This window comes from Pedobacter borealis DSM 19626 (assembly GCF_000708285.2).
GTDB classification, from domain to species: Bacteria; Bacteroidota; Bacteroidia; order Sphingobacteriales; family Sphingobacteriaceae; genus Pedobacter; species Pedobacter borealis.
On record NZ_JAUG01000002.1, the window covers coordinates 57,672 to 115,342 of the forward strand.

The window sequence follows — 57,671 nt, forward strand, 5'->3', positions numbered from 1 at the left end:
GCCTTGTACTGTTGGTCTGTACCATTGGTTATCGATCGGTACAATTGGATTGTAATGATTCTCGAAACCGTTAAAGCGGTTCTGGAAATAGTGGCGCCGTCTACCAATAAAAATCCTGAATATTAAACCAATCAGCATGATGGCCAATATAAATTTGAACACGAACGGTATGAAGAAAGCGACTGCACCAAGTACAATCCCGAATCCTATGGTTTTTAATATTTTTTTCATCTTCTATATTTTTTTCGGTAACCAATTCATCCTAAACAAATTGACTAACACATCTTTGTTTTTGTTATTTATATAGGAAGACGAAACAACTTTATTTTTACTTTAAATTATTTTGATTTTTTTATTCGTTAAGGAATTTTGTCATCCTGAATGCAATGAAGGATCTTTTTAAGTGATTAATCATCCTTTCTTTATGTCATCCTGATACGATAGCTATCGGATAGATTCGAAGGATTAATAATGAGTTTGTTAACATCAACCGAATGGAAATCAGTAGAAAGGTCGTCATTTCGACTGAAGTGCAACGGAATGGAGAAATCTTTTAATACAGTTTGAAGATCTCTCCTCCAAAGGAGTTCCTTTGGAACACTACGGTCGAGATGACGATACCTCTCAGAATGATGGCATAGTAAACAAAAAGCCCCGAATTTAATCGAGGCTTCTAAATTATTCCTTATTGCGATGGTGGCCCCATCCGCCACATCTCCGTTTGTATTCTTCTTTGAATTTTGCTCTTTCCTCATCGTTCATCGTCTCCCATTTGGCACGCATGCTCCTTGCCCGCTCGCGGAAGCCATTATGTCCTCCATGGCCACCTTTATTAAAGTTCCCAAAAAGCAACCTGCACAGCACAAGTAAACCGAGGGCTTGCCAATAATTAAGTTTGCCTGCATGTGCCACCTCAGGTAAAATCCAATTCCATAAAAACATAACCACATAACCCAATACCGCTGCAATAAGCACCGCTACGGGTAAAAAGAAAATAAATTTCTTGCGCCGATTAAAATTTCTATTCATCATGTCTCTGCAAATTTAATAGTTAATAAATTCCTGATATAAATTTTGTAAACGGTTACGCAGGTGTTTTACAGCATAACCCTTTCTTGATATTAATGTTTTGATATTCTCTCCGCTTTCATCCGCCAGTTCCTGAAAAGTACGTTCTTCCAATTCGTTCTGAACAAACACGTAACGCTGATTCTCCGGCAGTTCTTCCAGTGCCAAAAACAATTGATCCCAGAATAGTTTTTTTAAACTTTCTTCTTCTGGAGAGTAAGCTTCGGCAAGTAAAATTTCTTTAAAATTGATTTCGCCATCTTCACCTTCGAAAGCGAAATCTTCTAACGATTCTTCTTTTTGTTTACGGTATTTATCGGTGATCTTATTTCTTGCCACCCGATATAGCCATCCACTAATCTGCTCGATGGCGCCAGCCTCGGGTTGATTGCTGAGCTGAAACCAAACATCCTGTAAAATATCTTCCGCATCCTCATCCGTATTCACCCTTCCACGGATGAAACTGAATAAGCGCTTACCATAATTGGCAACCGTTGAAATGATATTTTGAGGTTCGTTTGTTGGCACTAAATTTTGCTTAATAACCCAGTAAACGGATGAAACTCAATATTACTTTAAATTTTCTTTATTTTTTTTTAGGAAATTGGCATTCTCGACCAAAAACAACTGATTTTTAGCGATTTACTACATTCTTCTTTTGAGCAGCCCTTCGTACAGCTTATGATAAGTTGGTGTTGGAATGCCAAGTTTTTCGGCTTCCCGTACAATGTAGCCTGTTAACGACTCAACTTCTGTTTGTGGTTTTTGATTGAGATAATCGCGGTGCATGGACGAGGTAACCTCGTAGGGCATCGATTTCATCGTATTTAATGTTTTGCCCGAAATGTCATCACTAATGGTTACGCCTTTAGTCAGGGCAAGGTTTTTCACTTCTTCAATTAACTTCAGAACAGTTTCAAGATTTTCTTCCAATACCTTTCCAATAGAGCTATCGAAATAAGATGTAGCGGTAGCCGTAGGAGAAATAAATATAAATTTTTCCCAGATGGCGGTAGAGATTTTATCAGAAACCATTACATCGATTCCCGCATCAAGCATTAAATCTTTCAGACGTAAAACCGCTTCGCCTATTAGTCCATCCATACCAAAAGATAGCTTTTGAATATTACCGGAATTTTCGATTATACCCGGCGATTTAATTTTGGAAACGATAAATGCACAGCCTTTTAAAACATTTGCATGAGGTAGGATTTCTAAAATTTCATCACTTGCGCTAACGCCATTTAAAAGTGGCAACAATATCGTACTATGGCTGATTAAGGGTTTTAACTTTTTGATGGTTTGTTTTAAATCGTAGCTTTTCGTGCAGATTATAATAAAATCGGCCACGCCAACTTTACTATAATCATCGGTAGCCAGATATGGCTTAGTTACAAAATTTTCGTTCCCTTTTATTACAGTTAAACCCTTATTTTGGATCTCATTTAAATGTTCGCCACGGGCAACAAAAATAACTTCTACATCATTTCCGTTGCTATATTTCTTAGACAGTAAGCCTCCGAAATATCCACCCACCCCACCAATTCCTACAATAACGATTCTTGTTTTATTTGGCATAATAAACAGATTATTTCAATGCACCCGTTGGGTTATTTCCTTTATCCACTACCGTTTTAATATTCCCCTCTAAATCAGAAACATATATTTTGCTTTGTGTAAAGGGTTTTTCAGCTCCGCTATAAAAAATCCGATCATCGGCCGTAAGAAAAACATAAGGAATGTTTATACCTTTTGGCGAAATCCGTTGTACTTTTTTACTGGCCAGATCTAAAACATAAACTGCTTCACTCGGCCCCGTTAATCCGTCTAAACTATCGGCATTTCCTGCATTAAAAATCAGTTTTTTCCCGTCTTTTGCATAAAAGAAACGGTTGCTACTCGCAATGGAAAATTCTTTCCCAATCAAATCGGCTATCAATTTAGTATCGATTAACTTTCCGGTAATATCAAAGGTGTAAAGCTTGGTAAGATCCTGTCCGATGATTTCCTTTTCATTTTTCCAGGTTGGCGCATAAACATTTATTTTAGATGCACTATCAAGCATCACATATCCAGAGTTATCGGTTTTAATTACACCTATCTTCCATAAGTTTTTGCTCTTAAAAATATTGAAAGCGATCGCAGTTCCATCAGGCGACCACATGGCCTGATAATAATTATTGCTATTTACCTGCAATTTCCCCTGGCTTTTGTTTTCCATGTCGGCAACCCAAATGGATCTGTTCCCGACCGAATCGCTCAGGGTGTAGGCCAGTTTATTTCCATCAGGAGAAATAGCCGGATCGGTAGCACCACCAAACGAAATCTGTTTCATGGTATCGATACTCGTGGCTACAATTTTATCTCCGTCCTGATAGGCTAACGCGAAATTTTTACTACTTAAAGAAACAGTATCTAAAACGGCTTTCGCATTTTCTGCCTCGGATTTATTGCTTTTGCAGGAAGTAATTAATGCAACGCAGGGAATTAAAATAGAAACTAATGTGGTGCTGATTTTCGTCATGTACAATTTTACAAATAGTTTTTGTGTCTGCGGTTTTTGAAGGGAAGCAGAAGCTATATTTTACTTAATACAAACTTTGTGTTGATCGATTTTATCCTTCGCTCTGGTTCGCTTCCTCACAAACCCATAAATCAATGCCCTGTACTTAAATCTAATTTCGGTCTGTGAGGACACAGACCGAGGAAACTCGTATGCTATATTTTACTGCCGCAGTCCGTGTCCTCACGAACCACAATTAAACAGATTAAATCTTTTTCTTGTCAGCGTAACCAAATACTTTTTGCAACAAGGTTGTGCTGCGTGAGCTTAAGTTGCCCCTGATTTTGAGTTCTTCCTTCGCAACTTCAACAAATAAACCATCTATCGCTTTTTGTGTAACGTATTCGGTTAAATTCGTATTTACAGGCTTAACCAAAGGCAGGCGATTGTATTGTGTAGTTAAGTCGCTATAATATTTGGTGGCATTTACCTTATTTAAACTTGTAGTTACAATTGGACTAAATTTTTGCATCAGCTGGGAAGTAGTTACCCTTTTAAAGTATTCGGTAGCTGCGTCTTTGTTACCCAACAGGATATTAGTCGCATCGGTTAATGTCATCTGTTTAATGGCTGAGATAAAAATAGGCTTTGCTTCGGTAGCCGCATCTTCTGCGGCACGGTTTAGGCTTACAATCACATTATCGCAAAGTTTGTTCAAGCCTATGCCGCGTAATGTTCTTTCAACTTTTTGTGCTTCAGGAGGCATCAAAATTTTAACAGCCAGATTGCCTAAAAAACCATCTTTAAGCGAAAGCCTCTCGGCACCTGCAGAAACACCAATTTGTAGCGCTTCCTTAATCCCCTGTCCTATTTCAAAAGTAGACGGCGTTCCGGTAGCAGCTGTGGTAGTGCCCTGTTTTTCGGTTACTTTTTTAAATATATCGCTCAGTTTAATCTGTGCGCTAACATTTAGGCTTGCAAATACCAGCATGGCCAGTGATGCCGATAAAATATTGATCTTTTTCATTTTGTGTGTTTAATCATGTTTAGCAAAACAACTGCCATAATTCTTATTTACCCTCAAAGATAAACCTTTGCACATGGCAACAATGTTAAACCGCTTAAAAAGATAAGGAACAACGTAAATATTTAGGCCCTTCTCTTCCTAAAAAATTAGTTTATGTACCATCACTCAGAAATATTTTTTATACTTGAAAGATAATTCGAAATAGCTACCATTTTTTTGAGGTTTATAAAAAACACAGCTGGGAACGCCCAGCAAGACGACGCTAAACTGATTGCCCAGTATAAAAATACAGGCGATTTAGACGCGTTGGGCACGCTTTACAATAAATACATGCATTTGGTGTTCGGGGTTTGCTTAAACTACTTCAAAGATGAAGAGCAAAGTAAGGATGCGGTAATGCAAATTTTTGAAGAACTGGTAACGAAGCTGAAAATACATGAGGTACAGAACTTTAAAAGCTGGCTTCATGTTTTAACGCGGAACCATTGTCTAATGGCACTACGTAAATCGGCGAAGCAAAATAATGTCTCATTAGACGATACTTTTGTGGAAAATAGCGAGTTTGTGCATCTGGATATAGACAACACAAAAGAAACGCAGCTTACCATTATGGAAAAGTGTATGGAAACTTTGCCCGAAGAACAGCGAAAAAGCGTAGATTTATTTTATTTACAAGAAAAATGCTATAAAGAAGTAGCCAATATTACGGGCTACGACATGCTTAAAGTTAAGAGTTACATCCAAAATGGTAAGCGGAATTTGAAGATTTGTATAGAGAAAAACAGTAGTGAATAACGATTGGTTAGATATTGATGTTCTGGAAGATTACCTGGATGGTAAGCTTGATGCTAAGGCTATGCACTTTGTAGAAAGACAGGCTTTGGAAGACCCTTTTGTTGCCGAAGCATTAGAGGGGCTGAAACAATCGCCCAAACGCAAGCAAACACTTTCTATTTTACAAAAACAACTGTACGACCGTGTTTCTGAAAAACCTATAAAACGCAAGCTTTGGGGCATTACTACCCAAAGGTTAAGTATTGCAGCAACCGCAACAGTAGCTTTTATTGCAGTAAGCATTTTATTCTTTATGCGCGAAACCAACCGCAGGAATGCAGAACTTGCTGCACATAAACAGGGCGGTGTGATGGTTCAGTTAGATAGTACAACGAATATTGCTTCAGTTCAACCCAAACCTAAAGAAGATACGGTTACGCAAAACTCTACAAAGGCAGCTTTGATAGATAAAGCAATTACAGCCGCAAAAACAGGGGATTTAGCGAAAAACACTAAAGCAAAACGGGCATTAGAACGGGCAGAGCAACAAATGGCCGAGGTAAAAGCGGCGAAAATTGCAACCGAGAGCAATCGCGCTAAAGCGAAGAGCGCGGTAGGCTTTGGCAATTACAGACCAAGCCCAGTTACGATAAGTGAGACTGTAGTGGCAGCAGCGCCAGCATTTGGCTCAAGTAAAATTGCGTTTAGCGGCAACGTTGTAGACCAAAGCAATGGCCAACCTGTTCCAGGTGCTGTGGTAAAGTTAGCGGGTTCTAAAAATGTAACCGCAACAGATGCTAAAGGTTATTTCTATTTACCTGCCGATAGCAATGCAAAAGATAAGGACTTATTGATTAATGCTATTGGTTTTAAAGAATTGCCTGTAGCTGGCCTGCAAGATCCTAATGCAATTAAAAGTGCTTTAAGTGGGAATAAATCGCTAAACGAAGTTGCATTGATAGTAGGATATAGTCGGGGTAAGAAAGAAAATATTGCTGCACCAAAAATTACATTGCGTGCAGAACAAAACCTGGATGGAAAATCAGCTGATAGCATTACGAAACCTGTTCCCGTGTCTACCATCAACTATAACCAATACTTAGAGAACAACAACAAACTTTATAACCCTAAAGGTCCGGAGCAATTTGTGATTTTAAGTTTCAAAGTTAAAAGTAACGGGCGGCCAACCAATATCAGCGTTATAAAATCACTGAACAAAAAAGCCGATGCGGAGGCGAAAAGACTTATTCAAGACGGTCCGGATTGGGTATTGCCAAAAAACGGAGTTGACTCAGTTGAAATAAGCGTTAAGTTTTAATTTTTCTTATTTATATTTAACTACCAAACGCACCACAAGAACACTTGGAATATCACATCAGCTTGGTATTCCTCCCGAAACCTACTTTTGTCGGGCAGTAAAAAAGCACAAATCATGTACAGAACCTCATACTCTACAGCAGGCAATCAAGATGAGATTCTTGAGTTTATGCAACAAAATAATTTTATCACATTAATCGGCTTTGATGGCGAATATCCGGTTGTTACACAGGTACCGATTCAAACCGTAATCCATAACGATTCGATAAAACTTATCGGCCACATCATGACCAAAACCGATCATTATATGGCATTTGAGCAAAATCCGAGCGTGATGGCTGTTTTTACCGGTGCGCATGCTTATATCAGCGCATCAGTTTACGAAAAACCGGCCTCAGTTTCTACCTGGAATTATAAAACGGTTCAGGCTAAAGGCTCTATCAGACTCATGGATTCTGAAGAAACTTATCATGTCGTAAAAGAACTAACAAATCAGTATGAAAATCCTGAAACAAGTCCTGCTGCCTTTAATAAAATGGATGAAGCATATATTCAGAAGCATTTAAAGGCAATTACAGGATTCGAAGTTTTGGTGAAACACATCGACCATGTTTTTAAAATGAGCCAAAATCACTCAACAAAAAATCAGGAAAGTATTATAGCAAATCTGGAGAAAAGTGAAGATCTGGTTGCAAAAGAAGTAGCGAAGGAAATGAAGAAGAATGTTTAAGTAGGCTTTTAACAATAATTTTGTGCAGAAAATGTGCATAGCGCAAAGAAAAAATGGTTAAATCCTGGTTAGGCTGAGCGTAGTTTAGGACAACCACAGACAAGGGTAGAATTAGAATTTAATTTAGGTATACGGTGTTTTTAGTGCATCCTATGGCTTTATTAACTGCGAAGCGCGTAACTCTACTGTCATTCTGAACGCAGTGAAGAATCTTTTAATGAATAGCAAAGTACAGTTAAAGATCCTTCGTTGCACTCAGGATGACATCCACAAAGTAAAGCCGTCATTTCGACCGCCGTGGAGAAATCTTTTAGATTTGATTTCAATAACTTAGTACAAAAATCTCTCTACTTCGCGTTGCTCCGGTCGAGATGATAGAGTATTTTTACTTATAGCTATCGGATCGAGACACCTTTCTCTGTTTACTCTGTGCAAACTCAATGCCCTCTGTGGTAAAACAAAACATCGCTTTGCGAAAACTTAACGTTCTTTGCGGTTAAAAACAAAAAAGACCAAGGCAATTAGCTTTGGTCTCTTAAGAATATATTAAAGATTTTGTTTTTACTTTAAGTAATAGATCACGGCATAAATAATGGCCGCTAATGTAGCCGAAACCGGAATGGTTAAAATCCAGGCCCAGATTAAGTTGATGGTTACACCCCAACGTACTGCAGAAACGCTTTTTACCACACCTACCCCTACAATCGAACCTGTAATGGTATGTGTTGTAGAAACCGGGATACCGAAGTGCTCTGTAATACCTAGAGTTACTGCTCCAGCGCCTTCGGCAGCAACACCTTCCAGTGCGGTTACTTTAGTGATTTTGGAACCCATTGTTTTAACAATTTTCCAGCCACCACTCATGGTACCTAATGATATTGCCGAATAACAGGCAATTGGCACCCATGCAGGCATGGCTTCGAAATTAGGAATTACTTTTGAGGCGATTAAAGCTGTTGCAATGATCCCCATTACCTTTTGGGCATCGTTACCTCCGTGGAAGAAACTTAATGCAGCAGAAGAAAGCAATTGTAGGCGTTTAAACCATTTCTCAGCAGTTGCTGGCTTAGCATAACGACAGATATTGATAATGATCAGTGTTAATACAACTGATATAACCATACCGATTATCGGTGCCAGTACAATGAAAGAAACAATTTTTATTACATAACCCGTGTTTACAGCATCAAGCGGACTAGCGCCTATAAGTAAAGCATGTGTCATACCTGCACCAGCAAAACCGCCAATTAAGGTATGTGATGAACTTGAAGGGATACCATACCACCAGGTTAAAAGGTTCCAGATAATTGCAGCAACCAAACCTGCAAGGATAACTTCTAAAGTGATATAATTTTCGATTACCGTTTTAGCAACTGTATTGGCTACTTTGTGGTCAGTAAAATAAAAGTAGGCAGCGAAATTGAACAACGCAGCCCACAAAACCGCCTGAAAAGGCGTAAGAACTTTTGTAGAAACAACTGTTGCAATCGAGTTAGCGGCATCGTGAAAGCCGTTAATGTAATCGAAAGCAATAGCCAGAATTACAACAACAACCAATAAGGTAGTTACCATGTTTGTTTTTTATTAAGCGTTTTTAACCAAGATAGTTTCAAGCACATTCGCCACATCCTCACACTTATCTGTCGCTTTTTCTATCGTTTGTAAAACCTCTTTTTGTTTAATTAATTCAATCGCATTGGTTTCGTATTCGAATAAACGGGCTACCGCTAATGTAAATACATAATCAGCCTGGTTTTCGCCACTGTTAATACGGATACAAGCATCGGCAATTACACGGATGTTTTTGAAACTGCGTAATTCTTTAATTGCTTTATCAATATCAGTACACATTTCTACCAAAAGCTCGGCAATTTTAACAATCGGCTCGTTAATGGTATTCATGTTATACATCTGCATACGGTTTGCAGTACCATAAATATAATCGGCAACATCATCAACGGCAGTAGCCAATGCATGAATGTCTTCTCTATCAAATGGCGTAATAAAGTTCCTGCTCAGTTCAAGAAAAATTGAATGGGTAATATCATCACCTACATGCTCCAAGCGCTCAATTTCTTTAAAAATTGTTTTTCTGCTTTCAGCATCACCTGTGCTAACCATTTCTAAAAGGGTTTCTGCAATTTTTAATGCATTGCTACCTGCCTGCTCGAAAAGCGGATGAAACTTTTTGTCTTGAGGTGTAAAGAACTTAAAAATATTGTTCATGTTAATTTTTAATATGTTGCAAAGCTACAAGCCCAATGTTAAGTTAATGTTAATTTCTTAATTATATTAACTAAATATTATCTTATTTAATCAAGCTTGGCTTATTCCTATCGTTTTAGGTAGCTGATACTGAAATAAATAGTTTTTTTGGCAAACGGCGTGGACAAGTTCTTCGGTTACGATAGCGCCGCTAAACGCTTTATCCCGATGAAACTTACGCCGAAATAGCATGCACTATAAAATAGTTAAGACAACTGCTTAAATCGGGATGTTCGCTAATATCGGATCTATCAACAGTTGTAAATTGCTTTCGGAACGAAATCAGATGTCATATTTACCGTGCGTTCCGTGTTTCCGTGGCAAAAATGGAAGAATGATTATCAAGCCACTAAGGCTAGCCTCCTTTTTGTAGTGTAAAAGCAAAGGTTGTGCCTATGCCCGGTGTACTTCTTACCGAAATGGTTTGTTGGTGTGCCTCTAAAATGTGTTTTACAATGGCTAAACCTAAACCTGTGCCTCCAACTTCTCTCGCCCGGTGGGTATCAATGCGATAAAAACGTTCAAACAAGCGCAACAAATGTTTTTCCTCTATGCCGATGCCATTATCGGTAACTTCGATCAAAACCTGATCGTGCAGTTCAAAAATTTTAATGGCTGTTTCGCCACCATCAATGCCATACTTAATACTGTTTACCAGCAAGTTAATTAATACCTGCCTAATCTTTTCGCGATCGGCCGAAACCAATGTAATGGCAGTATATTTATCTTTAAAAAAGAGTTTAATGTTTTTTGCTTCAGCGCGGTCTTCGAGGTTTTCCATTACCTCTTTCGCCAATTGTACAAAATCGAATTTTTGGTAGTTAATTGGCGATTCGCCTGTTTCTAATTTTGAAATAACGTCTAAATCATTAATTAAATAACTCAGTCGCTCTACATTATTTTCAGCTTTTTTTAGAAACAATACAGCCTGATCCGGATCATCTACCAAACAGTCCTGTAGCGTTTCAATATATCCTTGAATGGCAAAAAGCGGGGTTTTAAACTCGTGCGAAACATTTGAAAGGAATTCTCTTCTAAACTGTTCCTGTTTTTTTAATAAATCTATTTCTTTTTTCTTTGCACCTGCCCACTCCTTTACTTCTTGCTCTACATCATTAATCGGATCAGAACTCACGTACTCGCCGAGCGCATCTTTTAAATCTTTACCTAATTTAAGGTTATGGATGAGTTTGTAAATGAGTTTAATTTTGGTGTAAATATATTTCTCCAGCAAATAATAAAAAACCAAAAAACTGCACAGAAACGATACGCCAAAAGAAATAGCCATGTAATACAGGCTATGCTGAAAATAAAAATTAACCATCCCGATGGAAAGACCAACGGCGAGAGCAGTAAATAGAACCAGCACACTTAATTTCATGCTGCAATTTAAAGCTTTTTATGTTAAATGTGTGTTAAGAGACAAAGGGTTGATTCATTTTTTACGGAATGTTAAAAACAAAAGAGGTTGTACCATAAGTTGTGATTCCATTCGGACTTTGTCACCTTGAGCTTGTCGAAACGCTTTGTGAAGCTTCTAAACAGGTCCTTCGACAGGCTACCATTGACGTTATTTTGTAATCATCTAAATATGAGCCATTTATTCCGATTTTGTATTTCCGCCCAACTAGGCCGTAGCACCGTATCCCCGTTCTAATAAATACGGCCTAACAAATTTTTCGGGCCGCAATGCTCAAGCCAACCCACTAGCTTCAAAAGAAAACGGCGAAGCCCTCATGAATGCAGCTGAAAACTATAATACAAATGAATAAATTTTCAGCCAGTGTTTTTTGTTTTTTCATGGGCCTTTATGTTTTCAACGGCATTCAAGCTAGCTGTGCTGGTCTTTTTGACACCAAAAAGAAAGAAGCCTGTCCGGCTAGGACAAATAGAACACCCCGTCCTGCGGACACCCCTCTAAAAGAGGGGAATTATATACCACCTGAAATTTAAACGTCATTTATATTGATTTTTATGCCATAAATTAACCTCTCAGGATGGCAATTCTATATTTATGATACAGCATCGTTAAAAAACCAAAAAAGCTTTCCCTTTTGAGGAAAGCTTTATAAAATAAGGGTAAGTATTACTTATTTCTTTGTCGAGTCTGTTTTAGCTGGAGCCGAAGCAGCAGGTTTAGTGCTGTTTAAATTTCCACCAAGTGGAGATGGTGATGGCGTTTTATCTAAACGCTCTTGAATAGCTGAGTTTCCAACCGCTGCAGTACCACCGCTAGTTTTAGCAATTGTAGTAACAGCAAGGGTTAACACTACGATCAGAGTTAACAATACCCACGATCCTTTTTCTAAAACATCGCCGGTACGTTGTACACCAAACATGTTACTGGTGCCACCGCCTGTAGCTAAACCTCCGCCTTTAGGGTTTTGTACCAAAACAAATAAGCCTAAGGCCACACACGCAATAATTAATAAAATGATTAAAAAGGTTACCATGGTAATATTATATTTTAAAATTTCTTTTCTATAGATTGGATAAGGTCGGCAAAGTAACGGCTTTTTTCCGGATATTTCAAACTTAATTTTTTATAAGTATCTATGGCTTTGTGATAAAGCATTTGCTCGATATAAATTTTAGCTAAAGTCTCCGAAACAAGGTCGTAATTGTCTTCTGCACTTTTCTTTGCCTTATTTTCATTGTCTATCTGTTCTGGCTTCGGAGGCTTGATTGTTGGATCTTCTTTTAAGAATCGCTCGATAATTTCAGCGCCCTTTGCATCTTTAATTTCGGCAGAAGGATATTCTGCTAAATGATCGGCTACCTCGAAAGGCGTTTGAATGTGAAAGATGTGCTCTACATATTGCTGTTGAAACTCAGCTCTTTCTTGCTGTTGGTTGTTTTGCGGCTGTGGTTTTACTTTACCAGCGTTAGGGCGGGCATAAGGCTGAAAAATCTGCTCGTGCTCTTTACGGGTTTTAGCCAACCACCATAAAAACGTGTACGGAAGCTTATCGTCGTTATATTGCGAAACAAAATTCCTTTCGGGCTCATCAGGAACAACCGTTTCAATTTCTGGTGCGATCGTAACCACATCGGTACTTAATTTCTGTTCAAAGGCAAAGAAATCGGTAGCAGCTACACTTTCAATAAAAGAATCATCATCTGCAGGCAGGTCCATTAAATGACTATCAATACCCGGCAGGTGATTTGGCGTTTCTATAGGAATTACTGGGTTTTCTGAGTGAAGATCTGGAGCTAATTCTCCCATTTCTTCAAAAACTACCTGCTCATCCTGTGTATTTTCAGCAACTACCTCGTTAATTTCTTCTTCTTCTGTTATTTCGCGGACTGAAACCATATTTAATATATGGAACAGTACATGCCCCTGGCTATAAAGTGCTGCTTTTGGTACTGCTGATGCGTTAGCCTTGGCTAACAGTAAATGAATGGGCTGGGCATATGGAAATTGCGCCACCATTTCCTGCAACATGGATACATGCTCTGGTCCAACCTTTCCAGGTTGCGCAAGTAAATCTGCCAGTAGCTTTTTGTTATCCATTATCGAGGTTTGCCGCTAAGTTAAAAAAATGTAGACGGGTTTTGAAAATTTTGTCTTTTAGAATCCTGCTTTATTTACCACTGTGCAAATGCACGGTTAAAAATATCTTCCGATAATTGTTTGTTGATATTTTCGATAGCTCCGGGCAATAAGGTTTGAATTGGTGCCCCATTGATCGGAAAATCGAAATATCTGGTAAAGCTTTCTTCAAAACTTTCTTTTTCGTGTTCTTTTATATTGTTCTTATACTTTACCGAAACGGTTATGGTTAATCTGTTTGCACCCGAAGTAGGTGTAGCACTATTTTGAAGCGCAACTGGCTTAATATCATAGCCCGTTATCCTGCCTTCAAACGATGCATCGCCTTCACCGGTAGGAGAAATAATCAACTTGGTCTGATTACGGATCCGGGTTTTTAACGATTCGGTAATCTGGTTACTTAGTGTTGGTACCACTAATGGTGCATTATTTTCAAATACCCGAACAACCACCGTTTTTAATCCTGTTGTTGATGCTCCACTGAATTTATAAGAGCAGGCGCTCAGTATTGAAGCAACAAGGATTAAAGCAAATATTTTTATTTTCATCAGTATATAAATATATAATTTGTTTTTAAAGGCGATGAAGCTATAAATTTAATTCTTTAATTTTTCTGTATAGGGTACGCTCTGAAATGCCCAGTTCTTGTGCAGCAAACTTACGTTTACCCTTGTGTTTTTTTAATGCTTTTTTAATCAGATCTGATTCTTTATCCACTAATGATAAAGATTCTTCTACCTCTTCGGCCTCGTGTGCAAAATAATCAGTATTGTTATTATTATTGCTTGGTGTAGGTTGCTGAATGGTAAAGGCATGCTCTTGCCCTGCCGGCAGTTCTACATCGCGGTATAGCTGATTGATATACTGAGGATTATCTGCCAAAACGGTAGCGGTATTTCCGCCGTGCTGAATAATTTCGGCAACAAGTTTTTTAAGCTCAACCATATCCTTTTTCATATCGAAAAGCACCTTGTACAAAATATCTCTTTCTGTAAAATCTTCTTTCGACTGCGCATTAATCGTCATTGGCAGGTTACTTCCGGCCTCGTTCGGGATATAGTTTAAAATGGCTTGTCCGGTTACATTTCGGTCTTTTTCCAATACACAGATCTGCTCAGCAATATTTTTTAACTGACGAACATTACCCGGCCAGCTATAATTGGTTAAGATCTGAATCGCATCTGGTTCCAAATGTAATGCAGGGCTACGGTATTTATCGCTAAAATCGGCAGAGAATTTTCTGAATAATAAATAAATATCTTCTTTACGCTCTTGCAAAGCCGGTATGCGCAATGGAACCGTATTTAACCTGTAATATAAATCTTCGCGGAATTTTCCGTTTTTAACGCGGTTATATACATCAACATTGGTTGCGGCAATAATGCGAACGTCTGTTTTCTGAACTTTAGATGAGCCTACGCGCAAGTATTCGCCGCTTTCTAAAATACGCAGCAAACGTGCCTGTGTACCCAAAGGCAGCTCAGCAACCTCGTCTAAAAAAATGGTTCCGCCGTTTGCTACTTCAAAGTAACCTTTACGTGCCTCATGTGCACCTGTAAAAGATCCTTTCTCGTGACCAAACAATTCAGAATCAATGGTTCCTTCGGGAATGGCACCACAGTTTACGGCAATAAAAGCACCGTGTTTACGGGCACTCATTTGATGGATAATCTGCGAGAACACCTCTTTACCACTACCACTTTCGCCTGTTATTAACACCGACATATCAGTTGGTGCTACCTGGCTTGCAATATCGATAGCACGGTTAAGCAATGGCGAATTGCCAATAATACCGAACCGTTGTTTAATATTTTGTGTATCCATTTATTCTTTCTAAAGTTACGTCACTCTGAACTTGTTTCAGAGTCTTTCAATTTAAGATGCTGAAACAAGTTCAGCATGACGGGATTTTATGATACTATTTTACCAATTAACGTAGCTGATGTACATTTTTCGATAAATACATTTGCATACTGGCCTGGTTTAACGCCTTCAATGGCAGGGAAAATGGCCATTGCTCCGCTATCTCCTCTTCCGCAATAATCCAGATCAGATTTTTTAGAAGTGCCTTCAATCAAAACACGAACGGTTTTACCCACCCACTCTTGTAAGCGCATTAACGAATGTGCTTGTTGCTTAGCTAAAATCTCAGCTAAACGGCGTTTTTTTACTTCCTCAGGAATATCATCTTCCAATTTGCGGGCAGCTAAAGTTCCTGGTCTTTCAGAATAAGTGAAGTTATATGCAAAATCATATTCAACGTAATCCATCATGCTCAGGGTTTCTTGATGCTCTTCTTCTGTTTCAGTACAGAAACCAGCAATAATATCAGTAGAAATTGCACAACCCGGGATAATGTTACGGATGGCATCAATACGATTAATATACCATTCGCGGGTATAAGTCCTGTTCATTAACTCCAATATGCGGGTATTACCTGATTGAACTGGCAAGTGGATATAATTACAGATGTTATCGTATTTAGCAATGGTGTGTAAAACCTCGTCGGTAATATCTTTTGGATGCGAAGTAGAAAAACGTACCCTTAAATCAGGATTAACCAAAGCTGTTTGCGCTAAAAGTTGCGCAAAGTTTACGGTTTCAGTTCCATCTTCCGATGTCCAGGTATATGAATCTACGTTTTGGCCTAAAAGCGTAACCTCACGGTAACCAGCTTCAAATAAGCCTTTTGCTTCTTGTATAATGGAATGGGCATCGCGGCTCCGTTCGCGGCCACGGGTAAAAGGAACCACGCAGAAAGAACACATATTATTGCAGCCGCGTGTAATAGAAATAAAAGCAGTTATTCCGTTGCTGTTTAAACGAACCGGACTAATATCTGCATAAGTTTCTTCACGGGATAAAAGTACGTTAACCGCTTTATGTCCACTTTCTACCTGTTCAATTAAGTTAGGCAGATCGCGGTAAGCATCAGGGCCAACTACTACATCAACCAACCGCTCTTCTTCTAAAAATTTAGATTTTAAACGCTCTGCCATGCAACCCAAAACCCCAACAATTAACTTCGGGTTACGGCGTTTTTCGACACCAAACTGCGACAAGCGGTTCCTAACCCTGGTTTCAGCGTTTTCGCGGATAGAACAGGTATTGATGAAGATTACATCAGCCTGGTGATAATCCCCTGTGGTTTCAAATCCAGTTTCGGATAAAATAGAGGCAACAATTTCGCTATCAGCAAAATTCATTGCACAACCATAACTTTCGATGTATAATTTACGGGCATCGGCTTTAATTGGTGTATCTAAAATTAAAGCTTCACCTTGCCTGGCTTCATCGTGCGTCTTATCCTGTACTTGTAAATCAATCATTATTTAAAAACATTTTGGGGATTGCAAAAATACATAAATAAAATTAAAAGTGACAAATTGACATATTTTGTTTAAATGTTTACAGTACGATTATGATCTTCACGTCATTGCGAGAAGGAACGACGAAGCAATCTTACTATTATGGGAATATCGCAACGGCATTAACATTGGCCCCAAATGACTTCATGCTTGTTAAAAAAGATTTTTTTGAAAATGTAGGCTTCGGTGCCAATGGTGGGCTGCAGTCCCGCCCCCGCTTCTGCCCCAATTGAAAAAATTGTGGCATCCCGCTAAGGTCGGGTTTAGATTACAGCTGTTCTTGCTACTATGAGGGGATTTCCCTGCCACCGTCCTAACCCACCCAGCCCTTGGCGGAGCGGTACCCTGCAGGCAGGAGGTATCCCGATTTTTCGGGAAAGCGTACAAGCGCAGCAAAGGAACAAACGATGTTTCTTATACTGCCCTTGCGCTCCAAAAAATTAATAACTCCTTTTTATAAAATAAGTCAGGATGTTTTTGAAAATGTAGGCTTCGGTGCCTATGGAGGGCTGTAGTCCCGCCCCCGCTTCTGCCCCAATTGAAAAAATTGTGGCATCCCGCTAAGGTCGGGTTTAGATTACAGCTGTTCTTGCTACTATGAGGGGTTTCCCCTGCCACCGTCCTAACCCATCTAGCCCTTGGCGAAGCGGTACCCTGCAGGCAGGAGGAACGACGGCCGAAGCGTACAAGCGAAGCAAAGGAACAAACAATGTTGCTTGCAGGACTCTTGCGCTCCAAAAATCTTTCTATTTAATAAACTCAAAACACAACCACCACCTTATGCAACGAGAAGTTAACTTGCGTTACCCAGAATCCCGTGCATTAAGATTGCTTCGTCGTTCCTCCTCGCAATGACGATAAGCGGAGAAAACCTTTCGCTCTTCTATCTGTTACCTATCGATAAACCATAATAAATGACAGCTCAGCATAGAAATAAAGTTTGGATCTGGATAGGAAGCATATTCGGTATATTGATTTTAATTGTAGCATTTGGCGCCATGTTTTTAAGTGCCCGATGGAAACCCATATTGACCGAAAAAATTAAGGCCGGAGTTTATAACGGCTCCCATCACCTCTACAGGATAGATTTTAAAAGCATTAACTTAAATGTAATTACAGGTAGCCTGGCGCTGCGCGATGTTACACTAATACCCGATACAGCCGTTTTCGATAGCTTAAGGAAAATACAATTGGCGCCTGCACATACTTTCGAGCTTAAACTGAAGAAACTACAGATCAGCCGTGTTGGAATATTAACGGCTTACTTTAAAAAACGGATAGCTGTAAATGAAATCCTTTTACAAAAGCCATCTATCAATATGATTTTTAACAAAGTAACCAAGAAACCCGATAGCATAAAAGATGAAAAACCGCTTTACGAACAGATTTCGAAAACTTTTAAATCGATACATGTTAAAAGCATTAAAATTATAGATGCAGATTTCGATTATATCAACAAAACTGCAGCAAAAAAAACCAAAAACTCGATCAAACACCTCGATATTAACATTAACAATTTTTTATTGGATTCACTTTCGGGAAATGATACAACAAGGTTTTACTATACAAAAGATGCATCCTTTCAGATTGCGGGTTATAAATCGATAACGAAAGATAAAATGTACTCAATGAAAGTTGACACCATTAAAGGCTCTACTGCATCAAAAAAAATAACGGTTAAAGGGTTTAAACTTACCCCATTGTACGATGAGCTTACTTTTGCAAGAAAATACAAGATCCAGAAAGACCGGTATAACTTCAATTTTGATAAAATAGAATTTAACGGGGTTGATTTTATCGGTTTAAACACCGACCAGAAACTGCATGCAAAATCGTTGAGGATTGGCCCGGCAAATGTAGCAATTTTTATGAGCCGCGAATCGCCGCCCCCTCCAGGCTTTGATAAAGGCCAAAACTACCCGCATATGGCCCTAAAAAGATTAAACATACCTACCCTGATTGATACGGTAAAGCTGAGAAACATTAATGTTAAATATGCTGAATTTAACCCGGCGAGTAAAAAAATTGGGTCGGTTGACTTTAAAGCGGTAACAGGAAACATTTTAAACGTAACCAACGATAGTTTACAATTGCGCAAAAAGAACCATGCTCTGGCAGATTTAAACGCACTTTTAATGGGTACCGGAAAGCTGAATGTAAAAATCGATTTCAACCTTACCGATAATAATGGTGCATTTACCTACAGCGCGAATCTGGGTAAATTTGATCTGAAAAATTTAAACCCACTATCGAAAGCCCTGGGTTTAATAGAGATAGAAAGCGGCGATGTGCAACATATCGATTTCAGCGCAAACGGAAATTTGAGATCAGCATCGGGCAAGATGAACATGCTGTACACAAACCTGAAAATAAAGCTCTTATCAGACAATATTGATGGCGAGGGAACCAAGGAAAAAGGTTTTTTGTCTTTTTTGGCCAATGTCATTTTAGTTAAAAATGAAAATCCGCAAAAAGGCGAAGCGCCAAGAACAGCAAGCATGACCAACACCAGGATTAATTCGGCCTCCTTTTTTAACCTGATGTGGAAAACTGTTTTTGTGGGTATAAAGGATATTGTAGGCGTTGGTGTGGTCCCTGAAAAGAATCCGGTAAAACAGCAAAAAGTAATTGCAAAAAAAATAAGGGAACAAAAACGGGCAGACAGAAAAGCAGCACGGAAAGCCCGGAGAGAAAAAAACTGATCTTACATTTTTCAAATATATGTTTATAACCGTATATTGCTAATAAAACCACAGCCGCTCATTTTTTAATGCCTGATACCAGAAGATACCGTTATAGAGTTTTTAAATGGATTGCGTGTACATTACTCAGTGTTTTTATTGTACTCGCGGGTATAGCCTGGTTGTTAAATGTTAAGTCGCGCCCTATTTTAACCGATAGGATCAAAACACTCCTCTATAAATCAACCGATAGTTTATATACCATTAGTTTTACCAAAGTTTCTACCAATGTTTTTACAGGCAATGCTACCTTACAGAACGTAAAAATAATACCTGATACCAATCGGTTTAAGCAACTCATAGCCTTAAAAAGAGCGCCAAATAATTTATATACGGTTTCTTTAAAAAAACTGGTGGTGAAGCACTTCCACCCATTAACCTTGTACCGCGAAAAAAAACTTCAGCTGGAAGAAATCATATTTGATAAACCTGAGGTAACAATGGTTAACCAGCAATTTGCTTTTAACGAGGGGCGTGCACCCAGGCCCATTAAATCGCCTTATGCTATCATCTCTAAAAACCTGAAAGAGTTTAGCATTAAAAGCATCAGGTTTAAGGATGTAAGTTTTAAATACATCAATAAAAATGTACCCAATTCAGTACCTTTCTCTATTGATGACCTCAATATTACCTTAACCGACCTGCTGGTAGATTCTACCTCTGCCGAAGATCCTACAAGATTTTATCTGATTAAAGATATTGTGATTAATCTGAATAACTATGTATACCGCACGCCAGACAAGATGTACGATATCCAATTAGATAAACTGGATTTTAGGGCAACAACGGGTAAGTTAAGGATTAACAGTTTTGCTTTGGTACCACTGCACGATGAGATGAACTTTGGCAAAGTTGCAGGGTTTGCGAAGGAACGTTTCAACATCAAGATGAGCGACATTATGCTTAATGGGATTGATTTGCCTTTATACATTAGCAAACAAGAACTTTGGGCAAAGGAAATGGCCATTACCAACGGTTTCGTTTCAGTATTTAACCATAATGGCCTCCCAAAAAAACACCAGGAAAGCAAAGTCGGAAAGTTTCCCCATCAGCTTTTGCAGCTTCTTGATGCACCTATTCTGGTCCAGAAAATCCAGCTGAAGGATATAAATGTGAATTACGCTGTTTACAACAATGAGAGTAACCAAAAGGGGCAGATTAGTTTCGAGCATACCTCGGGCATTATAAAAAACGCCACCAACCTTGAGAAAATTAAAGCCATAAACCCCATTATGGAGGTTAACCTAAACACTTACCTCTTTGGGCAGGGAAAGCTTGATGTAAATTTTATATTTGATCTTACCGCTAAAGATGGTGCCTTTTCTTACAATGGGGTTTTACACAATTTTAATGCTCGGGTTTTAAATCAGATTACCAAACCATTAGGCTTGGTTCGCATTAACCGCGGGAGTGTAGATAAATTGAAGTTCAATTTTAAAGCGAACGATTTAGGCACAAAAGGAACGGTAGCGTTCTCCTACTACGACCTTTCTGTAGCGCTGATGAAAAACGACCCAGAAAAAGATCACCTGGTTACCCGTGGTTTTCTTTCTTTCTTAGCAAATGCTTTAATCATCAAATCAGAAAACCCCGGTGCAGACGGAAAGCTGGTACCCGTAACCGTTAATTACAGCAGGCCGGCAAATACATCTTTCTTCAACATGATCTGGAAGAGCCTTTTTACGGGCATAAAATATAGCATCGGTATTACGGAAGAAAAGCAGAATGAAGTACGTGAGCACATTGCAAAGTTTAAAGCCATGCGGGCCAATCATATGCAAAGGAAACAGAAGCGCTTAGAGCGGCGGATAAGACGTGAACGGGAACAAAATGAAAAGCGATAACATTTTGTAACCTTTTCTTATCTTTATTCTCTAAACCTTAAACTAAAATTATGATTATTGCCCTCGTTATTATCGGATTTATATTCCTTATCGGGATTTTCTTTTACAACTCGCTTATCGGGAAGAAAAACCAGGTAGCCAATGCCTTCTCGGCCATTGATGTAATGCTTAAAAAACGGTTCGACCTTATTCCAAATCTTGTTGAAGTGGTAAAACAGTACACCACTTACGAGCAGGGGACTTTGACCAAAATAGTTGAACTGAGAGCTAAAGCAGGCTCACCAAACATCAGCAATGCAGAAAAAGCAGATTTAGACGCCCAGTTGAGCAGCAGTGTGAAAGGTTTAATGGTTAACATCGAAAATTATCCTGATTTAAAAGCCAATACCAATTTTATTAACCTGCAAACCACCTGGACCGAAAGCGAGGAGCAGATTGCCGCTGCCAGAAGAACCTATAATGCTTCGGTAACCGATTACAATAATGCGATTATGATGTTTCCAGGCAGTTTATTTGCTGGAATGTTAAATTTTCAGCCCATTGCTGTTTTAGAAACCGCAGCTGAAGAGCGCAAAAATATTAGTGCAAAAGAGCTTTTCAATAATTAATGTCGTTCGATATTGCAAGTAATGTAGCCTTACAGCAAGTTTTGGCTACAATGGAGGTAGAACGCAAAAGAATTGCCGCTACCCAAACCAAAGGCTATATTTCTATTGTCGCGGGTATTCTGCTCTGTATTTTAGGCTTCATCCTAGGTTTTCCTATTCCTGCTGTAATTAGCGGCTTAATACCTCTTATTTACGGTAGTGTTTTGTTATTTAAGATCAACGATTCTTTAACGGCTTACCAAAATGCCTACAAAACCAATGTAATTGGTGCTGCCCTTAAATTTTTAGATGAAAGCTTATCGATTAACCCCTACCAGGGAATTGAATCATCGGAGTTTATGTACACACAGTTGTTTAGCAATGAGCCTGATCGTTATAAAACAGAGGATCTGGTAACTGGATGTGCTGATAAAACCCGGTTTTACTTTGCTGAGGTACATGCCGAATATAAAACAGTAACCCAAACAAAAGACGGAACCCAAACAGAGTGGCACAACATTTTTAGAGGAATTATCTTTGCTGCCGATTTTAACAAGAAATTTAACGGGGTAACCATTGTCAGGCCAAAAAATTTCGGAACAGCTTTTGGTGCATGGTTTTCAAAGAACCTGTTTTCTTTTGGTAGTAAAGATGTTATTCAACTGGAGAATGTAGACTTTGATAAGACTTTTGTGACTTATGGCTCAGATCAGGTCGAATCCAGATACATCCTTACACCTGCTATGATGGAGCGGATACTAAACCTCAACCATCAAACAAAGTATAACATCAGTTTATCCTTTATCGAATCGAGGATGTATATCGCTTTTCCTCTGAACCGAAACTATTTCGAAGCACCTGTTTTTAAATCGTTGTTAAGTCCGGAAACGGTAAATGAAGATATCTCGACTATAAAGTTTATGTATGATATTGTTAAGGAACTGGATCTGAATACAAGGATTTGGGGTAAGGAATAAATCCGAAGTTTGGCAAGTCCCTTTTTAGACTCACGAAGTTTTTCCTGCGCACCAGCCATTTGAAACTTCGTGAGTAAGTCCGCTAGCTCAAGTGTTTTTTCACAATTTCTTCGAGTGCAGCAATATCAAATGGTTTCGATAGGTAACTATCAGCGCCGGCTTCATCGGCTAATGAAGATATATCATTATTGGCCGAAAAATAAATTACCGGAATATGTTTTAAATCAGGATGGTTTTTTAATGCCTTAGTAGCCTGTATCCCTCCCAGATCGGGCAACCAATTATCCATAAATATTAAATCAGGCATATATGCTGCAACCTGTTCTTCTATGTTATTGGCATTTTCAGATGTTTTTATCTCATACCCGGCATCTTCCAAAATAAATGTACAGAGATCAAGGATATCCCTATTATCATCAAAAACAAATATTTTTTTTGTAACTATCATATTAACCTCCGAAAAGCAATTAACCATTTAACTTATTTATATAATCAGCCATATCGTGGCTATCCAATATCACATGCGGCTCAACATTCAGCACTGCCTGTTGCGGCATATACGGCATTCTGGCCGTATTTGGATTCTGTATAACCACCCTACCTCCAAAATTGTTTACACTTTTTAAGCCCTCTACTCCATCTGCATTAGACCCTGAAAGTAGAATACAGACTAGTTTTTCTCTAAAAACCTCGGCTGCTGATTGAAAGGTAACATCAATTGATGGTCGGGAATAATTTACTTTTTCCGAATAATCTAAAGATATACTTTGGTCTTCCTCTATAAGCATATGGTAATCTGCAGGCGCAATAAAAACTTTGCCGGGGCTTAGAAACTCTTTTTCTTCTGCTTCGCCAACCGCCAGTATCGTGCGCGATTTTAACAAATCGGTTAAAAGAGATTCGTTGCTTGCCTTACGGTGAACCACTAATACAATAGGAAAACCAATATCTTTCCTTAGGGCTGGAAAAATTTCGAGCAACACATCTAAGCTACCGGCAGAGCCGCCAATAATTAATGCTCCACAAGGCGTAGAATCTACAGTTTCCGCCATATTTTTTCCATTTTAACCCTTTTGTATTCTTTGGCTTTTGGCCAAAACTCCAAACTTTCTTTACTTCCTAAAGCAAGGTATCCTAATTTCTCGATGCTACCATCAAAAAGGTTAAATACTTTATGCTGCAAGTCTTTATCAAAATAAATTAATACGTTTCTACATAAAATTAGCTGAAACTCATTAAAAGAATGATCGGAAACCAAATTATGCGTAGAAAAGATCATCTTACTATTTAAGCTTTCATCAAATTTTGCCAAAGAGTAGTTCGCCGTGTAATAAGCAGAAAAATCTTTTAAGCCACCCGATTGCAGGTAATTTTCTGAATACTGCTTTAAATAATTTAAGGGAAACATCCCTTTTTTTGCTTTATCTAAAACCGATGGATTAATATCAGTAGCATAAATAAGCGATTTATTAAGCAGATTAAGTTCTTTTAAAACAATGGCAAGCGAATAAGCCTCTTCTCCGGTAGAACAACCTGCCACCCAAATGCGGATAAACGGATAGGTACCCAGCACGGGAAGGACATCGTTCCGCAAAGATTTATAAAAAGAAGGATCGCGGAACATTTCGGTAACATTAACCGTAATTTCCTCTAAAAAACGCTTAAAATATTGCTTATCTGTTTTAACCGTGTAACGAAATTCGGCGAAGCTCACAAAATTATCCAGTCCGTAAAGACGTATAATTCTCCTTTTTATTGATGCATGAGAATATTCCAGAAAATCATACCCATGGCTTTCCAGAACATCATTCAACAGGATTTCTACCTGTTCATTATCTATCGCATCACTGATCACCTGTTATTTTGTAAAATTTTCGATTTGCATTAATAACTCGTCAACATTTATCGGTTTTGAAACATAACCCGATGCACCTGCGCTTAAGCAACGTTCCTTGTCGCCAACCATGGCCTGGGCAGTTACCGCTAACACAGGGATATTCTGCATTTTAGCTGATTTTTTCATCGCCGCAATAGCTTGATAGCCGTCCATATCCGGCATCATCATATCCATTAAAACGATGGCAACATTGTCGTGCTTTTCTAGAATAGAAAAACCTTCCCGGGCACTTATAGCAGATAAACAATCGAAACCTTTGGCCTTTAAAACAGCTTTTAAAGCAAAAATGTTTCGGTTATCATCATCAATTATGAGAATTAATTTTTGAGGCATAAAAATAAAAAATGGTTTATGATTTATGATGATTTTCGTATAACCAAACCCTTAATAACGATATCAGCTGATCCATATCTACCGGTTTGCTGATATAATCGGATGCACCTGCGGCAATGCACTTTTCGCGATCGCCCATCATGGCTTTTGCCGTAACGGCCAAAATAGGCAGGTTCCGGTATTTGATATCCTGCCTGATGGCTGTTGTAGTTTCGTAACCATCTAATTCTGGCATCATCATATCCATTAAAACAACGTCAATTTCAGGGTTTTCATTTAATAGCTTGAGGGCTTCCTTACCATCGGTAGCTGCTACCACTTTCATCTGGTGCTGCTCTAACATTTTTGTTAAGGAGAAGATATTACGCACATCATCATCTGCCACCAGAACCGTTTTACCTACCAATACATCCTGTAACTCGGAAAACTTTTTAGGTGTTTTGCTTTTCTCCTTGCTTTTTTCTTCTACCAGATGAAGGAACAAACCTGCTTCATCCAAAATACGTTGATAAGAATGTGCCGTTTTTACAACGATAGAATCAGCATATTGTTTGATGCGGTTTTCTTCGCCCTTTGAAAGGTTTTTACCTGTGAAAATGATGATCGGTAAATTCTCTAAACCAGGTGTTTTCTTTACCACTTCAAGGGTTTCGTAAGCGTGTTTATCAGGAATACCCATATCCAGAATCACGCAGTTAACCTCCGGCTTATGCAGGGCAGAAACACCTTCGTTTACCTGGTTAACAATTTCTGTCTGGATATTAAAATTGCTTAAAAAATAACTTAATGCCTTGGCATGCTGTTCATTTTCTTCTACAATAAGTACCTTTTTAGGGTGACGGCTTAAGGCATGCTCTAGTTTTGAAAATATCTCTTGCATGTGCTCAAAAGCAAAAGGTTTATTTATAAAATCTACCGCACCTTTTAACAAACTTTCTTTCTTAACCTGTAAAGAAGACATGGTGTGCACTGGGATTGGACGTGTTGAAGGATCCGATTTCAGCTCTTCCATTACCTGCCAGCCATCTTTAACAGGCAATTGGATATCGAGCAAAATGGCAAGTGGTTTAAAGGTTTTCGCCATTTCAATACCAGCATCGCCACGAACGGCAACCAAACCTTTATAATTTCTTTTTCGGGTAAAATCTAAAAGTGTTTTCGCAAAAGGAGTATCGTCTTCAACAATTAAAATCACCTTATCATCAGGCTGAATATTATCTCGGTCATCTTCAATCTCTTGCGGAATATTTTCGACCGTTAAGTGGCTCACTTTTTTTACCGGAGCCTCTAAAGCCACTACAGGTTTCTCTACATGAGGTACAGCGCCATCAAAACCTTTATTTCTATCAATGGGCAAGGTAAGTGTAAAAATACTTCCTTCGCCCTCCGTGCTTTTTAAATCTATATATCCGCCCAATAGTTTTGCCAGCTCTCTACTAATTGAGAGCCCAAGGCCTGTGCCACCAAATTTGCGACGTGTTGAGCCGTCGGCCTGTTGAAAGGCTTCGAATACCATGCCTTGCTTTTCGGGTGCAATACCTACGCCTGTATCGGTAACTTTGAATACCAGCGCGCCTAAATTTTCATTTTTAGCAATATTTAGGGTTACCGCACCTAAGGCAGTAAATTTAATAGCATTTGATAGCAGGTTTTTAATAATCTGCTCTAAGCGCATTTTATCGGTATGAAAAAACTCAGGAACTTCTGCCGATTTTTCGATAACAAAGTTTAAGTTTTTATCTTTAGCCAAAGGATTAAACAGCGAACGCATGTTAAGGATAATCTCATCAACCTTAATATTTGCCCGATCGAGTTCCATTTTGCCCGCTTCAATTTTAGAAAGATCTAAAATTTCGTCGATTAAACTTAAAAGACCCTGACCTGAACTTTGGATAACTTCTGCATATTCCTGATGCTCGCGATCCATAGCCTCATTTTCAGCCATTAATCTCGATAATAACAATATCGAATTAAGTGGTGTTCTTAACTCGTGCGACATATTGGCCAAAAACTCTGATTTGTACCTCGTACTCAGTTCTAAAGCTTCTGCTTTTTGCTGAATTTCTATATTACGTTCTTCAATCAGTTCATTTTTTTCTTCCAATAGGCTGCTTCTTTCTTCCAGCTCCTGGTTGCTTTGCAACAATTCTTCTTGCTGTACACGTAATTCTTCTTCGCTGGCCTGAAGTTTTTGTGCCTGTGCTTCTAGCTCTGCATTTAAGCCTTCTAACTCATTGTGCTGAACCTGCAATTCTTCTGATTGCGCCTGCGTTTCTTCTAATAACTGCTGAAGCTTTTGTCTGTTCTGTGCGCCCAACAGTGCGGTACCTACATCAGATAAAACCAAGTTTAAAAAGTGTAACTGCAGGTCGCTGTATTTACCGATAGTGCCTAATTCTAAACCGCCTATTGAAATTTCATTTCTAACAATTGGAAGTACAATTAACTGTGCTGGTTTAATATTCCCGGTAGCATGTGTAATGGTTAATTCGCTCTGTGGAACATCATCCAATAATATTGGCTTACCTGTTTTAACCGCCTGGCCAATTAAGCCCTGGCCAAGTTCTAAGGTTTGGGTTAGATTTTGTCCCTGCAAGGCATATTGCCCTTTTAAATGCAGATATCCATCATCTTTAAATAAATAAAGGGCACCAATCTGGCTTTTGGTATAATTGGCCAAAAACTCAATAATATCTTCTGCTAAATGGAAAACATCTTTTTCGCCAACCATTTTTACGTTTAAGTTAGCTACACCAGTTTGCAACCATTCGTTCTCTTCTAAAGTATCGAAAGATTTTTTCAATGATGATGACATTGCATTTAGCGATTCAGAAAGCTCGCCAATTTCATCCTGGGTTTGGCTATCGAGTTTTATGCCATAATTACCATTAGAAATTTGATAGGCAATTTCTTTAATGGCAACAATACGTTTTTCCATCTCGTATTTTTTATCTTCAATTTCCTGTTGAAGTTTAACACGTTCATCAAAATCGATTGATACTCTCCGGTAAAAAAACAACGTAATCAGAATGGCAAGGAGCGCTGCAATTAAAATCAGTATCGGGGTATAAGCTGTAAGTTTATTTAATTCATTGGTTCTTTCTTCAAGCAGTCTTTTCTCTTCGGTTATAATTTTGCTTACAATAGACCTGGCCTCATCCATATAAACCTTACCTTGAAACAAAACCGTAGGATCAATAACACCGCCTAAAGTTTTAATCTCTATGGTCGATTTAATGATATCCATTCTTTTAAAAAGAATTTTTTTAAGCGCTGCTATATTTTTTTGCTGAACGCTATTATGCCTGGTATCGAGTTCAACTTTTTTTAGTATCGAAGCGGCCGAATCGCTGGCACCATAATAAGGTGTTAAAAACACCTTGTTTCCAGTTAATAAAAAGCCCCGCTGACCAGTTTCGGCATCTTTTAAATAGGATATTATGTTCTCCGTATTTAAAATCACTTCATCACTGTGTTTAACAAGTTCCGTACTTTTAATAAGGTTGCCAATACTTACATAAGAAGCCAGCGAACTGATAAATAGAATAATTAGCGATAAGCCAAGGCCTAAACGTAAATTATTTTTAAGAGTTGTTTTCATTATATGGATTAAGGATAATTAGATTTGATTTTTAAGGATTTCCTCTTCTGTGGTGGGAATGATAAAATAAAACTCAGAACCTTCATCCGGCACACTTTTCACCCCAATTGTGCCTCCGTGGCGGTTAATAATTTCCGAACAGATATACAAACCTATTCCCAGACCATTAAACCGGTTGCTGTTATCTTCTACCCGATAAAATTTATCGAAAATCTTATCTTGCTGCTCTTTTGAAATACCAATACCAAAATCTTTTACAGCCAGATAAAGTTTTTCGTCTTTAATATTCGTGGTTACATTAATCTGATTGGTACCTGGAGCATATTTAATGGCATTCGTAATAAAATTGATGACCACTTGTTCCAAGCGCATTTCATCACCAAATATCATTTCGTCTGTTTTACCCAGTTTGCTGATTTTAAAATCGGGATTAGATTGCTGCAACATCTCGATGGCATTGTTTACCATGTTATCAGCATAAAAACTTTTCATGTTAAACTTCATCTTTCCACTTTCAATTTTTGAGATATCAAGCAGATCGACAATTAATTCGTTTAGTTTTTCGAGCTGGGTACTTGCTTTTTCGAGATGGTTCTGGGCCATGGTTTTATCATCTCTGTTAAGGCTGCGCTGCAGCAACTGAATATACCCTTTTACACTGGTTAAAGGTGTTTTTAGCTCATGACTGGCAATGCTGATAAATTCGTCCTTTTTATGTTCGGCCTGTTTTCGGAATTCGATTTCTTCAAGCAATTTTTCCTGCACCTCGTTAAGTTTTCTATTCTGCTCGTAAATGCGATAAAACGTTTTTATTTTAAGGAGCAGCACATTAATATCAACGGGCTTGGTAATGTAATCCAGTCCACCGCTCAGGTATCCTTTGGTAATAAATTTTAACTCTGTATTTACAGCCGAAAGAAATATAATGGCGGTATCTTTTGCCTTACTAAAACCAGAAATGGTTTCGGCTACCTCGAAGCCATCCATATCTGGCATTTGTACATCGAGAATAATCAGGACGTAGTTGTTTTTTAAAACTTTTTTCAGCGCCTCTTCGCCAGACGATGCGGCATCAACCTCAAAATTGTGTGCCTGTAGTACTTTCTGTAACGAGATCAGGTTTTCGGGCCTGTCATCAACTATAAGGATCATCTTTTATTAAAACAAATAAGAAGCCGGGATAATTATGTTTGATTTTGAGATAAAACCTCATTAACTGTAAACAAACAATGCGCTGTAAAAAAAGTTTTTATTTTTTATAAATTATTTGAATTAAAAGTATCGCCCTGTCTAATATCTCCTGTTTCGAAGCCTTTTTTAAACCAATACATCCGTTGTGCAGAGGTACCATGGGTAAAAGAATCTGGCTGAACATCACCAGTGGCCTGTTTCTGCAATTTATCATCGCCTATGGCATTGGCAGCAGTTAATGCTTCTTCTATATCTCCTTCATCCAATTTAAAATCTTTAAGATTTTGAGCATTATGTGCCCAAAGTCCAGCAAAAAAATCGGCTTGTAACTCTAATTTCACCGATAAACGGTTATATTCTTTTTCGCTCACCTGGCCACGTGCCTGATCTAGTTTTTCCGAAATTCCCAATAAATTTTGAACATGATGGCCTACCTCATGTGCAATTACGTAAGCCTGTGCAAAATCTCCGGCAGCACCGAAACGGTTTTTTAAATCATCATAAAATGATAGATCGATATAAACTTTATGGTCGCCAGGGCAATAAAATGGCCCTACGTTAGCCCCTGCATTGCCACAGGCGGTTTGCACTGCTTCTCTAAATAGTCTGAGTTTAGGATACTCATACTGCTTGCCCATCGCCTGAAATTCTTTATCCCATACTTGCTCGGTTGATTCCAATACACCCGCTACAAACTGTGCCTGTGGATCATTAGCCGGCACGCCCTGCTTAACTTCTTCTGTTCCTGCAGTAGCCGGGAGTTGACTAACCAAGCCAGTTAAATCTTTGCCAAAAATTAGGCCGAGCACCACGATTATTATACCTACACCGCCACCGAGGATGGTTTTCCCACCGCCGCCGCTTCTTCCGTCTTCTACATTATTACTGCCTTTACCAAACCATTGCATAATTTACTTTTTTAGTTTAATGTATAACCTTAATTCCGGGACAATTGTTATACTAAAGTATAAATTATTTTTATTGATTTGTCCATTCACATTTTTGACAAAAAAAAGCCAAGTTTAAAACCTGGCTTCTGATATTATCGTCTTTTATTCCCTGAAGAATATACTAGCTATTAAAAACAGCGATTGCCTTTGCAATCCTTGCTTTAATTTCTGCTATACCCAATAGTACAGCAATATCAAAAACACCAGGCCCAAATTTACCGCCCACCAGCATAATGCGGAAAGGCAACATCAATTCGCCTGGTTTAAAGCCTTTTTCTTCGGCCAAGGCTTTAAAAGCCGCTTCGGCAGATCCCGCATCAGTTAATGTTAAACGATCAGCAAAAGCATTAAAAAAATCAGCTTTTTCGGCTGTCCATTTTGGTTTTACCGAGTTTACATCATATTCTGCCGGCGAAGTAAAAAAGTAACTGCTCTGTGCCACAAAATCAGGCAATAAGGTACAGCGACCTTTAATTAAATCAATAATGGTATTTAAATAAGCATCATCGTTTATTTCAATGTCAACTTTTTGCAACTCCGCTTTAACGCTTGCCGCCAAGCGCGCTGCGCCCTGCGATTTAATCCACTCATGGTTATACCATTTGGCTTTTTCAAAATCGAATTTAGCCCCTGCCTTACTTATTCTTTCTATCGAGAATTTTTCTTCCAGCTCTTTTAACGAGAATAACTCCTGGTCGGTACCATCATTCCAGCCTAAAAGTGCCAGCATATTGATAAAAGCTTCGGGCATAAAACCCATTTCTTTAAATCCTTTGGTTACATCGCCAGTTTTAGGATCGGTCCAGTTCATGGCGTAAACCGGGAAACCTAATCGATCGCCATCGCGTTTACTTAATTTTCCATGTCCATCTGGCTTTAAGATTAAAGGTAGATGGGCCCATGCAGGCATCTCCGCTTCCCATCCTAAATACTTCCAAAGTAAAATATGAACCGGTGCAGAAGGCAACCATTCTTCTCCCCTAAAGGCATGAGTAATTTCCATCGCCTTATCATCAACCACAACGGCTAAATGGTAGGTTGGCATTCCATCAGCTTTTAATAATACTTTATCATCAACCAACGAGGTTTCGAAGCTTACATCTCCACGGATTAAATCGTTAAAATGTACAATTTCGTCGCTTGGTACTTTAATACGGATAACATGCGGTGTTTTGGCCGCCAATAAATCTTCAACCTCGCTAATGGTAAGGGTTAAAGAATTGCGCATCTGCATACGTGTGGCCTGTCCGTATTGGAAATTTGGAATTTCTTTACGTTTGGCATCTAAATCTTCCGGGGTATCGAAGGCGTAATAGGCATAACCATCGCTAATTAACTGTTCGGCAAATTTACGGTAGCTGGGTTTGCGCTCGCTTTGGCGGTACGGGCCATAAGCTCCGGGATTACTCGGACTTTCATCTGGTGTAATGCCGCACCAGTTTAAACAGTTAACGATATATTCTTCAGCGCCTTCTACAAAGCGGTTTTGATCGGTATCTTCTACACGAAGTACAAAAGTTCCATTATTTTTTTTGGCAAATAAATAATTGAACAAGGCAGTGCGCACACCACCTAAATGCAAACCTCCGGTGGGGCTTGGGGCAAATCTTACTCTAACTTTCTTATCCATGATTAAGCAAAGAGCAGGGAGTTATCGGCTTAGAGCCATGGTGCAATCCATGCTCAATGCGCCATGCACTATGCTCGGCACAAAGATATGTTTTTCATCCATTTTATAGTGTTTCATCTGTGATGAAGCTATTATGCAATCGAAATGATTGCTTTAAGGTTTTTGAAAAAGCATAATGGTTTTATGTTTTTTCCGTTTTGTTATTGTAATTTGGCTAGCTAAAGCATGAATCCTTATCAAAAGAAACGCCGCTGGAAGTTTTTCCTTCTCATTTTTGCCATCTTAATTGGCATTGCATCCGTATTTTACACCGATTCTTTTGTAAAAAAAATGGAACGCGAAGAGGCCGACCAGTTTCATCTATGGGTGAAAATTCAGGAACGGGCCATGTTTCTTTACGATAATGACGATTATCGTGTAATTGTAGAAACGGTACGTGCAAATACCAAAACTCCTGTAATCTTGATCGACTCTGCAGCAACGATTACTTCTTTTTTTGGTTTAGACAGCACTAAAACCAATTACCCCGTTGCAGATCCTAAACTCACTTACGATAGTTTATATTTTGTACGGCAGTTAAGACAGATGAAAGCGCAGCATCCACCTGATGAAATGAATTTTTTGGGAAAAAAATTTAAGGCCTACTATCGCGATTCATTCATTTTAACACAGTTGAGGTATTTCCCATACATCCAAATGGGCGTTATCTTCCTTTTCCTTTTAACAGCTTATGCAGCATTCAGTTCGGCCCGGAAAGATGAACAAGACCATGTTTGGGTAGGTTTGGCTAAAGAAACCGCTCACCAGCTGGGTACGCCAATATCATCACTCATGGCCTGGACGGAACTCATGAAATCGAAATTTGATGCAGAAGATGATCCGTTGATTGCCGAAATGGAAAACGATATTAAGCGTCTGGAAATTATTACCGACCGTTTCTCGAAAATCGGTTCTAAACCTATACTCGAAGATCATACGGTTTACATTGTAATCAGCGATTTTATACGCTATTTTAAAGTACGCACCTCAGATAAGGTTAAATTTAGCATTACCGGCGATGAGCAGGTAAGGGCCATGTTAAACGTTCCATTATTTGATTGGGTAATTGAAAACCTTTTAAAAAACGCAGCAAACGCAATCGAAAACGAAGGGTCGATCTCAATCAACATTATAGAAAATTTAGCCAAAGAACAGGTGTTTATTGATGTGAGCGATACCGGGAAGGGTATTCCGAGATCTAAGTTCGATACGGTTTTTCAACCAGGCTATACTACACGCAAACGCGGTTGGGGTTTAGGTTTATCGCTTACCAAACGTATTGTAGAAAATTACCACAGTGGAGAAATTTTTGTAAAAGACTCTGAACTGGGTAAAGGCACAACTTTTAGAATAATATTAAAAAGCAGTTTAAGATATGAACCGACCACAGCCTAACGAATATCCAACTTGGGGCGAAACCTATATCAGTAAAGTAGATCGAGATATTTTCGAAATTTTAAACGATCAGATGCTAAGTCTGCCGGCCTTGTTTAGAGCAAACGCCGATAAAGCTGATTATGCCTATGCTGAAGGTAAATGGACACTAAAAGAAATGTTAGGCCATATTATTGATGCCGAACGTGTTTTTGCCTTTCGTATTACCTGTTTTGCCCGCAAGGAACAACAGCCTTTACCAGGTTTCGAGGAAGATGACTATGTAACCAATGCCCGCTTTGCCGAGCGAGATCTGGAAGATCTGATTGAAGAATTTATTGCACTTCGTAAAGCCAATTTATACCTTTTTAAATCTTTAAACGAAGAGGAACTGAACAGAAAAGGAATTGCTTCGGGCAGGGAAATTAATGTAAAATCTATTTTATTTATTGTGGGTGGCCATATTATCCATCATGTTTACATTTTAAAAGAACGTTACCATGTGGTTTAAAAACTTTAGGGTTGACGAGCTGAACGACCGCCCTAAAAATCATTTAGGTGCGCTGCTCGATATCCGCTTTACTGAAATTGGTGAAGATTTTATTATCGGAACCATGCCTGTTGATGAACGTACACATCAACCTGCAGGGATTTTGCACGGCGGCGCCTCGGTGGTTTTGGCAGAAACCTTGGGCAGTATTGCTTCTTATATGTGTATAGATCCTGGGAAGTATGTTGCTGTTGGTTTAGAAGTAAACGCCAACCATTTAAGGCCGGTAAAAAGTGGTTTGGTAAAAGGCATTTGCAAACCTTTACATATTGGGGCCAAAACCCAGGTTTGGGAAATCAAAATTTATGATGAACGTGGAAAGATGAACTGCATTAGCCGTTTAACCGTAGCGATTATTAATAAGCCGCAGTAGATGTGGTGTCAGATGTTACCATCTGACAGTTACTCAAATCTAAAAGCATGAAACTCCAAGGATGGAATTAAGTTTTTGTGTCAGATGGTAACATCTGACACCACAAGAATCAAGAGAAGTCAAGTTTTTATAGCGATGTGGCCATTAAACTTGACTTCTCTGATATTAAAGCATTTTATTGCTATCCAGCCATTTCTTCTCTACAAGGTAAGAAACAATTAAGCCCAATCCGCCGAAAATCCCGATGCAACCAAAGTAAATGGCTACCGATTGTCCTTGCTCACTACGCGTCATGTCGCTGCCGAACACTCCTCTAACTGTAAATAGTGCTACCAGCAGGCCGATTCCTAAACCAACCAAAAGCAAACCGAACTTTAAACTTAAAAACGGTTTTGGTGTAGCCTTATGCACACCCGGATCGATTCCCCTTTCGATCATTGCCATTTTCTCTTTGTTTGATAGGTAGCGGATTCCGAATACCATTGCGAATGCACCTAAAAAAAGTGAGATTGGGACTAATATACCTTCCATGATTATAATTTTTTAATTTGTAAATATTCTATTGTTTAAATTGAACCGTGTTCTGTGTATTATGACTACATACTTTTTAATCAGGTTACACCCTTGCTGAAAAAAAATCGATAGCTTTATCAAACATTAAAAATTCCCTTGTACAGTCAGTTAAAAAATATAGAAATCTTTAAGCCGCTCAGCAATGAAGCTTTAGAAAAGTTAGCTGCTGTTTCTAAGCGGGTAGAACATCAGAAAGGAACGATTTTAATCTATGCAGATAAAACAGAGCCTTTTTTCTATATCCTCGAAAGTGGCATTGCCAGAGCCTATTCTGACGGAAAAAACCAACAGATAACCTTTTGGTTCGGACAAAGTGGTGCCGTTCTTTTTTCTTTTAACAGCTATATTAATAATAGCCCTGGTTACGAAAATATTGAGCTATTGGAAAACTGCAGTTTAATTCAAATCAGGCTAACCGATCTTTTTTTGCTTTACGATCAACATTTAGAAATTGCCAATTGGGGCAGAAAAATTGCAGAACAGGAGTTAATTGCTACTGAAAGAAGATTAATAGACCGGGCTTTTAAAGGGGCTGCAGAACGTTATCAGGATTTTGTAAATCAATCTCCCGAACTGATTAAAAGAGTAGCCTTAAAACACATTGCCTCATACCTGGGTGTAACACAGGTTACCCTGAGCAGAATAAGAGCAGCTCATAAATAAATTCATTTTTTAACATTTATAAAATGTTGCCTGATAAATGCACCTTAAATTTGCAGAAACACATTTATCATGAACTGGATTACCTTAATTATTGCTGGCCTTTTCGAAGTTGGCTTTACCACCTGCCTTAAATTATCGAACAATTTTTCGAATATAAAATGGAGTACGGCTTTTTTTGTCTGTATTATTTTGAGTTTCTTATTGCTAAATAAAGCAACCCAAACTTTACCCATGGGAACTGCCTATGCTGTTTGGACGGGTATCGGTGCCGTAGGAACAGTAATTATCGGAATTTTTTATTTCAATGAACCAGCAACCTTCTGGCGGATATTTTTTATTTGTACGCTTATAGGATCAATTGCAGGATTAAAGTTTTTCGCTTCACATTAGCGAGCGCTTGCGAAGTTTACCAAGCCTAAAGCGTAGGCCAAACTTCGAAAGTTTAGCCAGGGCATAAAATTCTTTCGGAGCGCAAAGCCTGCATAAGAAACCAGCCTGGTTCCTGGGTACCGCTTCACCCGGGGCTAAATGGCTAAAACAGCATTTCATTTTTAGGGTTTTCAAGGCGCCAAAACTTTGTGCGTAAACCTGATGGCAGCGGCAGCCCCGAAGTATGAGGGCTACAGCGAACAGCAGGACTGCAATCTCCAATGAAAAACTGCCCTTTCATTTCCAAAAAACCCAGAAAAAATAAATTACCCCATCGCCAGCAGATTCTTCGTAAACTCAGAATGACAATAAAAATTATGTTTCACGTGTAACCTCCTTATCTTTAATGTAGTCTTACAGCTAAACATGGAGCAAAAACCTACAGATTTAGAGCTGATCCAAAAAGTATTGAACGGCGAAACCGATCAGTATGCTTTGTTGGTAAAGCGCCATCAGCGATTTGTATTTACGCTTGCTTTAAGGTTTTCGAAAAACAGGGAAGACGCCGAAGAAATTGCTCAGGATTGCTTTGTAAAAGCATATAAAGCATTGGGTACCTTTAAACAAACAGCTAAATTTAGCACTTGGCTGTACACGATAACGTATACTATGGCAATGACTTTTTTAAGGAAAAACCGTTTAGATACTACGTCAATACATGATGAAAGTACCATTTTACAGCTCGAAAACCACACCTCAAGCTTTAACGCAAATGGCTATGAGCGGCAGGATAGCCATGCTTTTTTAAATATTGCCATTACCCAGCTTTTACCGGATGATGCTGCTATTATTACCCTATTTTATAAAGGCGAACAGAGTTTAGAAGAAATTGGCGAAGCACTGCACATGGAACCCAATACGATAAAAGTAAAGTTGCATAGGGCCAGGCAAAGACTTAAAGAAAAATTACAATATTTGTTAAAAGATGAAGTAAAGGAGTTACTATGAATACAATAGAACAACAGCTTTGGGATTATATTGATGGGAATTTGGATGATGCTTCAAAAAAAGCCATCGAAGAAAAAATTGAATCGGATGCCGAACTTAAATCGCAATACGAGGATCTGCTAAAGCTTAATTTAGTTTTCGATGGGCTCGATCTTGATGAACCTTCTATGTCTTTCAACAGGAATGTAATGGAAAGTGTTGCCTTAGTTCCTGCCCCTATCGCGATGAAAACAAAGGTAGACAAAAAGATCATTTACAGCATTGGGGGCTTTTTTGTAGTCTCGCTACTCGCCTTATTGGCTTATGTATTTTATAACGCTAACCTCGAAATGCCACAATTCGATTTGAAGGTGAATTTCGATTTCAATTTAGAGAAATACATTACACCTACGGCAATTTATGCCTTTCTTTTTGCAGATCTGGTGATCGGATTAATTTTTCTAGACCAGTTTTTAAGGAAGAATTTGCGCAGAAGTAAGAACGCTTAAATAGCTCCCGCAGATCAAATTGATTTACGCAGATTTATGCTCATCTGTGCTTTTCCCGAAATCTGCGGGAACTCAGCAAGGTAAATGTTACCCCAAGGTTTTTAAAATCTCTAGTCCCTTTCTCCACTTACCAAATCCGGCATCTGCATTAATATGGCCAGCATTACCGATATTAATAAATTCACTGCCCCAATTTTCGGCAAAAAATTCAACCCTTTCTATTGTTACCCATTCATCATTTGAACTGGCTATAACAATGGTTCTAAAGTTTATTTTATCCAGCGGTACATGATCGAAACCCACCGTTGAGAAGTTATATCGGGGAGCTTCCAAATCACTCGGTGCAACGAGTAAAGCTCCTTTAATTTTCTTTTGATATTGTTTTGCCCAATTGGCAATTGCGGTACAACCAAACTATGACCAATTAAAATCACATCAGCCAAATTATAGTTAGCAACGGCCTGATCTATTGTTTCAATCCAATCTTTACTGGCGGGTGTATCCCATTCCCGCTGATTAATTCACATAACATGATCTCCGGATTTTTCGAAATGCGTTTGCCAGTGATCTGCGTCTGAATTACCCAGACCAGGAACAATAAAATAGTAGGTCATAAAAAGTGAGAATAGATCCTGAATGAATTCAGGCAGCGAAAAATAAAACAAAAAAAGGCCGCCATCGCAAGAAAGCAGCCTTCTCTGTAAATATGATAAATAAATTAAATTACTTTCACATTAACGGCATTTAAGCCTTTTTTACCGTTAGCAACTTCGTACTGTACTTTGTCGTTTTCACGGATTTCGTCGATAAGACCTGTTGAATGAACAAAAATTTCGCTATCTCCATTTGCAGGTACGATAAAGCCAAAACCTTTAGTTACATTGAAGAATTTTACTGTGCCTTCTTGCATTGTATTAAATATTAAAATTAAGTATGCAAGGTAAGTTTTAATTTTTAAAATCAAAATAAATTTTAACATTTTTTTAACGTTAAAATTTTGTAAATAGCAGATTACTAAGGCTTTTTAATTGCCTTCCCAATTATTGTTAAAGTAATTTCACTATTATGCGGAATCCCGAGTGTTGTACCGGGAGCTACATCAAAAAGGTTTCTAACATAGACATCTGCTATCCCCTGAGCCACCTTTTTTTTAGCTTCAACGTTCTCGGGAAGCACATTATAAATCGTTTTTACGTGTATCCTTCCCTGAAAGTCTATCACCGCTGCAACCTGGTAAGCGAAATCTTTATAAGCCCGATCTATCCGGATAATATACTGCGGAAACATATAATCGTAAGCTTCGGTCCTGTTATTGGCCCGATCAACCGTACTGATTTTTTCTACCCTTACAATTTTACTTTTTGGTATAAACTGAACCGGATCTGTTGCGGCAAAAGCACTATCGCTATTCAAGTTAACTTTCGCAGCACGCTTCTCTATAAAAGCAGTATCGGCCTTGCTTGGTTTTTGCAGATCGGCAGCCTTGGCCTTCAATTTGTTTTTAATATAATCCTGCGCGTAAAAAGTCATATTTACATCCGAGCGAACATCTGAAGCAATTACATTTCCATCAACCTGAATCCGCTGAAAAACCAAACTATCCTTACTGATGTGTTTTACTTTAAAAAATTCAGCAGCAAAATTATATACATTTCCGTGATCGTACTGCATGTAGAATTTTTGCATTCTTTGCTTCTGTGGACTCCAGGCCGACATGGTATCTTCTTTAACCACTTCAATAATCCAGGATGGTTTTTGCATAAAACCTTCCGTATTAAAAGAAAGTCCGCTTTTAAACCGGCGTTTTACCTCTTGATAACGGATGCCTTTTACTGGCTCGAAAGTAAAATCTCTTAAAGTTGGGTCGCTGGTTTTAGAGCCAAACTTACAGGCAGAAAGCATCAGCACAAAAAAGAAAAAGTATATGGTATTTTTAATCATTTCAACAAAAATCTTTGGCTAAAATAAGTTTTTTTAACCAGAGCTAAACATGCTGTTATAGATACAGGTTTATATAGTCGGAATTTTTTAATAAATACAGCTTGAGTTTTTCAGCAGACCCTATTTAAACGGCGATTACAAAGTTTATACAATTGTGTCGCCGCACGAACTTCGGGAGTATAATACCGATATGATCGCCATTCCTTTGGATTTCTCGACAGTAGATATAAAACTGTCAACAAATATAAATAATTTGGGGTTTGATATTGGCCAAGCTGCTAGCTCGTTACTTTCAGATCAGCTCGGTAAGCATTCGAAGTTGATAAAGGAACAATTATCGGTGCTGTAAAATGGGATAATCAATGGAAATCAATAAGGATAAATTTTAAAATGAAAGACTAACAAAAAACTATGAAAACAAGACTATTTTTATTAGGATTAACACTGTTTACAGCAAGTATCGTTAAAGCCCAAACAATTACCAAACAAGAAAAAGGATACTTCAATCTTACGGAAATCGGTTATACAGGTGGAAATCATACTTATGAGGTACAAGTAACCCCAACTAAGTACGATGGTGGAACTTCTGGGGCTTATGCCTTTAGTTTAAGAAATATTAATGGTATGTTTTTAACAAATCAAATATCGGTTGGTGTAGGTCTGGGTTTAGAGAATTATACTGATAATGATAGTTATTCGACTAACAACAACCTATTTCAGTTATTCTTGGATGCCAGATATTACTTTAAAAATCAGAATAAAACATTCTTTGCTTATGGTGATGCAGGAACCGGATTGAAAATTGATGATAATTTTCGAAAAGGCACAATGTTTAATCTGGGGATCGGGTACAAATTCAAAGTTGCTCCTAAAACAGGTATGACCGGCAGCTTGGGTTATAGTGACCAAACTATTAAAGGCGATCCTTTAATAACTAAAAATCGTTATTACGGAATTGCTGTCAAGGTTGGATTATTGTTCTAATCGGAATAAACTTTAAGTACCTATAAAAAAGAGGTTGTATCATAAATATAGATTTGTCATCCTGAGCCTGTCGAAGGACCCACTTAAATACGCTTTAAGGTGTTTCGACAGGCTCAACATGACCGCATCTAAGTTGAAATCGCCTTTTTGATACACTCTCTTTTAATTTTGAATGAGTGAATTAGAGAAGGAGTCAGTTTGGATGCCGAACAACCTAACATTCAATCTTTCTATCATTCAATCATTTATTTCTTAGGATCTAAAATATCTTTAATTCTGATATTCAAATCGTCATAATGTGCTTTGGTAATGGCATCACCTGCTGCTGCTCTGGCTTTTGTAGTAGCCAATAAGGTTTTTAACTCTGCTCTAACCAATGGTCTGATATCAGATAAACCAACATTGATTGGCGTTAAACCGTAACTTGCTGCATAATCTACAGGGAATCCAACAGGAAGCTCTGCGTCTTTGGTCATTAAATCCTGTAAACGGTCTACATAAGCACGTTGTAAATTACGTTTAAATGCATCTGCTCTTCCTGCAACAAAAACCGACGACCTTAAGTCCGTAAATAATTCAGGTAAGGTGTATGCTTTTGCTGCACCGTTTTTAGTTTCGTTATCTAACAAACGAGCAATACGCGAAGCGGATAATAAATTGCCTAAAGTATTTGCTTGAACGCTTTTAATGCGGTTTAACAATACACCATTATCAAATTTACTAAGTTGATCATTGCTGATTAACCAAAGTGGGGTAGTAAATAATTGTTGATTGAAGAAAGCAATAGCTTCTTTTTGCTTTGCTTTAGGCAAATAGGCGTAAACTGGCCCCTTTTGCTCATAGGTTTTAAAGTTTTCGCTTAATCCACCAACGTTTGTTGCCACATGTCCCATATAACGGTTAAACTGGCCAACAATTTCGGTATAGATTTCTTTTAAATCGCTATAGTCTTTACCTTTTTGATAGGTCCATTTTTCTACGTTAGGCAAAATACGTTTTAAGTTGGCAATCCCATAAGTACTTGCTTTCATGGCATTGTCGCCCAAATCTTCGCTCTGCAAACGAGGATCTAATGAAGTTCCCTGACGGCCATAGAAATACAAAGGATTACCTGCATTTTTCAATGTCCACTGGTCTAATATTTCTTTTTCCTGTTCTGCAGTTTTGTTTCCAGGAATCCAAGAATAACCCCATTTCACTACCCATTTATCGTATTCTCCAATTTGCGGATGAAGTTTGGTTACACCATCGCCAGGTTGAGCGATATAGTTAAAACGCGCATAATCCATAATAGATGGTGCCGTACCATGTTTATCTGTAAATGCTTTTGAACGTAATGAATCAACCGGGTAAGCATAACTCGAGCCAAAGTTGTGTGGTAAACCTAAAGTATGACCAATTTCGTGTGAAGAAACAAAACGGATTAACTCGCCCATTTGCGCATCGCTAAATTTAGCTTTACGAACTTCAGGATTAATGGCTGCCGTTTGCACAAAATACCAGTTGCGCAATAGGTTCATTACATTATGGTACCAACCAATATGCGTTTCTAAAATCTGTCCGGTACGTGGGTCGCTAATATGCGGACCGTAAGCATTGGCAATATCTGATGCAAAATAGCGAACAACTGAATACCTGGAATCTTCTACACTGAATTGAGGATCTTGTTGAGGTGTTGGCGCTTCTTTACCTATAATGGCATTTTTGAAACCTGCAGCCTCAAAAGCTACCTGCCAATCGTTAATCCCCTGGATTAAAAACGGCACCCATTTTTTAGGCGTTGCAGGGTCGATATAAATTACAATCGGTTTTACCGGTTCTACCAGTTCACCACGTTTATAGGCATTGGTATCTTTTGGTACCAAATTCCAGCGGTGAATGTAAGCTGTACGCTCTGCCTTTTGTGCGTTGCTTCCATAATCAATTTGAGATTGACCAAAAAAACCAACTCTGCTATCCATTATTCTGGCTTTTACAGGGGTTTTTGGCAATAATAACATCGACGTATTGAATTCGAAAGTAACTGCACCATTACTGTTATCGGTTGGAGATTCTGCTGCTCGGTATGTTTTAGCTGTTTTTACTTCAACATTAATAGGGAAAGTTTTTACCGTATCGATATAAGAACGTGTTGCATCGTACATGGTAACTTTATAAGCCTTACGGATCTGGTCGGTAGCACCGATTGCCATTACATCACCGTTATAAAAATCGGTCACATCAATTACAACACCTGTAGTATCTTTATTATAAGCTTTAATTTCAAAGCTGGCTAAGATCTGTGCAAGATTAGAATTTTGTACCGATTCGTACATATCGCTGTTCGGATCGGCCTTTGTTGAATAACTTGGTACACGGATGTAAACCTGTTTGCCTCTACGCTCCCATTTCCATACCTGCTCATTTAATTGTTCCCCGCCATATTGCTGGTTGCCTACTTTAACGTCTGCGGGTACTTTGGCCAACCGGGTAACCACAAGCATTTCGCGGTTGATCATCGAATCTGGTATCTCAAAATACCATTTATCGTCTACCTTGTGTGTTTTGAATAAACCGTTTGTTGTTCTGGCTTTTGCGGTAATTACTTCAGAAAATGGCTTAATTCCTTCTTTTTTTGGTGCTGCTGTCGGGGTTGCCGTTGGAGCCCCAGGAGTAGCCCCTTTTGTCGTTTTAGATTTTTTCTGGGCATATACCGAACCTGATCCGGCTACACCAAGTGCTACGATACCTGCGAGGGCAAATACCTTAAAGTTTTTCTTCATGTGTATATAAAAGTTAGTTTGCTTGGCAATAAGAGGTTAAAGTTAGAACCTTGTTACACGACAATTCTTTTGTAACCGGAAAATTACGCTTTTCAGATCCTCTTTTCAAGGCGAACTACTTTAAAATAGACTTGATTATCCCTAAAAATCTCAAAAATTACATTTCTATCTGCTTTTGATTTAAACATTTCAGTAAGTTCATTTAAAGAGTAGGCATCTATACTTTTGAAATTTACCCCAATAATTTCATCATAAGGGCATAGTCCTGCTTTTTCTGCTGGACTATTTTCGTCTATTTCACCAATCAGAACTCTTTTATACTCTTTCTGATCGAGGTAAAGCACCATACCTACCATATCGTGTTCGAAAGGGGTTTTGCTTAAACCATTAGGCTTAACATAAATAAAACCTCCCTGGTAGTTAAACTGGATATTAAATTTCCGCAGCAAATCCGCTCCGACGTTACCGTTACGTTTGGATAAATCGATCTTATTCGCTATACTCTTAAAATCAGGGAATCCTGCAACAACATCTTTAAAAACATAGCCGCCTACATTAAACTTGTCTACACGGCCAACATATCCCTTAATCTGGCCGCTAAGGCTCATCCCTAAATTTGCTTTGATCTTTTTTTCAGGTAGCGGGAATTCGGTTCCATGGAGCATTTCGAGCGACAAAGCATGGCTGGCTCCTGTGTCCATTAAAAACCTGGCTTCAACGGTTTTACCGCCAGGAACATCAACAGTGCCTAAAATATAAGGTTTCTGATTCTCAATCTCAATGGGTATTTTTTTGCCGCGGTATTTAATTTTGGCATCGTGATCATAAATAATCAGCCTATTTTCATTATATCTTATATCAACAATAAAGCTGTTAAAAAAACTGAAGCCCAGCAAGCCGTAAATTTTCAGTCCCAAATGCCCCGACAGGTTAAAGAGATCTTCTTTTAAGATTGCCGTAGGTATATTCGCAATGCTTGTACTGCCTACCTTAACATCCAGACTTTGAGAAACATAGGCTTCAACTGTTTCAATGCCCAAGCCAGATACTTTAATTTTACGGAGTTTACTAAAATTCAACGAATCGATAATCGATGGATCGGTAATAATCATCGGTCCAACTCCTGTATCAAGAACAAAATCATACGGCCCCTTACCATTTACATACAGCGGGATAACCATTAGGTTTTTGATGCACTTAAAAATAATTGACTGTTTTTGCCGGTTTCTTTTAAAAAGGAACTCCTGGCCAAACCCAGAAAAAGCAAGAAATACCAACCCCAAACAAATTGTTAGTTTGCGTAAACAGATTATTACACCAGGGTTATATTTGGTTAACATTAAACTAAATTTAATAAATTAGTTGATAATTATGTCCCCTAAATTTAGAACATGTTTCCCTTAAAAAATCATAATTTTATTTTTCTTGCATTTGCGCTATCTATTTGTTTGTTAACAAGTTGCTCAACCAATAAAATCATTTCAAAAAAAGTAGCTAAAGAATTTAAAAATTCGCAGGTAATTAAACAATATCAGGTTGGCTTCGCGCTTTACAATCCTGCAGATAAAAAAATGGTTTTTCAGAAAGATGCCGATAAGTATTTCACCCCAGCATCTAATACCAAACTTTATACCTTTTTTGCGAGCTTAAAAATGCTGCCAGATTTAATGCCTGCTTTAAAATATATTGAACGGAATGACTCATTGATTTTTTGGGGAACCGGAGATCCGGCTTTTTTACAGTTTGCAGTAAAAGACAAATCGGCTTACAACTTTCTTTTGGCATCGAATAAAAAGCTGTTCTTTTCTCCAGGACGATATTCGGGCAGTTTTTTTGGCGATGGCTGGTCGTGGGATGATTACGATTATTATTATCAGCCAGAAATTACCGAAATGCCGATTATGGATAACATGGTTACTTCTACTTATGCTGGTCCAAATAAAATCAATATTGAACCGAAGGTTTTTGCGTCCTGTTTCGAAATAGATTCTACAAAAAAGACGGGCAGCTTTCAGGTAAGCAGAGATTTTTTAAGCAACCGCTTCCATTATCCTGCTGTTTCAGCGCAACCAGGCTACAATCAGCAAAATCCATATAAAACCAGTGCACAGGTTACTGTCGAAATATTAGCAGATACCCTGCACAAACCTGTCGGAATTATAAACTTAAAAATACCATCGTATGCTAAAACTTTGTCGGGCGCAAAGCGTGATTCGGTTTTAAAACACATGATGCTACCCAGCGATAATTTTATCGCCGAACATTTGTTATTGGTTTGCTCCAATCAGATTGGCGATACATTGAGTACAACAAAAGCCATTGATTACATTACGAAAAACTACCTTTCTTTTCTGCCTGATAAAGTAAAGTGGGCTGATGGATCTGGTTTGTCCCGTCAGAATTTATTTACGCCACGTGATAATGTATACCTCCTTGATTCCATTTACAGGTTGGTAAACAATCCGGAAAAACTTTTTGGTCTGCTGCCAGCAGGCGGTAAAAGTGGCACATTAAAAAATGCTTACCCCAAAACCGACAAACCTTTTGTTTTCGGAAAAACAGGTTCGCTCGGTGGCGTTCATAATCAAAGTGGGTATGTACTCACAAAAAAGGGCAAAACATATATTTATTCTTTCATGAACAACAGTTTTGTAAAACCAACTGCCGAGGTACGTGCAGAAATGGTGAGGATAATCACTTATATACACAATACTTTTTAAGCATATGTAACATCAAATAACACATGACCCATGAAAAAATCCTACTTATTGATTGGTATTTCTACCCTGTTTATCATATCATCTTGTAAGAAAAATGACCCCATAACCGATCCCACAGAACCTCCCATCCCTACTACACCGTATGTACCCGACAATAGCTTTAAAATTATAAGCTATTTCCCAAGTTACCGAGATCCGGCCGGGGTTGCCGATTCGAAGTTCAAAATGATTACGCACCTCTTTTATGCTTTTCTAAATCCCAATACCGATGGAAGTTTAGCAGCATTAGAACAACCCGGCCGATTTACAACCGTAATGCAAAAAGCAAGGGCAAATGGCGTTAAAACAGGCATTTCGATATCAGGTACGAAAAGTGTTTTTGTAACCATGGCGGCATCTGCAACGGCCAGAAACCTGTTCGTAAAAAATGTACTAACTTTTGCCAAAACAAATAATCTGAACGGCGTAGATGTGGATTGGGAATATCCAAGCACCAGCGATGGATCTGCAGATAATTATGTGCTGTTAATGAAAGAGCTTTCAGATTCGCTACACAAATACCATAAATTTTTAAGTGCGGCCATAACCCCTGGCGTATACGCCGGCAGTATTCGGGATGGATTAAAATCGGAAGTTTTTCCTGCTGTAGATTTTTTTAATATTATGGTGTATGATGGCATTGGCTGGGACAAAAATGAGCCTATACAACATGCGTCCTATAACATGGCCGTTGCCAGTTTAAATTATTGGTTAAGCACCCGCGGTATGCCAAGAGAGAAAGCCGTTTTGGGTATTCCGGCTTATGGTAAAAATGCCAATAACTCGGCTAAGGCCTATCGCGATTTTGTAACAGCGGGGGCTGATGTAAGTTTAGATAATGCATTAATTGATGGCGTTCAATTTTACTTTAATGGAACCATAACCACCAAGAAAAAAGCTAAACTCGCTAAAGATATTGCAAATGGAATCATGTTCTGGGAATTCTACCATGATGACAATGGCGATAAATCTATTATCCGTGCTGCAAATGATGAGCTTGGACGAAACTACAATTAATATGAAGCCTAACTTTAAATCGATTGATCAACCTTTTTCTAACCACATAAATATTGAAGGAAACACCTATTTATATTTTGGGGGAACGGCTTATTTGGGCATTCCTAAAAATCAGGACTTTATTAATCTGTATATCGAAGGGATTAAAAAATTCGGTTTAAACAACGGAACAAGCCGTACCAACAACATTCAGCTTGGCATTTATGATGATGCTGAAAAAGTAGCAGCAGCACGGCATGGAGCAGAAGCTGCGCTAATTACTTCAAGCGGATATTTAGCTGCGCAGCTTACCGTTAAGGATTTATCCAGATTAGGGAAAGTAATTTATGGCCCTGCAGCACACCCCGCACTTTGGTTGGAAGAAAATCAAACCAAAAACATAAAGTTATTTCGAGATTGGGAACAGGAAACGATTGAAAGAATAAACTCATCTGAAGAAAAAACCTGGATTTTGATTAGTAATTCCATGAATAATCTTGTACCCGAAATTTATGACTTCAACTTTTTAAAAGAGACCCACAAGGATAAAAGTATAATCCTTGTTGTTGACGATTCTCATGGAATAGGCGTAAACAATGATGGTATGGGTGCCATTGTAAATCTTCCCAAACAAGAAAACATCGAAAATGTAGTGGTTGCCTCTATGGCAAAAGCACTAGGGGTAGATGCGGGTATTGTTTTGGCCTCCAATAAAATAATCAATAAACTTAAAAGTACAAATACCTTTATTGGTGCTTCTCCACCAAGTCCCGCCGCACTTTATGCATTTATCCATGCTGAAGATATATATATAAAGACCCTAAATAACCTGAAAAACAACATGGCAATGTTTGAAGGAGTTTTAAATCTTACCTGGAAACACGAATGGGATTTCCCTGTGTATCTACCGGGTGATGTAAATTTTTCACAACGCCTTCTGCAAAAGCAGATCCTGATTTCGTCTTTCCCTTATCCAAATCCTACAGACGAAACTTTAAACCGTATAGTGCTTTCTGCCTGGCATGAAAAGGAGGATATTGAAAAGCTAATCGCGGCCATATCTTTTTAAGGCTTTTCTTATCCAATTAATTTTTGAATATTTATAACATGAAAAAACTGCTTGTATTACTGTCGTTAACACTTCTCTTTGCCAACATAATTTCTGCACAAACTACCACAGTTTGGATTGTTAGGCACGCAGAGAAAGATAAATCGAACCCACAGAATACCAACCCTAATCTCTCTGATGAAGGAAAAGTAAGAGCGGGAGATTTAGCAACTTACCTAAAAAAGGTAAAATTTGATGTTGCTTTTGCCACGCCAACAAAAAGAACGCACCAAACATTGGATTCATTAGTAATTCCGAAGGTAATCGATTATAAGGATATTAAATCGCTTGTAGACAGCATTAAAACCAATTATATTGGCAAAACCATTATTGTGGCAGGCCATTCTAATACCGTGCTCGAGATTATTGAAGCTCTTGGCGGCAAAAAGCCCAAAGAGGAACTAACAGATGATGATTACGATTACATTTTTGAACTAGCTGTAAAAGAGGATAAAGCGAAGGTAAAAATGGAACAATACGGGAGGCCGCATCATTTGTAGTTTGTGATGTCGGGTATTACCACCTGACATCACGAAATATCAAGCCGAAAGATCCTGAAACAAGTTCAGGATGACGATCACGATTGATTAATGACCATTAAGGAGTTAAGAAAATTAAGATTTTACGCGTTGGCATTGAGATTGCTTCGGCTCGCTCTTATCCAGCCTCGCAATGACGAATTATGCCAAGGTATGCTCCTAGCCCAATGAACTAATAACTATTGAGAAGTTAAGAAAATTAAGGTTTTAAGACTGTAGGATCAGACCCTGAAACAAGCTACCATTGACGTTATTTTGCAAGCTACTATTAATCAATATTTTAACCGATTTTGTGTTTCCGCCCAGCTAGGCCGCACCACCGTATCCCCGTTCTACTTAAATCCGGCCTAACAAATTTTTCGGGCTGCACTGCCCAAGCCAACGTACTCGCTTCGAAAGAAAAATTTTCAGCCGGCATTTTTTGTTTCTCCTATGTTTGTTTTTATATAATTTAACAAAAAAATAAGTGAAAGATGGTGAGAGCAGATTTGTTTCTAAACAACCTCAAAGGTATGTTCGCAAAAAGATAATGCCTCGCCATCTTTTACCTTTTAGAGTTTGAACAGAATGTAAAGCACAAGGTTCTATCCCTGTAGCTTGAATATCCAACCAGGAGAAAAGATGAAGAAAGGTTATTCACTTATTCCATTACCGTTAAAAATCAATAGGATGAAAAACATTTTAAAACAAGTCGCCGGTATCGATGTAGCGAAAAAAGAACTTGTCGTGTGCCTAAGCTTCCTTGATGAAAATTTGTCAGTAGGAATTATTAGCCATCAAGTATTCAGCAATAACAAAAAAGGGTTTGAGGCTATGGTGCGGTGGGTAACTAAGCAAACAGGAAAAGAAACGAAGGTTCGCTATGTAATGGAGGCTACGGGCGTGTATCACGAAGCATTAGCTTATTTCCTAACCGATAAAGAATTGGAGGTGAGCATTGTGCTACCCAACAAGATCAGCAACTTTTTCAGGACACTCGAAATCAATACCATAACCGATAAGACAGCATCACAGGCCATTGCCCGCTTTGGGCTGGAGCGGAAACTGGAGGTGTGGAAGAAACCAAAGGACACTTTTAGGCAGCTGAAGCAATTAACCCGGGAGCGGGACCAGATGGTTGCCGATAGAACTGTTTTAAAGAATCAGTTACATGCAGAACGTTCGGAAGCATTTCCAAACCAAAGCAGTATAAAGCGGATTAATAAACGCATAGCACTGATTAACAAGCAAGAAGAAGAGATTAAACTGGAGGTTGCAGTGATGGTGAAAAAAGACCGGGAACTTTGCGATAAAATCGAAAAAATTGCAACCATACCCGGAGTAGGAAAACTGACAGCCGTAATTGTACTTGCAGAAACCAATGGTTTTGAATTAATTAAAAATACTAAACAACTGGTCAGTTATAGTGGATTGGATGTGAAAGTAAAAGACTCGGGAACATCGGTAAAAGGAAAACCTAAAATATCCAAGAAAGGAAACAGGCATATCCGCAAAGCCATGCACATGCCAGCCTTGTCGGCAATTAGGTACAATGAAAAACATAAAGCACTATTTACACGCCTAATATCAAAACATGGTATCAGAATGAAAGCAGTTGTTGCTGTACAAAGAAAAATACTGGAGTTGATTTATATTATTTATAAAACCGACCTGCCTTTTGATCAGGAATATGCAAAAGGAGAAAATAAAACCCAGAAGCAAATTTTAGAGCAGCCATTATAAAAATGAAACTGCTCTAACCTGGCTGGCTGATGCCGCCTTTGAATAACAAAATTAAAAATTATTTGGAATTTAACACAGAATCTTTTTGATGCCAAAAAGAAAGAGCCCTTCGGCGGCGGAGAGCCGAGGCAAGCCCCTGGTGTATGGAAAAGAAAATAATTGTACGTCACTCATATTGATTTTTATACAATAAATTAACCCTCAGGATGACGCTCGTCCTAAAGATTATAACTTGGCACCCAAACTAATGAACTATTGGCTAATGAACCAACTAGCCCCTAAAGTTTTTCGAAAGGGATATCCATTAAATCGTACTTTTTCCAACCGGCAAAATCATAGTGCCACCATTCGTTCTCCAGTACATTCATCTGATATTTACCCATTATAGCGATCAGAAAATCGCGATTCTTCTTAGCGGCTGGCGATATCTTGTCATATTTTGCCGCAGCAGATGCCAAAAAACTATCGTAAGGTGTCGGCATTGGTATTTCTTTGCCAGTTTTCAGATCAATCAGGGTTAAATCTACCGCACACCCTCTGTTGTGTTTAGATCCCTTTGCCGGATTAGCCACAAAATTTTTATCACTGGCCTTTTTATAAAACTCAATGGTAACAGCATAAGGCCGGTAACCATCGAATATTTTCAAGCCATAGCCTTTTTCATTTAATTCCTTTTGGATTTTTTTTAATGATTCTACTACTGGTTTTCTCGCAAAAGCCCTTGCCTGTTTATACATTACCTGCTGCATAAAATTATTCTTAGTGGCGTAGCGGATATCTAATTTGATATTGGGAATGGCTTTTTTGATTTCAACCAGTTCGTTATTCGGATCTGTTTTTATAGATGCCAGATATTGATTATAGGAACTCACCACCACCAGTTTTTTTATCGCGGCAGGTTTATTTTGGGCGCTAACAACCACTGAGAGGAAGAAAAATAACGTAAAGAGATTGAGTTTCATATAACTGGTATTTGGCATAGGTCATTACAGCTATTAAGTTAAAACGGTTGTCAGTCTGAGCCTGGGAAGAAAAATAACGTAAAGAGATTGAGTTTCATATAACTGGTATTTGGTATAGGTCATTACCGCTGTTAAGTCAAAACGGTTGTCAGTCTGAGCCTGTCGAAGACCTTCACATTCGAATAACCAACAAAATGTCCTTCGACGAGCTCAGGATGACATTCCGTTGGTTTATCCGCTAAATCGATAGTCTCGTTACTGCAAAGTTCTATTGATTCGAAACGACCAATAATTCAAGATCCTTAAATGGCAGATTAAACATATCAGCCAGATCTTTATTGGTACAGTTTCCCTGATAAATATATAGTGCTTCGCGGATACCAGGTGTATTCCATACCATATTCATTAGACCTCCAAACTCACCAATATCCAATAAAATTGGGGCAAAAATGTTCGTCAAAGCGTAAGATGCTGTTCTTGGCACACGCGAAGCAATATTTGGCACACAATAGTGAATTACATCGTATTTTCTAAACACTGGATTGGTGTGGTTTGTCACTTCAGAAGTTTCAAAACAGCCTCCTTGATCAATGCTTACATCAATTACCACCGAATGTGGTTTCATCCGGGCAACCGTTTCTTCCATTACGATACATGGACTACGGCCGTGGGAAGCTCTTATGGCACCTATTACTACATCGCAGGTTACAATGGCTTTATTCAAAACAATAGGTTGCATTACCGAAGTAAATACCCTGCTACCCAAATTATTCTGCAGGCGGCGTAAGCGGTAAATAGAACTATCGAAAACCTTAACTTCGGCTCCTAATGCCAAAGCTGTTCTGGCGGCATATTCGCCCACCGTTCCAGCGCCTAAAATAACGATCTCCGTTGGAGGGACACCAGTAAAGCCGCCAAGCATTAAACCTTTCCCGCCTGTTACATTGCTCAAGTATTCTGCAGCAATCAAAATAGAGGTCGACCCCACTATTTCGCTCATGGCGCGTACTACGCTGAGTACATTACCTTCATCGCGAAGATTCTCAAAACATAATGCGTTAATTTTTTTGTGCATCAACGCTTTTAGGTAATCCTGCTTTAGCGTTCCGGTTTGCAACGAAGAAATTAGTGTTTGCCCTTTATGCATCATCTCAATCTCTTCCAACATGGGCGGTGCAATTTTCACCAGGATATCAGCATCGAAAACTTCCTTTTTGTTATAGGCAATTTTAGCACCTTGCTCCGCATACTCGGTATCAGAAAAATTAGCCCCGGTGCCAGCTCCACTTTCCAGAACAACACGGTGCCCATTGTTTACCAATAACGCTACGGATAAAGGAGTTAATGCAATTCTATTTTCCTGGAAAGAAATTTCCTTAGGTATTCCTATATATAGACTGTTTTTCTTATTTCTGGTTTCTAGCTTTGCCTCTTGCGTTTGTAGTAAACCCTGACGAGCTATATCGGCCATTCCTTCGCGTAATCCTGTAGCCATGTTGAATTAAAATTTTGATAGTTTTAGGTTGTTCAAGATAAGGAAAATCTGTTAATTTATTGATAACTAATTGTTATACCTTCGAAAATCTGAATAATCTGCGGTTTTCATCCAGCACATTTATCTCAATTTTAATATATTTTTCGGGTAGCAACTCTTCCACTCGCTCAGGCCATTCTATTAAACAAACTCCACCACCATAAAAATATTCCTCATAGCCCAAATCATAAGCTTCATGAATATCTTTTATTCGATAAAAATCGAAATGGAAAACCGAGCCCTTAGGACTTTCATATTCATTAACGATAGAATAGGTAGGGCTCGAAACCACATCATCAACACCTAAATGTTTACAGAAATTTTTAATGAAGGTTGTTTTCCCAGCACCCATATCACCCTCAAAAATGAAGACTTTTTGGCCACTGGCAAAATCTGAAAGCTGTTGTGCAACAGCAGGTAAATCGGCTAAACTGTTAACTTCGATATCCATTTTAAAAAAATAAAGGCAAAAGTAATACATAATTGCATTGCTTTTGCCTTTATAGGTCGTCATTTCGACCGTAGTGTTCCAAAGGAACTCCTTCGGAGGAGAAATCTTTCCCGAATCATCTCGTCAAAGATTTCTCTCCCGAAATTTCGGGACTGTGCTCCAGTCGAAATGACGAATTTATTTATGTTCTACCTCGGCGAATACGTCACCACCGGAATAATCATTTCCTCGAGTGAAATACCTCCATGCTGGAAGGTTTCGTTATAATAATTCACAAACTGATTGTAATTATTCGGATAAACAAAATAGCTATCTTCTCTTGCAAAAATATAACTGCTGCTGATGTTGATTTTAGGCAACAAAGCATCATGAGGGTTTTTAATCAAAAACACTTCTTTTGCATTAAAATTAAGGTTTCTACCTTGTTTGTATCTTAAATTGGTGTTTGTGCTTCTATCGCCTATTACTTTAACCGGCTTTTTAACACGGATGGTTCCATGATCGGTTGTAATGATCACTTTTACCTTTTTCTGTGAGATTTTTTTCAATAAGTCCCAAAGTGGCGAATGCTCAAACCAAGATAAAGTTAACGAACGGTAAGCGGCATCGTCATTGGCCAGTTCGCGGATCATCTGCATATCCGTGCGGGCATGGCTTAGCATATCAACAAAGTTGAATACAATGGCGTTGAAATCGTTCTGCAACAAGTTATTGGTCTGATCAACAAGATCTTTCCCTTGTTCAAAAGTTAAAATTTTATTGTAACTGAACTTGCAATCTTTTTTTAAGCTGCGCTTAATATTATCAGCAAGGAAAGCCTCTTCGTGCATGTTTTTTCCGCCTTCATCATCATCATTTTGCCACAGCTGAGGGAAACGTTTCTCCATATCCAAAGGCATCATGCCCGAAAAGATGGCGTTACGGGCATATTGTGTTGCTGTTGGCAAAATGCTCGTGTACATATCTTCTTCATCGATCCTGAAATATTCAGAAATTAGCGGATTAATGATTTTCCACTGATCGTAACGCAAATTATCAATCAGAATAAAAAAGACAGGTGTGGTATCGTTAATATGAGGGAAGGCTTTTTTCTTTAACAGCTCATTAGAAAGCAAAGGCGCTTTATCTTTATTTTTAATCCAGTCGAGATAATGCTCTTCGATAAATTTAGTAAACTGTGTATTGGCCTCCTGTTTTTGCATGGTTAAAATTTCATGCATCTGCGGATCATCCAGTTTCTCTAATTCAAGTTCCCAGAAAACAATCTTTTTGTAAACATCAACCCACTCTTCATAATTCAGTCTGTCTCCTAAAGTCATGCCCAAACGGCGAAAATCCTGTTGGTAAGCCATAGAAGTTTTCTCGCTTACCAGGCGTTTGTTATCAATCAGTTTTTTAATGGTTAACAAAACCTGCTTAGGGTTTACAGGTTTAATCAGATAATCATCAATCTTACTACCAATCGCATCCTCCATTAAATTTTCTTCTTCACTTTTCGTAATCAGCACAACAGGAACATCTGGATTCAGGTTTTTAATGGCCGATAAGGTTTCGATCCCACTCATCCCCGGCATATTTTCATCCAAAAAAACCAGGTCAAAATGAGCTTTTCCAAATGCCTCCAACGCATCGTTCCCATTGGTAAATGTAGTTACATGGTAACCTTTATCATTGAGCAATAATATATGAGGTTTTAATAAGTCGATTTCATCATCGGCCCATAATATTTTAGTTTCTTGCATGTTATTGTAAAAATAGATAAGTATTGCCTTTTAATTTTGGCAGGTAAATCAAACTATAAATAAAAATAGCAATTTTTGTACCGTATCTATCTATTTAACTATTTTTAACGATTGAACAAGAAGAAAATAATAAATGACCCGGTATACGGTTTCATCAGCATTCCGTCCGAATTAGTTTACGATGTGATCTCACATCCTTATTTCCAACGTTTGCGTTACATCAAACAGCTTGGAATGACTCATTTGGTTTATCCAGGTGCACTACACACGCGTTTCCACCATGCTTTAGGTGCCATGCATTTAATGAGTTTGGCCATAAATCTTTTAAGAAGTAAAGGACATATCATAACCGATGGCGAAGAAGAAGCCGCCATTTTGGCTATTTTACTGCACGATATCGGCCATGGCCCTTTTTCGCACGCATTAGAACATTCTTTAGTAACTGGAATTAGGCACGAAGATATTTCGGCAAAACTAATGCGTGATTTAAATGTGCACTTTGACGGGCGGTTAACCCATGCCATCGAAATTTTTAAGGGCACCTACCCTAAAAAATTTCTTCATCAACTGATTTCCGGTCAGTTAGATCTCGATAGAATGGATTATTTAAACCGCGACAGCTTTTTTACAGGCGTTAGCGAAGGCGTAATCAGTTTCGACCGGATCATTAAGATGTTTAACGTTTACGATGATGATCTGGTGATTGAGGAGAAAGGCATTTATTCTATCGAGAAATTTTTAATTGCCCGCCGGCTGATGTACTGGCAGGTTTATCTGCACAAAACCGTTATTGCTGGCGAGATGATTTTGGTAAAGCTATTAGAGCGTGCAAAAGAATTATCAGCCGCTGGAGCCGATTTATTTGCTTCACCATCATTGAATTATTTCTTAAAAAACGATATCAACGAGGCCAATTTCTTCTCTCAACACGAAAATCTCGAGCATTTTACCAACCTGGATGATCAGGACATTTATGCCGCAGTTAAGGTTTGGACCAAACATCCCGATAAAATTTTGTCTACGTTATGTAAAATGCTTACTTCCAGAAATCTATATAAGGTAGAAATGGGCAACGAAATGGCCAATCTCGACCGCGTAAATTTTTTACAGGATGCGGCTGTTAATTTATTAGAAATCAAACCCGAAGAAGCAAGGTATTTTGTTTTTACCGATTCGATTCAAAACCGCGCATATAACGCAGGGGTTGGAAATATCAAGATTTTGATGAAAAATAACGATATTGTTGATATTGCAAAGGCGTCTGATTTGTCTAATCTCGAGTCGCTGCAAAAAACTGTAGAGAAATATATCCTCTGTTACCCCAGAGGCATTTAAGGTTATTTAACAAAATATTTAACTTTTAGTGCCGTTTTAAGTCTTATTATTGTGTAAAATATACACAGTTTAACCCGAGCAGGTTTTTTTGTTCATATCAATTTAACATATACCTTTGTACGATGCAATTTACTGCCACGCAGATAAGTCAGTTTCTAAACGGTTCCATTGATGGTAACCCTGATGTAGCCGTTACCGAACTTTCTAAAATAGAAGACGGAAAGGAAGGCTCTTTGTCTTTTCTTTCGAACCCTAAGTACGAAAACTTTTTGTATTCCACTCAGGCGTCAGTCGTTATCGTATCAAAGGATTTCGCCCCTACGCAACCATATACCAGTACATTAATACGTGTAGAAAATCCATATAGTGCTTTTACAATCTTGTTGGATAAATATAATGAAGCCGTTAATGCCCAGACTGCACAATCTGGAATTGATAAACTTGCATTTGTTCACCCTACAGCGAAAATTGGCAAAAACGTATTTATAGATGCTTTTGCCTATGTAGCCGAAAATGTAGAAATTGCAGATGGCTGCAAAATAAATGCGCAAACCTTTATCGGTGCGAATTCTAAAGTCGGTGAAAACAGTACGTTTTTCCCCGGTGTAAAAATTTATCACAATTCAATAATCGGCAACAGGGTTGTTATTCATTCCAATACAGTTATCGGAAGCGATGGTTTTGGCTTTGCCCCGCAAAAAGACGGCACTTACAATAAAATCCCTCAGATTGGAAACGTTATAATCGAAGATGACGTAGAAATTGGCGCAAATACAACTGTAGATCGTGCAACAATGGGATCAACAATTGTAAAGAAAGGTGCAAAAATCGATAACCTGATCCAGATTGCGCACAATGTAGAGATTGGCGAGAACACGGTTTTAGCCGCACAGTCGGGCATATCAGGAAGTACAAAAATTGGCCCTAACAGTGTTGTTGGCGGGCAAGTTGGTATAGCCGGACACTTAACATTAGCTAAGGGCACTCAGATTGGCGCACAGGCCGGTATCAATTTTAATATTACAGAAGAAAATAAACAA

The 57,671-nt window shown here is 38.5% G+C and carries 54 protein-coding genes and 1 pseudogene (2 of these 55 cut by a window edge); 23 read left to right on the forward strand and 32 right to left on the reverse strand.

Annotated elements, in window-relative coordinates; all coding sequences use genetic code 11:
• From AW17_RS01115 to AW17_RS01140, 6 genes are all read right to left on the reverse strand, one after another.
• Positions 1-231, reverse strand: the 5' portion of a protein-coding gene (locus tag AW17_RS01115; protein WP_029274237.1) for a hypothetical protein. The gene continues 36 nt to the left of window position 1, outside the view; 231 of the gene's 267 nt are visible here — the first part of the coding sequence; its start codon is at positions 229-231; the stop codon falls past the left edge of the window.
• A 447-nt stretch (positions 232-678) separates the two neighbouring features.
• Entirely contained in the window at positions 679-1,032 is a 354-nt protein-coding gene (locus AW17_RS01120) for a hypothetical protein (protein WP_029274238.1), read from the reverse strand.
• Between the two features lie 12 nt (positions 1,033-1,044).
• The gene (locus AW17_RS01125; protein ID WP_029274239.1) at positions 1,045-1,596 is read right to left on the reverse strand and encodes an RNA polymerase sigma factor; all 552 of its coding nucleotides are present in this window, start codon (positions 1,594-1,596) and stop codon (positions 1,045-1,047) included.
• 117 nt (positions 1,597-1,713) lie between these two features.
• Positions 1,714-2,646, reverse strand: coding sequence for a ketopantoate reductase family protein (locus AW17_RS01130; RefSeq protein WP_029274240.1), 933 nt, complete (start codon positions 2,644-2,646; stop codon positions 1,714-1,716).
• 10 nt (positions 2,647-2,656) lie between these two features.
• Entirely contained in the window at positions 2,657-3,592 is a 936-nt protein-coding gene (locus tag AW17_RS01135; protein ID WP_029274241.1) for a TolB-like translocation protein, read from the reverse strand.
• A 244-nt stretch (positions 3,593-3,836) separates the two neighbouring features.
• The gene (locus AW17_RS01140; RefSeq protein ID WP_029274242.1) at positions 3,837-4,598 is read right to left on the reverse strand and encodes a DUF4197 domain-containing protein; all 762 of its coding nucleotides are present in this window, start codon (positions 4,596-4,598) and stop codon (positions 3,837-3,839) included.
• Between the two features lie 216 nt (positions 4,599-4,814).
• Here AW17_RS01140 and AW17_RS01145 point away from each other — a divergent pair, with 216 nt between their 5' ends.
• From AW17_RS01145 to AW17_RS01155, 3 genes are all read left to right on the forward strand, one after another.
• Complete coding sequence (locus AW17_RS01145; RefSeq protein WP_029274243.1) at positions 4,815-5,393, forward strand: RNA polymerase sigma factor; 579 nt, start codon at positions 4,815-4,817, stop codon at positions 5,391-5,393.
• Positions 5,386-6,690, forward strand: a complete 1,305-nt coding sequence (locus AW17_RS01150) for a carboxypeptidase-like regulatory domain-containing protein (RefSeq protein WP_029274245.1) — start codon at positions 5,386-5,388, stop codon at positions 6,688-6,690. Before AW17_RS01145 ends, AW17_RS01150 begins: the two co-directional genes overlap by 8 nt.
• Before the next feature lie 114 nt (positions 6,691-6,804).
• Positions 6,805-7,419, forward strand: a complete 615-nt coding sequence (locus AW17_RS01155) for an FMN-binding negative transcriptional regulator (protein ID WP_029274246.1) — start codon at positions 6,805-6,807, stop codon at positions 7,417-7,419.
• 561 nt (positions 7,420-7,980) lie between these two features.
• Here the strand turns inward: AW17_RS01155 and AW17_RS01160 are convergent.
• The 3 genes from AW17_RS01160 to AW17_RS01170 form a co-directional block, all read right to left on the reverse strand.
• On the reverse strand, positions 7,981-8,991 hold the full coding sequence (locus tag AW17_RS01160; protein ID WP_029274247.1) for an inorganic phosphate transporter: 1,011 nt from the start codon (positions 8,989-8,991) through the stop codon (positions 7,981-7,983).
• Between the two features lie 12 nt (positions 8,992-9,003).
• Positions 9,004-9,645, reverse strand: a complete 642-nt coding sequence (locus AW17_RS01165) for a DUF47 domain-containing protein (RefSeq protein ID WP_029274248.1) — start codon at positions 9,643-9,645, stop codon at positions 9,004-9,006.
• A gap of 394 nt (positions 9,646-10,039) precedes the next feature.
• Positions 10,040-11,065, reverse strand: a complete 1,026-nt coding sequence (locus tag AW17_RS01170; RefSeq protein WP_029274249.1) for a sensor histidine kinase — start codon at positions 11,063-11,065, stop codon at positions 10,040-10,042.
• 383 nt (positions 11,066-11,448) lie between these two features.
• Between AW17_RS01170 and AW17_RS01175 the strand changes: the two genes are divergently transcribed.
• The gene (locus AW17_RS01175; RefSeq protein WP_157280175.1) at positions 11,449-11,637 is read left to right on the forward strand and encodes a hypothetical protein; all 189 of its coding nucleotides are present in this window, start codon (positions 11,449-11,451) and stop codon (positions 11,635-11,637) included.
• Between the two features lie 137 nt (positions 11,638-11,774).
• Here the strand turns inward: AW17_RS01175 and secG are convergent, their stop codons facing one another.
• The 5 genes from secG to miaB all read right to left on the reverse strand — a co-directional run bounded on the left by secG (position 11,775) and on the right by miaB (position 16,569).
• Positions 11,775-12,137, reverse strand: a complete 363-nt coding sequence (gene secG / locus AW17_RS01180) for a preprotein translocase subunit SecG (protein ID WP_029274251.1) — start codon at positions 12,135-12,137, stop codon at positions 11,775-11,777.
• Positions 12,138-12,151: 14 nt separating this feature from the next.
• Complete coding sequence (locus AW17_RS01185; RefSeq protein ID WP_029274252.1) at positions 12,152-13,201, reverse strand: hypothetical protein; 1,050 nt, start codon at positions 13,199-13,201, stop codon at positions 12,152-12,154.
• A gap of 74 nt (positions 13,202-13,275) precedes the next feature.
• Positions 13,276-13,788, reverse strand: a complete 513-nt coding sequence (locus AW17_RS01190; protein ID WP_029274253.1) for an LptE family protein — start codon at positions 13,786-13,788, stop codon at positions 13,276-13,278.
• A 40-nt stretch (positions 13,789-13,828) separates the two neighbouring features.
• The gene (locus tag AW17_RS01195) at positions 13,829-15,064 is read right to left on the reverse strand and encodes a sigma-54 interaction domain-containing protein (RefSeq protein WP_029274254.1); all 1,236 of its coding nucleotides are present in this window, start codon (positions 15,062-15,064) and stop codon (positions 13,829-13,831) included.
• Between the two features lie 86 nt (positions 15,065-15,150).
• Complete coding sequence (gene miaB / locus AW17_RS01200; RefSeq protein ID WP_029274255.1) at positions 15,151-16,569, reverse strand: tRNA (N6-isopentenyl adenosine(37)-C2)-methylthiotransferase MiaB; 1,419 nt, start codon at positions 16,567-16,569, stop codon at positions 15,151-15,153.
• A 953-nt stretch (positions 16,570-17,522) separates the two neighbouring features.
• Here miaB and AW17_RS01215 point away from each other — a divergent pair.
• The 4 genes from AW17_RS01215 to AW17_RS01230 all read left to right on the forward strand — a co-directional run bounded on the left by AW17_RS01215 (position 17,523) and on the right by AW17_RS01230 (position 22,757).
• Positions 17,523-19,310, forward strand: a complete 1,788-nt coding sequence (locus tag AW17_RS01215) for an AsmA family protein (RefSeq protein WP_029274257.1) — start codon at positions 17,523-17,525, stop codon at positions 19,308-19,310.
• Positions 19,311-19,378: 68 nt separating this feature from the next.
• Positions 19,379-21,193, forward strand: a complete 1,815-nt coding sequence (locus AW17_RS01220) for a hypothetical protein (RefSeq protein ID WP_029274258.1) — start codon at positions 19,379-19,381, stop codon at positions 21,191-21,193.
• Positions 21,194-21,243: 50 nt separating this feature from the next.
• The gene (locus AW17_RS01225) at positions 21,244-21,801 is read left to right on the forward strand and encodes a LemA family protein (RefSeq protein ID WP_029274259.1); all 558 of its coding nucleotides are present in this window, start codon (positions 21,244-21,246) and stop codon (positions 21,799-21,801) included.
• A complete protein-coding gene (locus AW17_RS01230) occupies positions 21,801-22,757 on the forward strand; it encodes a DUF3137 domain-containing protein (protein WP_029274260.1) in 957 nt (318 codons plus the stop codon). The genes AW17_RS01225 and AW17_RS01230 overlap by 1 nt, the downstream gene beginning before the upstream one ends.
• 82 nt (positions 22,758-22,839) lie before the next feature.
• On the opposite strand, the gene AW17_RS01235 is transcribed toward AW17_RS01230, so the two are convergent.
• The 8 genes from AW17_RS01235 to gltX all read right to left on the reverse strand — a co-directional run bounded on the left by AW17_RS01235 (position 22,840) and on the right by gltX (position 32,359).
• A complete protein-coding gene (locus AW17_RS01235; RefSeq protein WP_029274261.1) occupies positions 22,840-23,205 on the reverse strand; it encodes a response regulator in 366 nt (121 codons plus the stop codon).
• Positions 23,206-23,224: 19 nt separating this feature from the next.
• Entirely contained in the window at positions 23,225-23,809 is a 585-nt protein-coding gene (locus AW17_RS01240) for a chemotaxis protein CheB (RefSeq protein ID WP_029274262.1), read from the reverse strand.
• On the reverse strand, positions 23,794-24,612 hold the full coding sequence (locus tag AW17_RS01245) for a CheR family methyltransferase (RefSeq protein ID WP_029274263.1): 819 nt from the start codon (positions 24,610-24,612) through the stop codon (positions 23,794-23,796). Before AW17_RS01245 ends, AW17_RS01240 begins: the two co-directional genes overlap by 16 nt.
• Positions 24,613-24,615: 3 nt before the next feature.
• Positions 24,616-24,987, reverse strand: a complete 372-nt coding sequence (locus tag AW17_RS01250; protein WP_029274264.1) for a response regulator — start codon at positions 24,985-24,987, stop codon at positions 24,616-24,618.
• Positions 24,988-25,003: 16 nt separating this feature from the next.
• Positions 25,004-28,588 (reverse strand): response regulator, encoded by a 3,585-nt coding sequence (locus tag AW17_RS01255; RefSeq protein ID WP_029274265.1) that lies wholly within the window; start codon positions 28,586-28,588, stop codon positions 25,004-25,006.
• Positions 28,589-28,606: 18 nt separating this feature from the next.
• Positions 28,607-29,740 (reverse strand): hybrid sensor histidine kinase/response regulator, encoded by a 1,134-nt coding sequence (locus AW17_RS01260; protein WP_029274266.1) that lies wholly within the window; start codon positions 29,738-29,740, stop codon positions 28,607-28,609.
• Positions 29,741-29,844: 104 nt separating this feature from the next.
• Complete coding sequence (gene ypfJ / locus AW17_RS01265) at positions 29,845-30,687, reverse strand: KPN_02809 family neutral zinc metallopeptidase (RefSeq protein WP_029274267.1); 843 nt, start codon at positions 30,685-30,687, stop codon at positions 29,845-29,847.
• Positions 30,688-30,850: 163 nt separating this feature from the next.
• Positions 30,851-32,359 (reverse strand): glutamate--tRNA ligase, encoded by a 1,509-nt coding sequence (gene gltX / locus AW17_RS01270; RefSeq protein WP_029274268.1) that lies wholly within the window; start codon positions 32,357-32,359, stop codon positions 30,851-30,853.
• Positions 32,360-32,584: 225 nt separating this feature from the next.
• On the opposite strand from gltX, the gene AW17_RS01275 reads away from it, so the two are divergent.
• From AW17_RS01275 to AW17_RS01285, 3 genes are read left to right on the forward strand one after another with little or no spacing between them, the layout of a single operon-like run.
• Positions 32,585-33,793: a sensor histidine kinase gene (locus tag AW17_RS01275; RefSeq protein ID WP_029274269.1), complete on the forward strand. Its 1,209-nt coding sequence runs from the start codon at positions 32,585-32,587 to the stop codon at positions 33,791-33,793.
• Entirely contained in the window at positions 33,774-34,283 is a 510-nt protein-coding gene (locus AW17_RS01280) for a DinB family protein (RefSeq protein WP_029274270.1), read from the forward strand. The genes AW17_RS01275 and AW17_RS01280 overlap by 20 nt, the downstream gene beginning before the upstream one ends.
• On the forward strand, positions 34,273-34,695 hold the full coding sequence (locus tag AW17_RS01285; RefSeq protein ID WP_029274271.1) for a hotdog fold thioesterase: 423 nt from the start codon (positions 34,273-34,275) through the stop codon (positions 34,693-34,695). Before AW17_RS01280 ends, AW17_RS01285 begins: the two co-directional genes overlap by 11 nt.
• A 165-nt stretch (positions 34,696-34,860) precedes the next feature.
• On the opposite strand, the gene AW17_RS01290 is transcribed toward AW17_RS01285, so the two are convergent.
• Positions 34,861-35,226: a DUF6249 domain-containing protein gene (locus AW17_RS01290; RefSeq protein ID WP_029274272.1), complete on the reverse strand. Its 366-nt coding sequence runs from the start codon at positions 35,224-35,226 to the stop codon at positions 34,861-34,863.
• Between the two features lie 138 nt (positions 35,227-35,364).
• Between AW17_RS01290 and AW17_RS01295 the strand changes: the two genes are divergently transcribed.
• The 4 genes from AW17_RS01295 to AW17_RS01310 all read left to right on the forward strand — a co-directional run bounded on the left by AW17_RS01295 (position 35,365) and on the right by AW17_RS01310 (position 37,796).
• Positions 35,365-35,931 (forward strand): Crp/Fnr family transcriptional regulator, encoded by a 567-nt coding sequence (locus tag AW17_RS01295; protein WP_051691566.1) that lies wholly within the window; start codon positions 35,365-35,367, stop codon positions 35,929-35,931.
• A gap of 69 nt (positions 35,932-36,000) precedes the next feature.
• The gene (locus AW17_RS01300; protein ID WP_029274274.1) at positions 36,001-36,321 is read left to right on the forward strand and encodes a DMT family transporter; all 321 of its coding nucleotides are present in this window, start codon (positions 36,001-36,003) and stop codon (positions 36,319-36,321) included.
• Positions 36,322-36,726: 405 nt separating this feature from the next.
• Complete coding sequence (locus AW17_RS01305) at positions 36,727-37,308, forward strand: RNA polymerase sigma factor (RefSeq protein WP_029274275.1); 582 nt, start codon at positions 36,727-36,729, stop codon at positions 37,306-37,308.
• Entirely contained in the window at positions 37,305-37,796 is a 492-nt protein-coding gene (locus AW17_RS01310; protein ID WP_029274276.1) for an anti-sigma factor family protein, read from the forward strand. Before AW17_RS01305 ends, AW17_RS01310 begins: the two co-directional genes overlap by 4 nt.
• An 87-nt stretch (positions 37,797-37,883) precedes the next feature.
• Here the strand turns inward: AW17_RS01310 and AW17_RS25305 are convergent.
• The 3 genes and pseudogenes from AW17_RS25305 to AW17_RS01325 form a co-directional block, all read right to left on the reverse strand.
• Positions 37,884-38,410, reverse strand: a pseudogene (locus tag AW17_RS25305) (RBBP9/YdeN family alpha/beta hydrolase).
• 104 nt (positions 38,411-38,514) lie between these two features.
• Complete coding sequence (locus AW17_RS01320) at positions 38,515-38,706, reverse strand: cold-shock protein (protein WP_025141747.1); 192 nt, start codon at positions 38,704-38,706, stop codon at positions 38,515-38,517.
• Positions 38,707-38,810: 104 nt separating this feature from the next.
• Positions 38,811-39,737, reverse strand: a complete 927-nt coding sequence (locus tag AW17_RS01325) for a hypothetical protein (RefSeq protein WP_029274278.1) — start codon at positions 39,735-39,737, stop codon at positions 38,811-38,813.
• 411 nt (positions 39,738-40,148) lie between these two features.
• Between AW17_RS01325 and AW17_RS01330 the strand changes: the two genes are divergently transcribed.
• Positions 40,149-40,721 carry an outer membrane beta-barrel protein gene (locus AW17_RS01330; protein ID WP_029274279.1) on the forward strand — a complete coding sequence of 191 codons (573 nt, stop codon included), beginning with the start codon at positions 40,149-40,151 and terminating at the stop codon, positions 40,719-40,721.
• Between the two features lie 245 nt (positions 40,722-40,966).
• Here AW17_RS01330 and AW17_RS01335 read toward each other — a convergent pair whose 3' ends face one another.
• Together AW17_RS01335 and AW17_RS01340 are read right to left on the reverse strand one after the other, a co-directional pair.
• Positions 40,967-43,483 (reverse strand): zinc-dependent metalloprotease, encoded by a 2,517-nt coding sequence (locus AW17_RS01335; protein WP_029274280.1) that lies wholly within the window; start codon positions 43,481-43,483, stop codon positions 40,967-40,969.
• Between the two features lie 92 nt (positions 43,484-43,575).
• Entirely contained in the window at positions 43,576-44,664 is a 1,089-nt protein-coding gene (locus AW17_RS01340) for an aspartyl protease family protein (RefSeq protein WP_167343633.1), read from the reverse strand.
• 267 nt (positions 44,665-44,931) lie between these two features.
• On the opposite strand from AW17_RS01340, the gene AW17_RS01345 reads away from it, so the two are divergent.
• The 5 genes from AW17_RS01345 (at position 44,932) to AW17_RS01365 (ending at position 50,607) form a co-directional block, all read left to right on the forward strand.
• Positions 44,932-46,203, forward strand: coding sequence for a D-alanyl-D-alanine carboxypeptidase (locus AW17_RS01345; protein ID WP_245234985.1), 1,272 nt, complete (start codon positions 44,932-44,934; stop codon positions 46,201-46,203).
• 30 nt (positions 46,204-46,233) lie between these two features.
• Positions 46,234-47,259, forward strand: a complete 1,026-nt coding sequence (locus tag AW17_RS01350; protein ID WP_051691569.1) for a glycosyl hydrolase family 18 protein — start codon at positions 46,234-46,236, stop codon at positions 47,257-47,259.
• A gap of 1 nt (position 47,260) precedes the next feature.
• Complete coding sequence (locus AW17_RS01355; protein ID WP_029274284.1) at positions 47,261-48,307, forward strand: aminotransferase class I/II-fold pyridoxal phosphate-dependent enzyme; 1,047 nt, start codon at positions 47,261-47,263, stop codon at positions 48,305-48,307.
• Positions 48,308-48,345: 38 nt separating this feature from the next.
• The gene (locus AW17_RS01360; protein WP_051691570.1) at positions 48,346-48,846 is read left to right on the forward strand and encodes a phosphoglycerate mutase family protein; all 501 of its coding nucleotides are present in this window, start codon (positions 48,346-48,348) and stop codon (positions 48,844-48,846) included.
• A 708-nt stretch (positions 48,847-49,554) separates the two neighbouring features.
• A complete protein-coding gene (locus tag AW17_RS01365) occupies positions 49,555-50,607 on the forward strand; it encodes an IS110 family RNA-guided transposase (RefSeq protein WP_036668758.1) in 1,053 nt (350 codons plus the stop codon).
• Positions 50,608-50,885: 278 nt separating this feature from the next.
• Here the strand turns inward: AW17_RS01365 and AW17_RS01370 are convergent, their stop codons facing one another.
• From AW17_RS01370 to porX, 4 genes are all read right to left on the reverse strand, one after another.
• Positions 50,886-51,569, reverse strand: coding sequence for a M15 family metallopeptidase (locus AW17_RS01370; RefSeq protein WP_029274287.1), 684 nt, complete (start codon positions 51,567-51,569; stop codon positions 50,886-50,888).
• 268 nt (positions 51,570-51,837) lie between these two features.
• A complete protein-coding gene (locus tag AW17_RS01375; protein ID WP_029274288.1) occupies positions 51,838-53,064 on the reverse strand; it encodes an alanine dehydrogenase in 1,227 nt (408 codons plus the stop codon).
• A gap of 73 nt (positions 53,065-53,137) precedes the next feature.
• On the reverse strand, positions 53,138-53,554 hold the full coding sequence (gene tsaE / locus AW17_RS01380) for a tRNA (adenosine(37)-N6)-threonylcarbamoyltransferase complex ATPase subunit type 1 TsaE (RefSeq protein ID WP_036668777.1): 417 nt from the start codon (positions 53,552-53,554) through the stop codon (positions 53,138-53,140).
• 188 nt (positions 53,555-53,742) lie between these two features.
• Entirely contained in the window at positions 53,743-55,296 is a 1,554-nt protein-coding gene (gene porX, locus AW17_RS01385) for a T9SS response regulator signal transducer PorX (RefSeq protein WP_029274290.1), read from the reverse strand.
• Between the two features lie 111 nt (positions 55,297-55,407).
• On the opposite strand from porX, the gene AW17_RS01390 reads away from it, so the two are divergent.
• Positions 55,408-56,631 (forward strand): HD domain-containing protein, encoded by a 1,224-nt coding sequence (locus AW17_RS01390; RefSeq protein ID WP_029274291.1) that lies wholly within the window; start codon positions 55,408-55,410, stop codon positions 56,629-56,631.
• Positions 56,632-56,753: 122 nt separating this feature from the next.
• On the forward strand, positions 56,754-57,671 hold the 5' portion of the coding sequence (gene lpxD, locus AW17_RS01395; protein WP_029274292.1) for a UDP-3-O-(3-hydroxymyristoyl)glucosamine N-acyltransferase. Its footprint extends 159 nt past the window's final position; only the first 918 of its 1,077 coding nucleotides appear in the window; it begins with the start codon at positions 56,754-56,756; its stop codon lies beyond the right edge, outside the window.

Bases quoted from the DNA above. Each gene is read 5' to 3' on its own strand.
- AW17_RS01285 (WP_029274271.1), top strand. From the start codon at position 34,273: ATGTGGTTTAAAAACTTTAGGGTTGACGAGCTGAACGACCGCCCTAAA.
- AW17_RS01300 (WP_029274274.1), top strand. From the start codon at position 36,001: ATGAACTGGATTACCTTAATTATTGCTGGCCTTTTCGAAGTTGGCTTT.
- AW17_RS01350 (WP_051691569.1), top strand. From the start codon at position 46,234: ATGAAAAAATCCTACTTATTGATTGGTATTTCTACCCTGTTTATCATA.
- AW17_RS01240 (WP_029274262.1), bottom strand. From the start codon at position 23,809: ATGGCGGAAACTGTAGATTCTACGCCTTGTGGAGCATTAATTATTGGC.
- AW17_RS01310 (WP_029274276.1), top strand. From the start codon at position 37,305: ATGAATACAATAGAACAACAGCTTTGGGATTATATTGATGGGAATTTG.
- AW17_RS01340 (WP_167343633.1), bottom strand. From the start codon at position 44,664: ATGGTTATCCCGCTGTATGTAAATGGTAAGGGGCCGTATGATTTTGTT.
- secG (WP_029274251.1), bottom strand. From the start codon at position 12,137: ATGGTAACCTTTTTAATCATTTTATTAATTATTGCGTGTGTGGCCTTA.
- AW17_RS01235 (WP_029274261.1), bottom strand. From the start codon at position 23,205: ATGATAGTTACAAAAAAAATATTTGTTTTTGATGATAATAGGGATATC.
- AW17_RS01365 (WP_036668758.1), top strand. From the start codon at position 49,555: ATGAAAAACATTTTAAAACAAGTCGCCGGTATCGATGTAGCGAAAAAA.
- AW17_RS01305 (WP_029274275.1), top strand. From the start codon at position 36,727: ATGGAGCAAAAACCTACAGATTTAGAGCTGATCCAAAAAGTATTGAAC.
- AW17_RS01195 (WP_029274254.1), bottom strand. From the start codon at position 15,064: ATGGATACACAAAATATTAAACAACGGTTCGGTATTATTGGCAATTCG.
- AW17_RS01375 (WP_029274288.1), bottom strand. From the start codon at position 53,064: ATGGCTACAGGATTACGCGAAGGAATGGCCGATATAGCTCGTCAGGGT.
- AW17_RS01355 (WP_029274284.1), top strand. From the start codon at position 47,261: ATGAAGCCTAACTTTAAATCGATTGATCAACCTTTTTCTAACCACATA.
- AW17_RS01330 (WP_029274279.1), top strand. From the start codon at position 40,149: ATGAAAACAAGACTATTTTTATTAGGATTAACACTGTTTACAGCAAGT.
- tsaE (WP_036668777.1), bottom strand. From the start codon at position 53,554: ATGGATATCGAAGTTAACAGTTTAGCCGATTTACCTGCTGTTGCACAA.
- AW17_RS01225 (WP_029274259.1), top strand. From the start codon at position 21,244: ATGATTATTGCCCTCGTTATTATCGGATTTATATTCCTTATCGGGATT.
- AW17_RS01370 (WP_029274287.1), bottom strand. From the start codon at position 51,569: ATGAAACTCAATCTCTTTACGTTATTTTTCTTCCTCTCAGTGGTTGTT.
- AW17_RS01320 (WP_025141747.1), bottom strand. From the start codon at position 38,706: ATGCAAGAAGGCACAGTAAAATTCTTCAATGTAACTAAAGGTTTTGGC.
- AW17_RS01335 (WP_029274280.1), bottom strand. From the start codon at position 43,483: ATGAAGAAAAACTTTAAGGTATTTGCCCTCGCAGGTATCGTAGCACTT.
- AW17_RS01160 (WP_029274247.1), bottom strand. From the start codon at position 8,991: ATGGTAACTACCTTATTGGTTGTTGTTGTAATTCTGGCTATTGCTTTC.
- AW17_RS01140 (WP_029274242.1), bottom strand. From the start codon at position 4,598: ATGAAAAAGATCAATATTTTATCGGCATCACTGGCCATGCTGGTATTT.
- AW17_RS01165 (WP_029274248.1), bottom strand. From the start codon at position 9,645: ATGAACAATATTTTTAAGTTCTTTACACCTCAAGACAAAAAGTTTCAT.
- miaB (WP_029274255.1), bottom strand. From the start codon at position 16,569: ATGATTGATTTACAAGTACAGGATAAGACGCACGATGAAGCCAGGCAA.
- AW17_RS01190 (WP_029274253.1), bottom strand. From the start codon at position 13,788: ATGAAAATAAAAATATTTGCTTTAATCCTTGTTGCTTCAATACTGAGC.
- AW17_RS01215 (WP_029274257.1), top strand. From the start codon at position 17,523: ATGACAGCTCAGCATAGAAATAAAGTTTGGATCTGGATAGGAAGCATA.
- AW17_RS01135 (WP_029274241.1), bottom strand. From the start codon at position 3,592: ATGACGAAAATCAGCACCACATTAGTTTCTATTTTAATTCCCTGCGTT.
- AW17_RS01250 (WP_029274264.1), bottom strand. From the start codon at position 24,987: ATGCCTCAAAAATTAATTCTCATAATTGATGATGATAACCGAAACATT.
- AW17_RS01185 (WP_029274252.1), bottom strand. From the start codon at position 13,201: ATGGATAACAAAAAGCTACTGGCAGATTTACTTGCGCAACCTGGAAAG.
- AW17_RS01325 (WP_029274278.1), bottom strand. From the start codon at position 39,737: ATGATTAAAAATACCATATACTTTTTCTTTTTTGTGCTGATGCTTTCT.
- AW17_RS01360 (WP_051691570.1), top strand. From the start codon at position 48,346: ATGAAAAAACTGCTTGTATTACTGTCGTTAACACTTCTCTTTGCCAAC.
- ypfJ (WP_029274267.1), bottom strand. From the start codon at position 30,687: ATGCAATGGTTTGGTAAAGGCAGTAATAATGTAGAAGACGGAAGAAGC.
- AW17_RS01230 (WP_029274260.1), top strand. From the start codon at position 21,801: ATGTCGTTCGATATTGCAAGTAATGTAGCCTTACAGCAAGTTTTGGCT.
- AW17_RS01175 (WP_157280175.1), top strand. From the start codon at position 11,449: ATGAATAAATTTTCAGCCAGTGTTTTTTGTTTTTTCATGGGCCTTTAT.
- AW17_RS01255 (WP_029274265.1), bottom strand. From the start codon at position 28,588: ATGAAAACAACTCTTAAAAATAATTTACGTTTAGGCCTTGGCTTATCG.
- AW17_RS01290 (WP_029274272.1), bottom strand. From the start codon at position 35,226: ATGGAAGGTATATTAGTCCCAATCTCACTTTTTTTAGGTGCATTCGCA.
- AW17_RS01280 (WP_029274270.1), top strand. From the start codon at position 33,774: ATGAACCGACCACAGCCTAACGAATATCCAACTTGGGGCGAAACCTAT.
- AW17_RS01275 (WP_029274269.1), top strand. From the start codon at position 32,585: ATGAATCCTTATCAAAAGAAACGCCGCTGGAAGTTTTTCCTTCTCATT.
- AW17_RS01130 (WP_029274240.1), bottom strand. From the start codon at position 2,646: ATGCCAAATAAAACAAGAATCGTTATTGTAGGAATTGGTGGGGTGGGT.
- AW17_RS01260 (WP_029274266.1), bottom strand. From the start codon at position 29,740: ATGATCCTTATAGTTGATGACAGGCCCGAAAACCTGATCTCGTTACAG.
- AW17_RS01220 (WP_029274258.1), top strand. From the start codon at position 19,379: ATGCCTGATACCAGAAGATACCGTTATAGAGTTTTTAAATGGATTGCG.
- AW17_RS01120 (WP_029274238.1), bottom strand. From the start codon at position 1,032: ATGATGAATAGAAATTTTAATCGGCGCAAGAAATTTATTTTCTTTTTA.
- gltX (WP_029274268.1), bottom strand. From the start codon at position 32,359: ATGGATAAGAAAGTTAGAGTAAGATTTGCCCCAAGCCCCACCGGAGGT.
- AW17_RS01155 (WP_029274246.1), top strand. From the start codon at position 6,805: ATGTACAGAACCTCATACTCTACAGCAGGCAATCAAGATGAGATTCTT.
- porX (WP_029274290.1), bottom strand. From the start codon at position 55,296: ATGCAAGAAACTAAAATATTATGGGCCGATGATGAAATCGACTTATTA.
- AW17_RS01170 (WP_029274249.1), bottom strand. From the start codon at position 11,065: ATGAAATTAAGTGTGCTGGTTCTATTTACTGCTCTCGCCGTTGGTCTT.